Genomic DNA, 57,671 nt, shown 5'->3' on the forward strand with positions numbered 1-57,671 from the left:
ATTGTTTAGATGAGATATCTAAAAATTTCAATGATTTAGACCTTTCTGAACTCAGGGATTTAGATTTTAATGAACTAGAAGAAAACAGGAAGCAGTTACTTGATATTGTTGTAAACCAGCACCATGAGATTCTGGAAAATATAGCCCCTTTTGAAGCATTGAAAAAAGAAAATAAGGATTTTGATAGTGATGATAAAATAGAGTATTATGTCAAATATAGGGCTATACTGGACTATTATAAAAAGAAGAATAATTAACTTAATATTTAATAATCATCAAGCTAAACAATCTCAATAAATTTAAAATTTAAAGTCTTTATTTTAAAGGATAAATTTCTTTTATTATTTTTTTTTATTTTTTACAATTATCATTAATCGTAGACTATTCTTAGTTTCTTATTTTTAATATAACTTGTTTTTAATTGCTTATTTTAATTAATTTTTTTTATTTTAAATAAAGCTAAAGCAACATATGTTGCTTTTTATAGATATGTTTATATACATCCTAATCACATAAAGTTAATTGCAACATATGTTGCATTCAATATAATAATAAATTTACTTAAAAAAATAAAATGTGATATTATGATTAATATAGAAAAACTCCCAGAATATTCTCAAAATATAAAAGAAAAATTAAATTTAGAAACAAGTCCTGTAGCAGTTAAACTATTCCAAAAAGAAGAAAATGCTAAAAAAGTACTTGAAAAAACAGAAGAAAAAACTATGCATTGTAAATCAATAATAGAAGCAGGACATGGAAAATCATTTTATGGAACAAAAAATGAAATAGGCTGTAAGTTTGGAGCAATGGATTTAGGATTAACACCAATGAGCGAAGAATTAATAACTGGAAATAATTTTAATAACATGAATGTAACTGCATCAGTAAGCAGTGGAAAACATCTGATAGACCAGGTTCCACAGATGCCTACTAAAATAGAGGCAATAGGTTATGCACCTTTAGAAGATGCAAAGTATCTGCCTGATGTAATAATAATAGTTGGTCAACCAAGACAAATATTTGATTTAATAAGAGCAAATACCTATCTTTTAGGTGATATGATACATTCTGACTTCGGCGGAACACAATCATTTTGCGGAGATATCTCTGTGAAAACATATCTTACTAAAAAACCAAACATATCTTTTGGCTGTATGGGTTCCCACATGGCTGCTGGATTTAAACCTGATAATGTTGTTATAGGTTTTCCAATAGAAATAATAGATACTATTGTTGAATCACTAAATATAGTAACACAGCCACCCAAAAGATAATATCATAACTAAAACTAAATATCTAAATTAAAAAGATAGATTAGTATGAACACAAAAAAACAAATTGCAGATAGTCTGATAAATCTTATGAAAAATAATGATTTTGAAAATATAACAGTAAAAGAAATAACAGAAAAAGCAGGAGTAAACCGTTCTACATATTACCGAAATTTCAAATCAAAAGAAGATATTCTTAAATACAAATTAGAAATAATAATGGAAGAATATCTAGCTTCTTTTGAAAATCTAGAAGAAAAAACTAAGAAAAATTACATATACACTATATTAAGCACATATTCTAAACATAAAAACGTTTTTTTAACAATTCACCAAGCTAAACAAACATATCTAATTCAACAAGTATATATGGAATATTTTCAAAATAAAATAAAAAATCCTTCAACATATGAATTATATAAAATATATTACCATATGGGCGGCATTTACAGTTTTACAATATGTTGGATTGAACATGGTATGGACGACAATCTTGAAGAGCTAGCAACAATAGGTGCAAATATAACAGAAAATTTTGATCCTGTACTCGTAAATATATAAAAATTATAATTAATTCTCATATTAAAAAAAATAAGACCTAAATAATAAAAAAATTATTATTAATAAACATTATAAATTAATATATAAAAAAGTATCAATATAGAAAAAAAATATTATTATATTAAATAGTTACTTTAAGGAGTGATTTGAATGGGATGGGATGATGCACCAGCTCATGTATGTAGAGGGGGAGATGTTAGAGGATTAGCATTTTGTTGTCCACCAGTAAAACCATGTCCGGTACATGCAAAATTAGCTGAAGTAGGAATAAGCCCACAGGAATTCGTAAATATTAAAGAAGAATTCGGTAAAAAAACAGAGCTAGGTAAAGGAACAGGAACTTGTTTTGGATCATTAATTTGGTGTTGTAAAGCTTCCAAACCATGTCCTTTAAGAGATTCTGTATTACAATCAATAGGCATGTCACATGACACATACATGACATTAAAAAAAGAATTAGCTGAAGAAATAGTTAAACATTCCAATGTTAACACAATCAATTATTCAGATGAAGATATTGCAACATTAGCAAGCACATTTGATATCTCATTTGAAGAAGCTAAAAAAGCATTAAATGAATCTGGAAATGACTTAAAAACAGCTATTAAAAACTTAAGAATTAAAAGTTTATAATTTATTTTAAACTTTTTTTATACTCTTTTTACTTATTTTTATAAACAATACATTAGAGGATTAATATTATGGGATTGACATCATTATTTTTAGATATGAAAGATAAGAATGTTTTAATTGTAGGCACTGGATCAGTTGGTATTAGAAGAGGTAGGAGATTTCTAGATACTGGTGCTAATGTATCTGTTGTTACTAAAGATATTAATAATGATATAAAAGAGGAATTTATAGAAAAAGGTGCTGTCTTCTATGATAACAGTCATCTTGATGAATTAATCGATAAATGTGACCTTGTTGTTGCTGCCACTAGTAATCATGAATTAAATAAAGAAATTTCTATCAAAGCAAAAGACAAGCTAGTTAATTGTGCTAGTGACATATCCCTAAGTAACGTTATTGTTCCGTCAACATTTAATATTGGTTCTGTTACTGTATCATTATATACTGGATCTAAAAGTCCTTTAATGGCTAAACAGCTACGGAAGAAAATTCAGAGTGTTATTACTGAAGAAGATATTATGAATATTGAATTACAGGAACATATTCGAACACTTCTTAAAAAGAAAATAGAACAGCCAGAGGATAGAAAAGAATATCTTACACAATTATATCATGATGAACATGTCCAGGAATTAATTAAGGAGAATAATATTGTAGAAGCTAAAGAATATGTTAATACTATTATCAAAAAATTATAATAAGTTATTACATAATTTTAATAATAAATATAAGTATTATTAAAGTAATAGATTAATAAAGAGAGTATATACGTTATAAATAATAGATAATTCTTTTTAAAAACATTATTATTAAGAGATTAAAGAATAATTGAAAAAATTGGGAGATAATCAATGTTAGTTAATATTCGTATAGATTTTAAAATAGCAGATGTAGCTACAATGGAAAAATCATATGACAAACTAGATCGCTTGATTGAAAAAGTTCATAAAAATGTGGATGTTAAAGAAGAAGTAGTTTTAAAAACTTGTAACCGATATGAAGTTTATATGATTTTAGAAAGAGATATTAATATTCCTACAACAACATTTATTGTAGAAAAAAGTGATGTTGCTGTAAATCACCTTCTTAGATTAGCATCAGGATTAGAATCAATGATTATGGGTGAAGATCAAATTCTAGGACAAATTAAAACAGCAAGAAAAAATGCAATAAAAAATAATACTATAGGACCAAAACTAGAAAAGGTTTTCACAAAAGCAATCCATGTAGGTCAATCTATCCGTAAGAATACACATATTAATGAGGGCGGTGTATCTGTAGGTAGTGGAGCTGTAGAGTTAATAGAAGAAAAATATGGTTCATTAAAAGGTAAAAACGTTCTTATTGTTGGTGCAGGTGAAATGGGAACTGTTGTATCTAAAGCATTACTTGAAAAAGATACTAATGCTATTGTTGTAGCAAATAGAACATATGATAAAGCTCAGCAATTAGCACAGGAATTAGATGGTCATGCAATAAAATTTAATGAAATGAACGATACATTAAGTAAGATAGATATTGTTATAAGTGCAACTGGCGCTCCTCACACATTAATTAATAAGGAAAGATTATCATTTTTACCACAAGAACATTTATCTAACATGATTATGCTTGACTTAGCTAACCCCCGTGATATAGATGATGATGTTATTGAATTATCAGTACAATTATATAATTTAGATGATTTAAGATATATTACAGATAAGAATAAAGAACGTCGTGTTAAAGAAGCTGAAAAGGCAGAAAAGATTATTGAAAAAGAAACTGTTCTTTTAAAAGATGCATTGAAAGAGATGGAAATTACTCCAATATTATCATCATTAAATATTGAAGCAGAGAAAATCAGAAAACAGGAACTTGAGAAAACTCTTCACATGCTTGATATAAGTAAAAAAGATTCTAAAAAACTTGATCATTTAACACGTAGTATTACAGATAAATTAATGTATAATATTATTAATAATCTTAAGAAAGCAGCTATTGCTGATGACATACAGACTATTAATGATGCTAAAAAAATTCTCATTGAATATCCGGAACAATAGAGGACTTATTATTCCTCTTAACTTTTTCTTTTTAAAATAATTGATTATATGAAATAATATTTTATATTCTACTTTTAATATTTTGTTTATTAAAAAAAACAAAAAACATATTAAACGAATTACATAATATTATTTATATCATTTTAAAAATGAGATTAAACGATATAGAAGGCAAGACAAATGTACAAAAAAATATTATTACCTACTGATGGTTCCAAAAATTCAGAAAAATCCATCGTTCATGCATTACATATTGCAGATAAAGACGATTCAGAAATAATCATACTTAATGTAGTGGACAGTGTATATTTAACAGGATTACCTGAAGAGGATTTAATAACTAAATCTGAACTTCTCTTAGAAGAAGAGAGTAAAAAAGTTACTAAACGTTTCGAAGATATTATTAAACAAATTGAAGAGGAAGAAGGTATTGATGCAACAAATATTAAAATCACACCTAAAACATTAGAAGGTAATGCTGCAGACATTATTCTAAAAGTCTCTGATAAAGAAAATGTTGATATAATTGTTATTGCAAGTAGTGGTAAACATATGCTTGACAGATTCCTTTTAGGCAGTGTAACAGAAAAAACAGTTAGACATTCAACCGTTCCCGTTTTAGTTATTCCAAATAAATAGATAACTGTCTTTCTTTTATTTAATTCTTTTTTTTTAAATTTTTTTAGTAATTATGTTTCAAATTGTTGTTTTTATTCTATATTATTAGTTATACTTAATAAGTTATAAGTTATAACTAATAAGATATAAGTTAATAGTAATAAGATATTACTTAGATTTTTAAAAGAAATAACTAAAAAATAAAAACAAAGAAAACTAAATAATTAAATAATGCTTATTAATTAAGAAACTAACTAAAAAATATAAGTTCTTATTAATTTAAGGAAATCATTCTAAATAGAATAAACTCTAATTTTTCAGGAGGAAAAAATTTGGCATATGAAGGATATCTTAAAGATTTTCTGGAACTATCAAACATTACTGTAGGAGATACAGTAAAAATAACAAAACCTAATGTTGAACATGAGGGAATGTTACTTGAAAAACCAGATTATTCAAACGAGAATACAATAATAATAAAACTAGACAGTGGATACAACATTGGTGTAGACATACAAGACGCAAAAATAGAGAAGATAAGAGAAGGATCTAAACCAAAAATAGAACTTGACCCTGTTGATAAAGAACTATCCGACGAAAAGGATAATGTATCCATACTATCCACTGGAGGAACAGTTGCAAGTGTAATTGATTATAAAACAGGAGCAGTACACCCAGCATTTACAGCAGATGATTTACTAAGAGCAACACCAGAACTTGTAGATTATGCAAATATTAATGCAAAAGCAATATTCAATATTCTAAGTGAAGACATGACAAAAGAATACTGGATAAAAACAGCTGAAGAAGTATATAATGAAATAAATAACGGAGCGGATGGAGTAATAATAGCACATGGTACAGATACTATGCATTACACTGCATCAGCACTAAGTTTCATGATAGATACACCAGTACCAATTGTTCTAACAGGAGCACAAAGAAGTTCAGACAGACCATCATCTGATGCATTCACTAATTTAATGTCCTCAGTAACTGCAGCAAAATCAGATATTGCAGAAGTGACAATATGTATGCATGGAACAGAAGATGACACATACTGTGATTTACATAGAGGTACAAGAGCAAGAAAAATGCACACATCCCGACGTGACACATTCACAAGTATCAACATGAATCCACTAGCTAAAATACAGAATAACAAACTAACAATCAACGACTCAGAAGTAAGTTACACAAAAAGAAACGAAAACAAATTAGATATAAATACCGACCTAGCAGACAATGTAGCACTAATAAAATCATATCCTGGAATGAACCCTGAAATAATAGACATATATGTAGATAAAGGATATGATGGACTTGTAATAGAAGGAACTGGTCTAGGACATTGCTCTGATGATGTAATAACTAGTATTGGACGTGCAACTGATGAAAAAATACCTGTTGTAATTACTTCACAATGTATCTTTGGACGCACAAACCTAAATGTGTACAGTAGTGGTCGTAGATTACTACATCATAAAGTTATTCCAGTAAGTGATATGTTATCAGAAACTGCTTACACCAAACTATTATGGGCAGCTGGACAGACAGATGACATGGAAGAAATAAGAAAAATAATGCAAACAAATCTTAAAGGAGAAATGGATACAACATTATCCCAGAACTACTTTATAAAAAACTAGATAGGAGTGCGAAAAATTGTCTGAAGATAAATTTGATTATGAAGAATTAGGATTAATGATGGGATTAGAAATACATCAACAATTAGATAGTCAGACAAAACTATTCTGTAGATGTCCAAACAGTCTAACTGATAAAGATCCTGAAAGAAAAATATATCGTAGATTAAGACCAACACAAAGTGAACTTGGTGAAATAGACCGAGCAGCATATGAAGAATCACAGAGAAACCTTCAATTTGTATATGAAGCATATAATCATCATACCTGTCTAGTAGAAGCTGATGAAGAACCTCCTGCAGAATTAAATCAAGAAGCTGTAGATATTTCCATTATACTTGCATCATTAATGCATATGAAAGTAGTTGATGAATTTCATACTATGAGAAAACAGGTAATTGATGGAAGTAATACTAGTGGATTCCAAAGAACAGGTATACTTGCAACAGATGGTTATGTCACTACAGAATACGGTAATGTTACAATAGAAACATTAGGTTTAGAAGAAGATGCTGCAAGGCGTATAGGCGAAGAAGAAGGCAAAATAGTATTTAGACTTGATAGACTCGGAATACCATTAGCAGAAATTACAACATCACCAGATATGCATCATCCATTACAGGTAAAAGAAGTAGCATACCAATTAGGACAAATCCTCAGAAGTACTAGAGTAAAAAGAGGACTCGGTACAATAAGACAAGATTTAAACATATCCATCAAAGATGGTGCAAGAATAGAAGTTAAAGGTGTACAGGACCTTGATTTAATGCCAACAATGGTAGAGAATGAAGTTCAAAGACAAGTAACACTTATAGAAATAAGTAAAGAACTACAAAAACGTGGAGCAGAAGTAGAAACAGAAATCTATGATGTAACCGAAGACTTCGCAAACACTGAATCTAAAATTGTTAAAGGTATCCTTGAAAAACCAGACAGTTGTGTACTAGCAATAAGACTACGCCACTTTGACGGACTAATAGGTAAAGAAATCCAACCAGGAAAAAGATTAGGAACAGAATTCTCAGAACACGGTAAAAAAATGGGAGTAACAGGTTTATTCCACACAGACGAATTACCAGCATACGGTATTACCCAAGAAGAGGTAGACCATCTGAAAGATAAATTAGAATTAGGTGATGATGACTCATTCATACTTGTTGCTGGAAAAACAGAAAAAGCAAACAATGCATTACATGAAATAATAAAAAGAGCAAAACAATCTATAGAAGGAGTACCTGAGGAAACAAGACGTGCACAGGATGATGGAAATACAGAATATCTAAGACCATTACCTACTGCTAGCAGAATGTATGTGGAAACAGATATTCCTACTGAAATAATTGAACCAGAACGTGTTAAAAAAATTGCATCAGATCTTCCGGAATTACCATATGTCAAACAAGAACGTATACAAAAAGAATATAATCTTAGTGAGGATTTAGCCGGACAATTAGTACAACATAATAATGCAGATTTATTCGAAGAAATTAAGAAAGAACTACCAGGAATGGACTCAGTTAAAATAGCATCAGATATAGCATATACTATTAAAGATTTAAAACGTGACCACTACGACATTGAAAAATTAACAAAAGATGTTCTTGTAGAAATATTTAAACTTGTGGATGAGGATATAATATCTGCTGCTGAAACAGAAGTTATCCTTAAAGATGCATGTAACGATATTAAGCCAATTGATTCCGTGAAAAACAACAATCTTGAAAAATTATCCGATGATGTTATTGAATCAGCTATTAAAGAAATCATCGAAGAAAATAAAGATATGATTGAACAAAGAAAAATGGGTGCTATGGGACCTTTAATGGGTAAAGCCATGGCTAAATTCAAAGGTAAAGCAGATGGTCAAACTGTAAGTAATATTGTGAAAAATGAAATATTAAATATTGTCAACAATTAATATTTTAAATTTCTCAAAACTATACCCTCCCATTATTTCTTTATTACTTCTTTTTTCAATGATTTCTAGAATAATATAAATTATAACTACTTTAATAAAAAATAAGAAAAATAGTATTAATTGAAAATATAAAAAATAGATTTATAGACTTATTCTAATTTAAATTAGGTGGAGTAAAATCATGTATGATATAGTTATTATCGGCGCAGGTCCTGCAGGACTTACTGCAGGTATTTATGCAGGTCGAGCTGGATTAAATACAATTATATTAGATGCTAGTAGAAGTGGTGGAACTGTCAACACAGCTCCTCTAATTGAGAATTATCCTGGAATTGATAAAATTCCTGGAGAAAAATTAATGAAATCAATGACAGAGCAAACATCACAGTATACTGAGATTAAAGAACGTACAAAAGTTAAGAGTATTGAAAAATTAGATGATGGATCTTTTAACCTTAATACAAGAAATGAAACATATAACTCTCATTATGTTATTATTGGTACAGGAACTAATCCTGTAACATTACCTGCTGAGGGTGTTGAAGAATTCACAGGCAGAGGTGTTTCTTACTGTGCCGTTTGTGATGGTACATTCTTTGTTGGTCAGGATGTTCTTGTTATTGGTGGTGGAAATTCAGCTGCTACTGAGGCATTGTATCTAAACCGTATTGGTGTAAAGTGCAGTATGGTTCATAGACGTGATAAGTTACGATGCGATGCTAAATTACAGGAAGACATTAATAATGCTGGTATTAACATTTACTGGAATTCTGAATTAAAAGCTGTGAAAGGAAAGGGAAGGGTTGAAGAAGCTATCATTTATAACAAAGTTGACGATGCGGAAATTAGTGTTAAAGTAAATGGTATCTTTATTGCTATAGGCTACCATCCAAATAATGAACTTGCCCTTGGATTAGATATATTATGTGATGATTCAGGATACATAATAACTGATGAAAACATGAAAACTAGTGTTGATGGTGTTTATGCAGCAGGAGATTTAACTGGTGGAGTAAAACAAATAGTTGTATCTGCAGCCCAGGGAGCAAAAGCAGCAACCAGAATACAAGAATTACTATTATAAATGTGAAATTATGACATTAACCTCAGAATTATATAAACAAGTGAAGGATGATTTAAAAAAAGACTTCCCAGATATAAAAGATATTAAAAAAGAAGATGATACTGTTATCATCACAGGCAATGATGATATATTATGGGACATATTTGAAATATTATTCAACGGCGTTGAAAATATAGAATTCAATGCAGAGAAAGACAAAGAGCACTATCTTACAATAAAATTTTAAGAATATACAACGTAGGAGGTAAATTATTTTGGAAAACAGGATGAATAATTATTCAACAGAACAAGTAAGACGAGAGATTAATAAATACAGAACTGAAGCAAAGATAATTGTCTTAAAAGCCGTTGGTTATCCAATAGAAAGTAATTACATAGAATCTCCAGAAATAGAAGTTACCAATAAAGAACTTTTCGAGATATATGCAAAAGATCAGTGGGATGGATATAAAGTATCTAAGGATAAATATCTTTTTGACCAGAAGCTACTGCCTGATTATGCATTTCAAGTTGTTGAAGTTAGACCAGATAACTCTTATATCACAAATAACACTTCCATACTAGTATTACCCTCAGAAAATAAAATTAAAACAATTAATTCAAAACAACAATATAAAATTGAGGATGTTATAGGTCAAGAAAAAGCAAAGAATAAAACAAAGATAATAACAAAATACCTGGAAGACCCTGATAAATTTAAAAATTGGGCTCCTAAGAATATTTTATTCTATGGAATGCCTGGTACAGGTAAAACCATGCTTGCACAGGCATTAGCTAATGAATTAAATGTACCTATTAAAATGATTAAGGCAACTAGTCTTATTGGTGAGCATGTTGGTGATGGTGCTAAACAGATTCACGAGTTATATCATTATGCCAGACATAATAAACCGTTTGTAATATTCATTGATGAGATTGATGCTATAGCTCTTGAAAGAAAGTATCAATCACTCCGTGGAGATGTAACAGAAATTGTTAATGCATTACTAACCGAATTAGATGGTATTGAGGATAATGATAGTATCATAACAATATGTGCCACTAATAATCCTGAGATATTAGATTATGCTATTAGAAGTAGATTTGAGGAAGAGATTGAATTCACATTACCTGATGAAGATGAACGCAGATTAATCATTGAAAATAATATTAAAACTATGCCACTTAAATGCGTCTTTGATATGGATATTGCAGTTTCTAAGACCAAAAATTTATCAGGCAGGGATATCAAGGAAAAAGTTCTTAAAACAGCATTACATAAAGCAATATCTGATTCACATGATATTATAACAGATGATGACTTGAATTATGCTATTCACGAAACTAAAAAAGAAGTAACTGTTCCAGACACTATGTTTGTCTGATACTTCTTTTATTCTCTATTTTTATCTTTTTTTTAATGTTTTACTCCTTATTACATCATTTTATTATAGTATAATAAGTTATAAGTTTATAAGTTATTATGTTTAAGTTATAAGTTATACTATATAAATGAGATAAATAGGTAGTAATAAAAAAAGTAATTAAACATATCCCACGATATATTATAATAGAAAGAATTTTTAGGAAATATAATAAAATGAGTAAAACCGGATCAGTAGAAGAAAGAGATCTTGTGAATAAATTATGGAATTCTGGATTTGCAGCAATGCGTGCACCAGCTAGTGGTGGTGCTACCAAAAGACCACTTCCAGATGTACTAGCAGGTAACGGTAAACTATACCTAGCAATAGAAGTTAAGTCCACACGTCAAGATCATATTTACATAGATAATGAAAAGATTACTAATCTAAAAAAGTTCTCTGAAATTTTTGGTGCTACCCCTTATATTGGAGCTAAATTTATTAGGAAACCTTGGAGATTTATTAAACTAGAGGACTTACATGTTACACGTAGTAATAATTATCGTGTTAACACCGACCTTGCATTTAGTAAAGGTTTGGACTTCGAAGAAATTATTGGTGAAAGTACTCAAACCAAGTTAATCTAATTATCTTTTTACTAACCTCTTTTTTAAAAATTCATTTATTTTAATAAATATTAAAATAAACTTATAAGTTATAAGTTATTTAGTAATAAGATATAATTACATAAGTTAGATATTATAAGTATAATTTAGAAAAAAAAAGAAAAAAGAAGATTAGTACTTAACAATGCTTCCAGAGGCATCACGACGATATTTACCAAATTCTGTTAACTGACTTAACAGATTCTTATCAAAGACTGGGCCCTCAACACAAACTCGGACACCCCCATCATCCATACAACATTGACCACAAATTCCAAGACCACATTTCATGTAACGATCTAATGATAATTGACAATCAACATCATACTTCTTACTTAATTCATATAATTTATAGGACATGATCTCAGGACCACAACCTACTATGATATCATAATCACCATCTTTTAATAAGTTTTCAGCAAGTTCTGTACTAAAACCTTTAAATCCTTTGGTTCCATCATCAGTACACTCATAAACTTTAACATCAATATCTTTAAATCTGTCAACAAATACAAGTTCATCCTTAGTACTTGCCGCAGATACTAATTCCACATTATCATAGAAGGATAATAATGGTGCTAGGGAAGCTATACCTGAACCTCCACCTACTGCTAAGATCTTATTATAATGATGTAAATCAAATCCATGACCATAAGGACCACGAATACCAATCATGTCACCAACATCAATATTATCATACATATTATTGGTAAATGGTCCTGCTTTACGTACTGTTATTCCCATCAAATTATTTTCACGGTCAATGATTGATATAGTCATAGGTTTTTCTGTATCTAAATCCCATACCATTACAAATTGTCCTGGATGAATATCATCTGTTATATCCCATGGGAAAACAAATGTTTTTACAGTTGGTGTTTCAATAATTGTTTCTTTTATCTTCACAACTTTTGGAACTTCGTCATCATAAACATTACTTATCATATTAATTCCAACTCTCCTTATTATAATCTGTGAGATAAACCTACAATCTCACTTACATTTTTATAACCATTTTCTTCTAGGAATTTTGCAAGGTCATCACTTATTGTTTTGAATATAGATGGCCCTTCATACATTATGGATGTTCCTATCTGAAGTAAACTTGCACCAGCATATAAAAATTCAAGAGCATCTTTGTAATTTCTTATTCCACCTACACCAAATAATGGGATATCCACAGTTTTATATGTTTGATATACGCATTTTAATGCTATTGGTTTAATCATTGGCCCAGCTATTCCACCAAGTATATGATTTAATATTGGTTTTCCTGTTTTGTAATCTATTCTTAATCCTGGTCCTACACTGTTGATTAATGTTAGTGCATCTGCACCTGCATCCTCTGCTGATTTTGCAATTTTTGTTATATCAGTTACGTTCGGCGTTAATTTGACAACAATAGGCACATCTTTTATCTCATTTTTCACTGCACTTACAATGTCATAGGTTAAGTCTGGGTCTTCACCAATATTTGAACCAAATCCACACTTTGCATGTGGACAGGAAACATTTAATTCAAATGCATCCACATATTCTTTTGTTCTATTAGCTACATCACAAAAGACTTCCTCAGTATCTCCGTATATTGATGCTATTACTGGTGTTTTATCACGGATTTCATTTAAATCTTTTAATTCTTCTTTTTTAGCTTCCACCCCTGGACTGGCTAGTCCAACAGAGTTTATTACTCCACCTTCAATTTTAACAATTGTAGGATTATCATAACCATTATTAGGTTCTATACTGAATGATTTTGTTACTATTCCTCCTGCACCAGCTCTTGCCACCATTTTCATTGAACTTGAAGTGGTTCCTAGTATTCCTGCTGCTAAAAATAGAGGATTAGATAGTTTCATTCCAAGAATTTCTGTTTCTAACATTTTATTTATCCTTTTTATTTTATAATCAGTACCATAGAAAATTTATCTATTTTTTGTTCCTTAACTTTATTTTTGTATTTACATGTTTATAAATAAAATAAGGTATATTCTCATCCTTATAGTATAAAAGCCATGAAAATTAATAAACATAGAAATTTAAATGTAATATACATGAAATGCTATATTACTACAACAAGTTTTGGATTTATAGCTACTAACCCGGATAACAAGATTATTGATTATCAACTATTTGGTAATAAACAGGTTGAAAAACTACAGGAAATAGAGAAAAAACAGTTATTAACAGAAGAAGTAGCTTTGATACAAAATATTTCGGAATCATATGATGAAATTATTATAGAAACAAATAATAGTTTACAAGCATACTCTAAATTAGAAGAGTTTGATAAGATAAATGTCGAGAAAACTACTATTAATGGTAGATTTATTCGGGAGAATCTAGACAAGATATTACAGGATATTTCTGAATTATCAGAAGTAGATATTAGGAGTAAATTAAATAATACCTACAATGAAATTGCTAAAGTTAAAATCAGAGAGTCTATTAAAACTAATGATGTGATGATTGTAGAGACTATAAATTCACTTGAAGAAATTGAAGATACAACAGGAAAATTAATTGAACGATTAAGAGAATGGTGTACACCTTATGTACCTGAATTAGATAAGCTTCATAATCATGAATTGTATTCTAATCTTATAGCTAATGAAACTACTCGTGAAAATATTAAAAAAAGTCCTCTTTTAGAAAATACTCATATTACATTATCCGATAATTATGATATTGATATAACAGAGGAAGACCTTGCAATTATTCAGAATTTTGCTAAGTCTATTTATGAATTATATCAGACAAGAAAGAATCTTGAAGAGTATATTCAAAATAAAATAGAGGAAGTTGCTCCTAATCTTCTTGATGTTGCTGGAGCTAATCTTAGCGCAAAATTAATTGCACACATGGGAGGATTAGAGGAGCTTGCTAAACTTCCATCTAGTACAATACAGATTATTGGTGCGGAGAAAGCAACATTCAGACATTTAAAGACGGGTGAAAATCCACCAAAACATGGACTTATATATCAACATCCACTTATCCGTGGATCTAATTGGTGGATTCGCGGAAAACTTGCTAGAGCTGTTGCAGGTAAAATTACAATTGCTGCAAGAAAGGATGCATTTGGTGGCGACTATGACCCTGATCTTAAAGTTCAACTAGACGAAAAAGTCGAAAAAATTAAAAAAGATAATCCGTTCCCTCAGCGTAAAAATAAGAAAAAGGATAAGAAAAATAAAAAGAATAAAAAGGATAAAAAGAAAGGCAAAAAACATAGAAAACAAGGAAAACGTAATAAGAGAAAACTTCGTAAAGGAGAATATGATTACTAGGGAGTTGTTATTATGCAGATAATTAAAATAGGTGAAAATGTATACCAATTAGATAACCAGATTGCTACTGTTAACTTAACTCCAGGTAGACAAGTATACCAAGAGAAACTAATACCCTATGAAGATAAAGAGTTTAGATTATGGAATCCACGTAGATCAAAATTAGCTGCAGCAATCATTAATGGTCTTACAATATTCCCATTTAAAAAGAACTCAAATGTATTATATCTTGGTGCCTCAGCAGGTACAACTCCTTCACATATATCAGATATATGTACTGATGGAAAAATATATTCTGTTGAATTTGCTCCTACTATGATGAGAGAATTTTTAGATGTTTCACAGCGTAGAGAAAATTTAATACCATTACTCGAGGATGCAACTCATCCTCTACATTATCAGCATCTTGTTGAATCAGTTGATATTATATATAGTGATGTTGCACAGGCTCAGCAAACAAAATTATTTATCGATAATTTCAAACTATTTGCAAAAGAGAATACAATTGGTATTATTATGATTAAAGCTCGAAGTATTGATGTAACAATGAATCCAAATGATGTATTCAAACAAGAAAAACGACATTTAGAAGAAAGCGGTCTTAAAATATTAGAAGAAATAAAACTTGACCCATATGAAAAAGATCATATAGCATTTATTTGTGAAAAATCATTTTAAAAAAAAGTAGAACAGTGAAATTGATAAATGTTTATAATGAATAATAAACTTTATCAATAATTTTTTTAGCAAGATTCTTCTTAGAATCTAACCCTATTTTTTCATAACCCTCATGATCAATAAGATATATCTCATTATCATTAGATCCAGGTCCACCACCTTCAACTAGAATATCATTAGCTACCATTATATCAGTATGATATTTCTCCATTCTATCAGTGGCTTTCTTAATTAATTCTTCTTCAGATACACCAGCCTCAGCTTTAAAACCAACAACAAATGTGGATGGACTTATTTCCTTTATTTGTTTTAAGATTTTTGGTAATTTAGTAAATTTAACTGTTATATCTTCATCTGAAGGATATTTCCCCTCATAAACCTTATCAATTTCAAAGTCAGAGATAGCTGCTGCAGACACATAGATATCTGATTCTGTTATTTCATCTTCTATAACTCTCATCATCTCGTTAGTTGATTCTATGTTAATTCTTCTGAATACTTTTGGTATATGTACATGAGTTGAACCACATACAAGTGTCACATCAGCTCCTTGTCTATATGCTTCTTTAGCTATTTCAACACCCATCTTTCCAGAACTTCTATTAGTTATACCTCTCATGGCATCCATAGCTTCAAATGTTCCTCCAGTACCTACAAGCACTTTCATACCATTTAATTTATGGTCAGATAACATTCGTTCCACTGCTATTACTATATCATGTCTACTAGGAAATTTAGCTTTTCTTTCCTCACTATTAGGTTCCATGAAACGAACTTCTGGATGTTCCTGTTTTATCTTATTAATATTATCCTCAATTGCATCATACATTGAAATATGCATTGATGGAACAAATAATATAGGAGTTTTATATCCGCTAGCTGTTAATAATAAAGTTGTAACAGAAGTATCTGCTATTTTATATGCAAATTTACTGATAGTGTTAGCTGTTGCCGGTGCTACTAATATTAAATCAGCCTGTGCATTCTTAACATGCTCTACTTTACCAGTGATTTTCGTAACTACAGGATGACCTGTTGCAAATTCCATTGATAAGGGTGTAATTATATTTGCTGCATCCTCAGTCATGAAACATTCCACATCAAAACCATGCCTTTGTAGTTCATGAACTAACTTTAAATCTTCTACTGCAGCAATACTTCCCGTAACACAGAGAATTATTTTCATTATTATACTCCTCCTCTCAATTAAAAAAAAAGACTTATCCCTATAGATTTATAGGAAATAAGCTTGTATTATTACTATTATTAGTTAAATTAAATGTTCCTGCTATTAAATCATAGCTTGACCTTTCTTGCTCATATGAATTTACTGGTGTTGAGAATAAAATAACATATATCTTATTATCTCTCATCTTAATCCATGTAGCAACATGCTCTTTCTGTGAACCATCTGGCTCATTTACAAGATATCTGTGCATTACAACAGATTGATTATGTATACTACTGTTAATTTCCTGAATGTTTACATAATTACTTGATTGTGACAGGAATTGGTCATTAACAGCACATGCATTTTGTATATCAGAACCATACTCAGGTGGTACTTGCTGTATTACAACAGATATATTAGAATTATTAGAGTCAACCACGGCACCTATAGCTCCATCTGACACGCAATTTGCCTCAGTCCAACTGTCAGGATACTGGAAAGTTATTCCATTACTCTCATAGGTTTGTCCTGTAGCTGTAAAAGTATCCAATAATCCAGAGGAATACGCTACAAATGCTAATATTACTAATAGAACAATTACTATTATTGTTTTAAATATACCTTTCATATTACTATCCTCCGATTATGAATTAAGTACCATTTGAACTAGAACTATCCCTGGTACTACCCTTAGAACTACTTTTTGAATTATATTGTCTACTTGAACTACTTTTTGAGCTACTGCCTGAACTATATGATGATGAACTATATTTTTTTGTTGTTGCTTTTACAGTGGTAGTGTTATTTGTTGTATTTGCTGACATGTTAGATGCATTCACAACTGATTGATTAGTAGTAAATGCTGAATCTGTTATTGTCACATTAGTTGTGTTATTAGCTGGAACTGTGTTTAATGCTACAACTCCTGCTACAATACCAACAATAAATGCCAGTAGTACAAATAATATTATTACAGTTCGCTTTACCTTCTTATTATTACCCGAATTATTTGAGGATGGCTCAGGGTTCACATCTAACCGTGAATACCTATCCACAAAATCATCGTATAAAACTTCTTTTCTTTCTTGTTTTTTCTGAATATTTGATGGTTTAAAACCTTTTGATTCTTGAAGTTTTGAAACAGCTTCCTTATTACCTAATTTTCTTTCATACCTTATTCTTAAAGTATCATATTCTTCAAGGGTTATGTATCCATTATCTTTCTGTTCTTCTAATTCTTGTAACTTCTTTTCGATACTGTGCCGAGAGCTTTCTCTTACTATTTTAATCCCCTCCCCCAAAGTCATAGCTATAAGAACCTAATATTTTAAACATGTTAACTTTTCCTTCTACAATAGCTAATGTATTCTTTATTTTAGGATCTAATCTATGTCCTACAATATCTATAAAAAACAAGTATTTTCCCATTCCTTGTTTAGAAGGTCTTGACTCTATCTTTGTTAAATTAATATTTTCTTTTGCAAATTCATACAAAATTTCATATAAACTTCCAGGATTATCATTTTTGAGAGATATAATAATTGATGTTTTATCATTACCTGTTGGTTTGTTTATATCCTCTTTATCTAGTATCACAAATCTAGTGACATTATTTGAGTAATCTTGAATATCATGTGCTATTATTTCTAAATTATATTTTTCAGATAAAATCTCATTTCCAATTACTGCTGCTGTTGATAATTCTGTCACATATCTTGCAGCATTAGCTGTGCTTGGCATTGCATGTACTGGTTTATTTAACCTGTTAATATAATGCCTGCACTGTGCTATTGCCTGTTGGTGTGAACAGATAACATTAATATCATCGAGTGTTTTACCCTTTTGTACTAGAAGATTCTGTCTTATGGGTAATTCTAATTCACCTTTTATTTTCAAGTTATGACGAGTTAATGCATCTAATGTAATAACTACTGATCCCTCAGTGGAGTTTTCAATAGGAACTACTGCCTCATCTATCTGGTTATCTTCCAGTGCTTCAAATATGCTTAGAATATTTGGGTAAGGTTTATTTATCGTGTTATTATCTGTTATATTTAGTACAGCTTCCTGTGAAAATGTACCTTCTGGACCAAGATATCCTACTTGTTTTTTTTCATTCATTAATTATTAATATATGTGTTTAATTTAATTAATTCTTTTATATAAAATTAGAAAAAAGTTCCATTAGATTCACTGGTAATTATTTATTTTAATTAATACAATCAGAGAATAAGTATAAATATAGGTTAAAATGCTTAAAAAATAGTTTACTGTGTGATTAAAAAAGATTAAATAGAAAGGAGATAATTATTTAGTAATTACCTCTTTTTCTATTAAAGTCATATATGTACCTTAGAATATCTGTTTTTGAAACAATACCATGAACTTTATTGGTTTCATCAGATATTGGCATTCCACTAAATTCTTTGGATACCATTACATCTGCTACTTCTGCAATTGTTGTATCTTTGGTTGTTGTTTCAATAGTTTGTGACATGACTTCTTGTACAAATAAGTTTCTTATTTGTGAATGCTGATATTTTTCTGGTACATGTTTTTTGAAGTCTATGATTTTTTTTGCCATGTCTTTAGCTGTTATGATACCTACAATTAATCCTGATTCCACAACAACTAATCTTGCAATATCATTATCAATCATTATCCTTCTTGCATGGACTAATCTATCATCAGGACTTACAGTCATGACTCTGTTAGTCATGATTTCTTTTACAGGAGTTTCGTTGTATGGTTCTTTATCTAAATTTCTTAAGAAGTCTGTTTTGGTTATCATACCAACTATGTCATCCCCATCTAAGATAGGTATTCCACCAATATGATTATCTACCATTTTTTTAAGTACTTTTACTTCAGCATCATCCGGTTTTGCTGTTATTACATCTTGTGTCATGATAGTAGATATTCTCATGTGTGAAAGTGGTACTTCTTCATATTTAGATGAAGCTATTTTTGTAGCCATGTCTTTTTCAGTTACTATTCCTACTAATTCACCAGTTTTAGGAGATATTGCAGGTAATCGTGAAATTTTATGTTTGCTCATTAGTTTTAAAGCATCTGAGACTGTTTGATCTTTACGTACTGTAACAATGTCTTTAGCCATTATTTTATCTATGGTCATTACGATCACTCCATGTTTTTTTTAAATATAATAATATTATTCATTTTCCTCTATAAAAATATTTCACTCTTTTAAGGATTAATTTGAGGAAAATTAATCTCTTTTAAGATTTCTATTGAACAATAGCCTTTAGTAAATCTCGAATTGTGATAATTCCTATTAGTTTTCCTGTATCTTCGTCTACAACAGGTAAACCTCTTATATTTGAATCAAACATTAAATCTGCGATATCACCTAATTTCTCATATTTAGTTGCTGTGAGTACATTAGTTACCATTAATTCATCTACAGTAATGTTTACTACATCTTCACCTTCATTAGAGAATAATTTTGCAAATAGTTTGTGTTCACCAATATATTTTAGAATATCTGATGCTGTAACAAATCCTAATAATTTTTCTTCTTTAGAGTTTGAGTTTGGATCTTCTCCTACTATAGGTACTCTTCTTAATGAGTTTCTTACCATGATTTTAGTAATTCCTTCTATTCTAGTACCTGGTGTTGTTGTAATTAGATCAGTAGCCATTACATCCTGTACTTCTAAGTCTGCAATTATTTTATCTAATTTACTTACAACATCGCCTTCTGTTACCATTCCTACTATTTTTTCTTCATTGTCAATTATTGGAAATCCACCAATACCTTCTTCTAACATTAATGCTGCGGCATCGATGATTGTGTCCTTGTTTGTCATGGTTTTTACACCAGTTGTCATGATTTCTTTGATTGGTGCATTAATTGCTGATAAGAAGTTTCCTTCGTGTTTTTCTGTAATTAAATTGTATTTCTTTCCTCCGCCGAAGAAGTCAAGAATATCCATTGTTGTTACAATACCTAATAGTTTTCCAGAACCTGGATCTGTGATTGGTATTCTTCTTATATCTTTTTCACTCATTAGGTTAGCAATTTCTATTATGGTAGCACTTTGTGATGCTGTTACAACATCTTTAGCTGCTATGTCCATTATGTCTCCATCTGATTCTGCTTTTTTTGTTTGTAGATTGAATGATTGGTCTGTTGAATTAATCTTTTTGATTATATTGTTTTTCATTATTATCCTGCTCCTGTATTTTTTTAAAATGTTACCTTTTTTAATTAGTAGTTTTTTTCTTATTTTTTTAATTATTCTTCGGATAGTTTATCGTCAATACATTCTTGACATAAATATTGTCCATTATTATTCTCTAATTGACCATAAACACCACATTTCTCACAAACTCCCTCTTCTAATCTTTCATCTGACTCTGAAGAATATTCATTGTCTACGAAATTATCAATATTTGTTTCTTCTACAAATAATTCAATTAATTCTGGAGATACTCGTACAATGTCTGTTAAGGTTAATATTCCTTTTAATTGTTGATTATCATCTATTACTAGTAAAACTTTACAATTATTCTTAATCATTAAAGATGATGCTTCAATTAAAGAAGTTTCAGGGTTTACTGAGATAAATTTATCCATAACCATGTCCGCGGTTATATCTTGTGGTGAAATATTTTTAGATACAACTTTTGAAATAATATTATTACTTGTAACTATTCCTTCTACTTTTTGATCTTCTATAACCACGGAACTAATATTATGCTCTGTCATGATAGCTGCTATATCTGATATATTTGTATCAGTATTTGCAGTTATGACATTATATGTCATAGCATCTTTTATACCAAGGTTGTCTTTCATATTTAATTCCATGTTCATCACTCCGGGTTATTAAAAAAATAATAACATAATTAATAATTTAATTTTACTTATATAAGATTCTTTATTTATTTTTCGAGAATTTTATAAAACCAGACGTATAATTTTATTCGTTTATCAACATTAATGTTTTATTTTGTTTCGGGAATAAGTTAGTCTAGAAATATATACTATGAATTATATATATAAAATCAATGACTAATTTTAAAACAGATTATACTGTTTTATTGACTTTGTAGAAAACATATCTTTTTACAGCATTCATGAATATTAATAAAAATAAAGTACTCTTTAAACTGTTTTAAATTGTAAAAATAAAGATAGGACATAGGTTAAAAATAATAATACAAGGAATATTGTTTATTTCGAGATTAGGATGTATACATATATACTTAATTAAAATTTTAACTGAGAATCATAACTTTATTATAATAATAAATATCGATTAATACGCTTATTTGTAATGAAAACCCTATATAACAGTTTACAGATTTATCTGAATGTACTGGAAATAATATTTTTACAAAATCGTTTAATTTATATATTATTAAGTAACTAATTACTTAGACATAATAGAACAAGAAAATTATATTGATTATTGTAGAGGAGGTTTGATAAAGTTACTGGAGAAACTAATAATAAAAATAATAAAACTACCAAGGGAGTAGAAACTATTCTTGGAGATCCTAAACAGGGTTTAAGAAAAATGTCCGTGCCTTTAATTATATCCATGCTACTTATTAGTATATATAACCTTGCAGATGCTGCATGGGTGGCAGGATTAGGTGCAGATGCACTTGCAGGTGTAGGATATGTTACACCTATATTTCTTGTACTTGTAGGAGTAGGTAATGGTCTTGGTGCTGGAGCTACCTCTGCATTATCAAAGTACATAGGAGAAAAACATAAATCTAAAGCAGACAATGGTGCAGTACATTCTATTCTAATTACCATAATTATATCTATTATAGTTTCAGTAGTACTTCTCATACTTTTAGATCCTATTCTAATTGCAATGGGATCTGGTAATACTATTCAATATGCAAGAGATTATGGTATTATTATGTTCACTGGTGCTATTCTATTCATATTACCTAACGTTATGTATGGAATACTACGAGCTGAAGGTGATGTTAAGAGAACAATGTATGCTATGACTATCTCAGGAGTACTGAACATCATTCTTGACCCAATATTCATATATGGATTAAATTTAGGTGTTGCAGGAGCAGCTTATGCTACATTACTTTCAGTAAGCATCGTGATACTTGTATTAGCATACTGGTTCTACGTTAAAAAAGATACTTATCTAAAACCTGTTTGGAGTAATTTCAAGTATAATAGCGAAATATCCAAAGATATTTTAAAAGTAGGTCTTCCTGCAAGTTTAGAGATGTTACTAAGTGCAATATTTGCTGGTTTATTCTCAGCATTACTTACAATAGTTGCAAATACGGATGCAGTAGCAGTTTATTCTACTGGTTGGAGAATAGTATCAATAGGTATTATGCCTGTTATTGGTATATCCACAGCATCAGTATCTATAATAGGTGCTAATCTTGGTGCTAATCGTTACGAAAACATACGTGTTACTCACAGATATAGTGTAAAACTATCAATTATTGCTGCTATAATTACAGGAATTTTTGTTTACGTATTTTCACCACAAATCGTAATGTTATTCTCATATTCAAGCAACAGCGCATATCTTGCACCTAAAATGATTCAATTTCTAAGATTAATGGTATTTTTCTATATATTTATGGCTATAGGTGCACCATCAACATTCTTATTCCAAGGTGTTGGTAAGGGTGTAACTTCAATGTTCCAGACACTTCTTAGAGAATTGGTCTTCACAATAATAATTGCATACATATTTGCTATTCCATTTGGATGGGGTGAATATGGTGCATGGTGGGGTATTATTATTGGTGAACTTGTTGCATGTATCGTAACATTTACATGGGCAAATGACTATGTTAAACGTCTGATACGTTCCAAAGAATAAAACAATTCCCACACCCTTTTTTTTACCTTTTTTTTATAAAATTAGAAATTATTTATCCAATATTAAATAGTTCAGAAATAGTTTTTTGATAAAAAAAAAATAATTTAAAGAAAAAAATAGGGGAGATTAATCCTTTTTTATTCAACATCAAGATATTTATGTATTTGAGGTATTACTGATACTGGAAAACTTTTTCCAATAATTTCAGATATATTAAACAGTACTTCTTTTTTATCCCATAATTCCATAGGACTAACTGGTTGAATAATTATTTCAACATTACTACTTGCCACTTTTTCTAAATCAGATCTTATTTTCTTTATAATCTTTAGAGGTGTGGTTGGTGATACAACTATTTTAATATAATAGTTCTGATGAACTTTTTCCATTAATTGTATTGACTTTAGTTCATTATCATATACCTGATTCCACTCATCATTTGTATTAAAATGTTCTGGTAGTTTTATATCCATGGATACAATATCAATAACATCCAATACTTTTTCTAATTCATCAGGTAATGTAGCATTTGTTTCTAACATTGCCTTGTATGGATATTTTTCTAAGAAATCATGTATGTAATCTGCACTGAGTAATGGTTCACCACCAGTAATTTCAAGGGAATCAAAATCAGGTGTCATCAAATCCATTATTATGTCATTTAATTGTTCATAAGAATATTCTTTACCTATTTCTCCATCTTTACTATTTTGCGTATCACAGTATTTGCAGTTAATGTTACATCTTGAAAATCTTATGAATATCTGACGTTTTCCTATGAGTACTCCCTCACCCTGGATACTTGAGAATATTTCTATTATTTTAGGAGTGATTTGTACATCCTCCTATTCATTTAATTGTTTATGATAAGATGCACCTTGTCCAATACCCTCATTTACTTGTACTTCAATATATTCTAAAGTACTAGTGTCCTCAAGTTCATTGACAATTACATCAGTTATGTATATTGATAGTGATTCTGCAGTTGTTGATATTATTGGTAATAATACAACATCAGATTTAGGTATTTTATATTCAAGTTCACCAAGTATTGTGAATTCAACTGTTTTATCATCTTGATAGGTTATCTCCAAATCAGGACTATCTACAGGTATTAATAATCTATGATCTAATGATTTACAGATTTTTCTTGTGATATTTTTCAATACCTTGAAATCAATTACAAAACCAAATTTTCCAGATCTTTTTCCTTCTACTTCAACATCCACAATATAACTATGACCATGTATTTTACCACATGATTCATGACCTATAACCATGTGTGCTGCTGAAAATCTTAAATTTGAATGAATTCCATCTAAATTTACTTTCATCATTATTAACTCCTAGAATACCCTTGTTTTTGTTATATCTTTATCTATTGTTTCTATATATTCCATATATGTATTTGCAATAGAATCCTGTAATTCATGTATTTGTTCCATACTCATATTATTATCTTCTAATGCTGATGTTTCAACATCAACCGGTGTTCCTTCAGTTGTAATATTTAATGCAAAATGCATTTTCATTGTACTAATTGAAGCTGTTGCTATTGATACTGATAATTTCTTATTATCTATGAATATGTCATCACCATCTTGAGTTGTTCGTATTCCGTAATCTAATAGTTTATCTCGTGTTATCATCACTAACATTCTCTGTCTATGATATGCTAGCTTTAAATTTCCTGGTTGTTCATCAAAGTGTTCTACTATAAAGTTTAACATGAGATTTCCTTTTATATCTACTCCAACATCTTCATAATCTATTAAATTATCGCCTAATATGTTCATAGGACCTACCCATGACACTATAGTAGAATCTTTTACTCCAAATTCCTGAAATGCCCATGATGGATTAATTTGACTTCCATCATATTCATTTCCATCTTTCCATTTTAAGTACTGCATTTTATCATCCTTTAATATTATTTATTGTTTTTAAAATTTATAGATTTGTTTTCGAAAATTAAATAGGAATTCGATTATAGAATTATTAATATTAATTATTTAAGGAGTATTATTATGAATATTAGACCACGTTATTTTATTGAAACCAAAGATAACTTATTTTTTGCTGTTAATACTTATTATCATCCTAAAGATAAAATAATTGCTTTTTTACGTTACGTTCCATGTGAAGAGGGAGACCGTGAGCGTAATGGTATACATTATAAAAAAGTTAATAGTAAAGAAGCATACGAATACCTGGAGAAATATCATCCAGACTACTTATTCTACTGGAATGTTGAGAATAAAAAGATGATGGGTGTGCCTGTAGATGATATTCTAGAGGTTCATAGTCCCATTGCAAGATTAAATGAAATTCTCAATGATAATAGTGATAACAAGTATTATGAAAAAGTTAAATTATTAGCTAATACTTTCCATGATGAAGCCGGAATTAGTTATGATAATATGGGTATTACTGGTTCTACGCTTGCAGGTCTTGAAAGAGAAGATTCTGATATTGATTTCATAGTATTTGGATTAGATAATCATAAAAAAGCTCGAAAATTATATGGTAAGTTAAAGAATGATGATTCTAGTGTTCTTGATAAAATTAGTGGTGAATACTGGAACAGGGTATATCATAAAAGAATAAAGGATGATTCCATGAGTTTTGATGAATTTGTATGGTATGAATCTAGAAAAAATAATCGTGGTCTTATAAAAGGTACGTTATTTGATATTCTTTCTACTAGAAATCCGTCTGATATTGATTTTAATGAATCTGTGCATTATAAACAGATTGGTTCTATGAAAATTAAATGTCAAATAGTTGATGATGAGCAATCTTATGATACTCCAGCTATCTATTCTATTGGAAATATTGAAATTTTAGATGGTCCCTACGTAAATATTGAAAATATCATATCATTTACACATACTTATACAGGTATTGTTAAAAATAATGAAAATGTTATTGCATCTGGTGTATGTGAAGAAGTAAGTTATCAAGACAGTGAAGAAAAATCATACAACATAATTATAGGTACAACACGCGAATCTATAAATGAATATGTAAAATTAGAAAAAAGTCCCTGTGAAAAATAGAAAAAAGAGAAACATGTTTTATAAGGTCCTATTAACACGGTCTATGTCAAATTTAGCTGTATTAGCCACAGCCATTACTGCCATGACCCCAGCTTGTACTGGGTCAGTTACTACTAAATCAGCATGATCTACTACAGAACCAACCATATTTAAGCTTATTACTTTAATACCATATTTTTCTTTAATTTCATCAATTGCATTTACAATAGATCCTCCCATTAAAGAACCGGCTAAAACAAGGACGCCCACACGGGATAATGAACCTACAGCTCTTACTGCTTCTTCTAATTTCTGTTCACCTGCTAATGGTACTGTATCCACACTTATACGTTCGCCTCTTATATTATGACGGTCTGCTTCAGTTATTGCACCCAGTGCTACTTGAGAAACCTGTGCTCCACCACCCATAATAATTATTCGTTTTCCCCATACATTATTCATAGTTGGAGACTCTTTCACATCTTCAACCTCAGGAATCTTATTTAATTCAGACATTAATTCAGTTATATCCTGTACATCTTCCAATTCTAAGTATGTTGACGCATACTTCTCAGATTCAGAATGAATATAAGTATAAATTATATTTATTTCCTTCTCTGAAATAAACTGAGTTAATTTTCTTAAAACTCCTGGTTTATCTATTACACGCATAATTATTGCATTTATCATTAATATCTCCCTTTGATAAAAATATATTTTGATTAATCTAATACTTGTTACTATAATTATAATTAGTACTTGATATTAATTAAGCTTGATTCCTTAATTAATTGAATTTAATTATGATTATATATTAATAAGACTGGTTCATATTAAGATAGACTATTTTTATGATAATTGAATTACTGTGAAAACTAGAAATTAATTAAATATTATTTATAAAAAATAAAGTAATCTTTATATAAGTAGTTAATTAATATAATAATTAGTGGAAAATTAATACTCACCCAACTAATATTCCACTTAATAAAAAAAAAATATGTATAGTAAAAGGAAAAAAAGGGTATTGTAATTATTATGAATTCATATTAGAAAGGATTTAAATTTAACCCCTAATAAATTTAAGATTAACAATATAATATATTCCATTTCACCACTATTCATATAATTATACTCTTGAATACAATGCCCTATAAAATTCTAAAGTATATAATTTAACTAAGTACTTTTCTTTTTATTTTTATTTTTAAGAAAAAAATAAGTAGTTTTATTTAAATTGATTAAATAAAACATGTTTTATATTTGAAGTTTAAATTTTATTTTAATATTCAATAAAATTTATTTTTAAGCGTCTTTATTATCTGATTTTTCCAAATTAAATTATATTACTTTCTATCATATAATTAACAGTATCTATAACTGTTTCTTCTGCAGAACGTGGATTCCATCCTAAAACTTTTTTTGCTTTTGTATTATCCCTATGATATTTCAAACTTATCATAGTATTTAATACCTTCATTGGAGCCTGGAATCTAGCCATGACTCTTATGATAAAATCGGGAATAACTCTTGTACTTACTTTATAATCAGGAAATTGTTGTTTTAAAAGTTTAGCCATCTGTGGCATAGTTATTTCTTCAGATTCAGCAATAAATCGCTGTCCATTTGCAGCATCATTTTCCATTGCAAGAATATGAAGCTCTGCAAGGTCTCTTACATCTCCCACAGGATATATTACATTTGGACTTGGTGTTCCCTTCATAAGCATTTCAAAAACTTGATCAGTACTGCTACGCTTCTTATCCATATATGGACCAAAAATTGCTCCAGGTAATATAGTTACTAAGTTAGATTGAGATTGTTTTCCAATTATATCCCATGCAGTTTTCTCAGCAATAAGTTTAGAGCGCTGATAATTAGTAATATCTTTATTATTAAAGTCCATCCAATAACTTTCATTAATTTTAGAATCAGCATTTGATTTATCAGGATAACATGCTGCCTCACTAGATGTCATGACAATTTTTTCTACACCTTCATCAATGGCAGAGGATAATACATTTTCCACACCTTTCTTTGCAATTGGAATTAATTCCGGGTTTTCATGATTATTTCCACCTAATGGGGAAGCAGTATGTATCACATAGTCCATGTTTTCCATAGCATTACTCCAACCCTCTGATTTAGTCAAATCTGCTTCCTCAAAGGATAAATTTGTGGTATCTACTCCTTCATTATTTAACATTGTAATTACATTTTCACTTTTTTTCATGGATCTTACAGTAGTTCGTACTACATAATCTTTTTCAAGAATTTTACGGATTGTCCAGCCAGCTAGAAATCCAGTTCCCCCCTGTAACTAATACATTTGTCATGATTATCTCCTTAACTTTGTTTTATCTATATTTCATTATTTATTTGAAGAAATTTATATTTTAAAAAAAAAATCATCTAAAAATTATATAGTAATAATCTATACTATAGTTTATTTAAATTATTTAATTTAAATTATAGTTTAAACTATTTTAATAAAAAAATAAGACAATTATACAAAAATTAATTATTTTAATAAAAAAAGAATCTTGAAGTTTATTCTAGTTATAAATATTAATAAAAAAAAGAATAATAAAATTTAATTTCCCATACGTAATGCACTCATGACTTTTCCAAAGAAGCCCATATCTTCTTCTTTTTTAACTTTCTTTGGCATTCCTGTCCGTGGTAATCTTACTTCATATCCACAATTTGGACAAAGTACATTTTCTCCTCCACATCCACAGTTACATTCTATTTCTTCTGCTTCTGAAGATTCAAATTTATTTCCACAAAGTTTACATTCTACAATCATTGTAATTCCACCTTAATTGTTTTATTTAACTTAATGTTCTATTATTAAATTTTTTTTCAAGATAATATTCAATGTTCTATTTTTATAGATTTTTTTATCTTTTCAAGGAATGATGTTTTATCTTCTGCACTCATATTATTTGAAAGATTTTTTCTAAGTTCCCAAGGAATAGGCATGTCATGTCCACAATTAGGGCATCTTACATTTTTTCCGTTGCATCCTCCAAATGCACAGTTACATCCACAAGGTTCTACTTTTGTCTCATCAAATTTACATCCACAAATCATACATTGCATCATGTACATACCTCCTTCTCACTATTTATTTAATAATAATTATATAATATAAACATTGTTATATTTTATTTAGATTTTTTTCTAGAGTTGGATTTATCAGTTCTTACTCCTATAATCACTAAAACACCTCCAATTTATCACTATTAATAGAAAAAATAGTAGAGGAAAAAATACTATATTTTTCTAAGTAAATCCTAGTAACACTCCACCTTGATAAACGATGAACGCACAAACATACGCCGTTACAAGACATATCGCTACACAAGCTCCAAGCCATTTCCATGAATTGGATTCCTCTTTGATTGCACCAAGACAAGCGAAACATGGAACATATAATAATACGAATACCATGAATGATAGTGATGATAGTGGAGTAAATAATGTAGGTAATACTGCACTTATACCATCGTCACCTACACCGAATAATGTACCGAATGTAGATACTACAATTTCTTTTGCCATGATACCGAATACTAGTGCTACTGCAGCTTGCCAGAATCCAAATCCTAATGGAGCAAATACAGGTGCTATTGCGTTACCAATTATACCAATTATACTGTTAATTGATCCTTCTTCTACACCTGGTGGTAAGTTTCCTAATAACCATACAAGTATTGATGTACCAAGAATTATTGTACCTGCTTTTTTAATGAAAAGAGATCCTCTTTCCCACATGTGTAAAGTTGCACTTTTTAATGTTGGTAATCTGTATGGTGGTAATTCCATGATAAATGGAGCTGATTCCTCAGCAAATACTGTACCTTTAAGTGTTTTTGCTACTATTATTGCTATAATCATACCTAATATGTATAATGCAAATGTAACTTCTGTTTGATTTTGTGTGAAGAATACAGCTGTGAATAATGCATATATTGGAATTCTTGCACTACAGGAAATAAAAGGTAATGCTAACATTGTAGATATTCTATCACTTTCATTGGATAGTGTTCTTGTTGCCATTACTCCTGTTACGTCACAACCAAATCCTAGAATCATTGGAATGAATGCTTTTCCAGATAATCCCATTATTTTATACATTGCTCTATCAATTACAAATGCTGCTCTTGCTAAGTATCCAACGTCTTCTATCAAACTTAGCAGGAAAAACAGTATGAATATGATAGGAATGAATGTGAGTATTGAACCTACTCCACCAATTACACCATTTAATACAAATGAGGATACTAATCCATCACCTAAGATTGGTGTTAGATAGTCAATTAATGCTGAAAATCCTGCATCAATTAAATCCTGATAAGGACCTCCTATTGTGTAGGTTAAGTAGAATACTAGATAGATTACTGCTAAGAATATTGGAATTCCTAGGTATTTGTTTGTAACAATTCTATCAATTTTATCTGTTAAAGTTGATTTTTCAGATTTAGGTTTAGTGATACATTTATTCATTATACCATTGATTTCTCCATATCTGGCATCGATAAATGCATCATCTATATTATCGTTTAATATGCCTTCTAAGTGTCTACGAATTTCTGTTACTTTACGTAAATTTTCTTTATCAGGTGATTCTTCAGCTAAATCTAATACTTCATCATCACCTTCTAAAAGTTTAACAGCAATCCATGATTTTGGTGCTGATCCTACTTTTAGATTAGGGAATAACTCTTTTACTTCATTTATATGGTCATCTAATTCGAATCCATATGTTAATCCTTTGGAGTTATCTGTAGGATGTCTAGCTGCTTTTATAGAAGTTCTTATTAATTCATTAAGACCTGTTCCCTCTCTTGCATCTATTACTACTGCGGGAACTCCTAAAGTTTCTTCTAATTTTTTAATGTTAATCTTTATACCTGCATCTTCAGCATAATCTAATAAGTTTATTCCAAGAACAACATTTGCTCCTGTTTCCATAATTTGTAAAGTTAAATACAAGTTTCTCTGAATGTTTTCTGCATCAATAATATTGATTACAGCATCATTTTCTTCATGAATTATTGCATCTCTTGAAACTTGTTCTTCTACTGAATACGGGGTTAAACTATAGTTACCTGGAAGATCAATCATTTCGATTTCGTAGTTATCGAATTCAAAACTACCTGCTTTTTGTTCTACTGTTTTACCTGGCCAGTTACCTACGTGTTGTTTCATTCCTGTAAGATTATTAAATACAGAACTTTTTCCTACGTTAGGGTTACCAGCTAGTAAGAATTTTAGTTTTTCCATATTCTACCTCTTAAATAAAAATAATATCAATTTAGGTATACCTAAACTAATTGTGATTAGATTAGATAAATAATACTAAAAAATAATCTAAATTACCTAAAAAATATTATATGATTGAGTTAAAAAAAATTACTCTAGTTCAATGGATTCAGCTTCTTCTTTTCTTAAAGCTAAAGAAAATCCTTGAATTCTGATTTCCAGAGGATAACCTAATGGTGCTTTTCTTTCGAGTTTTATTGGTGTACCATTAACAAGACCCATTTCTCTTAAGTGCTTTCCTAAAGCCCCTTTTACTCTGTGTTTTTTAACAATGCCTGTCTCACCAGGTTTTAAATTGTCAACAGTTTTAACCATGTTATTTTTTCCTCCTGAAAATAATTAGTCTTATATATAATGTTAATAATTGAAACGATTCAATCAAATTAGGTTATTCATGTAACTAATACATTTTTAGTTATACCTAATTATATATATCTAAGTAACTTCTATTATATAAATGTTAAGTAAATAAAAATTATAAAAAAATAAAATATATTCAAGAAAATATTCATAATTATAAAATATATTTAAAAAAATAATTATTTTATTAAACAAAACATATAAATTTAGATTTACCTAAATTTATTTATTAATTATTATCATTAAAAAAAGTAAAGTTATACAAAAAAGTTAAATTAAAAATTATTCTACTTCAATAGATTCTGCTTCCTCTTTTCTTAAAGCTAAAGAAAATCCTTGAATCCTTACTTCAAGAGGATAGCCTAATGGTGCTTTTCTTTCAAGTTTTATTGGTGTACCGTTAACGAGACCCATTTCTCTTAGGTGTTTTCCTAAAGCTCCTTTTACTCTGTGTTTTTTAACAACAGCTGTTTCTCCAGGTTTTAAATTATCGACAGTTTTAACCATAGTTTATTCCTCCTTCTAATAATATCTTATACACTTATAGCTTCTTAGGTATACCTAAGTTTTTCATAGTATATAAAGGTTAACCCAATAAAAATAATAAATCACTGAAGTTCAAAATTAATATAAAAAAAGTTAAATCATGTTAAAAAAATAATCTAAAAAAAATAATTAAGATAGAAAGTAAATTTAATTACTTTCTAAAGCTTTTCTTTCTGCATCTAATTTATGTTTAGCTATTTGATACATTACTAAGAAATTATCATCATCATTAACTGGGATAACTTCTAAACCTAAAGCTCTGTGTTCTTCAATCCATTGATCATTAAGAACAGGAACTTCTAATTTAATTGGTTCATCTTCATGATTTACAACAATTAAATTCCTAAATGATGTCCTTAGTTCTACAATATAACCAGCTAAACTTATTATATGATGTGGTCTTAATACTATTTTCATTATATCACCTATAAATCTTATTATTACCTTATCATTATAAGAAAGCAACTATAACAACTACTACTGAAATCATACTAGTAGAGATAACTGTAGGATAGAACTCACGGTTAGTGAATAATGGTGAGAATGCTGCTACTACAGCTGCTGCCATTGTTAATATTATAGATACTATGATAGGTACTATCATTGATATACCAAATACGGGTGGCATTCCTAAGAATAATGTGGAGTATATACATGCTCCAACAAAGATTAGGAGTGCGTGTGACATTACATATATAGCTCTTGATTTAGACATGTATTCAAGAATTGGACCTTGAATTACGTCTGAATGACCTTCCAGATATGCGAAAGGATTTGAGTTAAGTATAATTAAGAATCCTATGAAGAATACTATTGTACCAATTATACCTGGTAATGTGAATAGTATAGGACCAGCTACTTGTTGATATACAACAATATCTAGTAAGTTTATACTACGAGCCATTATAGCAGGTATGAATAAAGCTATATAAAATGGTAAACTACCATATGATATAAGTTTTAATGATCTGTTTGCGCTTATTTGTTCTAAGAATGATTGTTTAGCATCTATGTGTTTTCCACCTTTTGCATGGTCTGGGAAAGGCATTGTTTTAGATAAAAGTGATTGTGAAAATGAACTCATGAATAAGTACATTACTTCTTCCACTTTAAGTAATCCAACAACTGCTACTAGACTTGCAAATGGTCCCCATGCTACCATTACTTGTGGTATTAATAGTAGGAATATTACAGCTACTACAATCAATGTTATTACAGGTAATGCATTATATACTCTAGGCATTACTGCGGATGGTTTTAATGCTTGTTTATAAAAGAACTTTAATGTTGCATAGATACCAGGACTTGAAAGTTGAGGTCCGAGTCTCTGTTCTACTCTTGCTTCTGTCTTCTTTTCAATACCTGGTAACCATAGACATACAATCATAGCAATTATAAAAGCACCTATAACATATCCTATTGATGTTACTAAATCCATTATATAGTCTCCTATAATTTAATTACTTGTATTGCTCTGTCTGTACAAGTGAAACATGGATCACATGATACGATAGCAAGCTGAGCGTCCTGCATTGGGTGTCCAATACAAGCTTCCTGCATTGCAGCAATATTTGACATTGAAGGTGTTCTTATAATACTATGTCTTACTTTACCATCTTCAAGACCGTATGAGTGATAACATACTCCACGAGGTACTTCGATGTAACTTTTATATACTGGAGAATCTGTCATTTCCCAGTCTCTGTTTACTACAGGGCCTTTAGGTAAGTTTTTTACAGCTTGTCTGATAATTCTTGTTGATTGGAATATTTCTGTTGCTCTCATGAGAATGTTTGCTCTTACGTCTCCACCATCCTGAGTGATGATGTCATATTCTAATGAATCGTATTCGAACATTTTTTCTCTGTAGTCATATTCATATCCTGTTGCTCTTAAACTTGGTCCTGTTACGTGTAATGCTAATGCTTGTTTCTGTGATAATTCACCTGTACCAGTGATACGGCTCATTACAGCTGGGTCAGAAACAAATCTTTCTGCAAAAGCACTTACTTTATCATCGATATAGTCCATTGTTTCAAGAACTTTTTGTTGTTCTTTAAGGTTTAAATCTGCTCTTGGTCTTACACCACCAAGTACAGATACACCATATTGTACACGGTTTCCTCCCATCATATATAGAAGGCTCATAACGGATTCCCTTATGTAGAATATCCTCATAGCAAATGTTTCATGACATAAAGCTTCTGAACCGTGTCCTAAGTATAGCATGTGACTGTGTAATCTTTCTAGTTCCTCTGCTATAACACGTAGATACATTGCTCTTTCTGGAATTTCAATACCGATAGCTCCTTCTGCTACACGGCATGAATTGTATATGTGTCCGTTAGAACAGATTCCACATACTTTTTCTGTTAAAGCATTTGCTTTTTCTACAGGTAATCCTTCCATGATTCTTTCGATTCCTCTATGGTTTACACCTACAGTTATTTCAGCATCTTTAACAATTTCATCTTCTACGAATAATCTAACCCTATAAGGTTCTAAAGCTGCTGGATGTACTGTACCCATATCTATTTCAGTTTCAAAAACTTGTCTTTCAGTTTCATTACAAGTTGTTGCTCCATCTATTTTTGTAACCATATAACTACTCCTTTATAATTATTTATCCTCTTTTTCTAGTAGTATAGGTATTACTGATACTACTCCAGCTACAACATCTTCTGGCCTTACTGCGCATCCAGGGATTTTAGCATCCACTGGAATTACGTTATCCACTGGTCCTTCAATTTCCTCAGATGGAATTTCTCCATGAATATTCTTGTAGACTCCACCAGTTAAAGCACATGCTCCTACAGCAACCACTAATTTTGGTTTTGGTATAGCTTCATATATTTTTATTAAAGGTTCTTTTGTCCAGTGTGTTACAGGGCCTGATACAACTAGTACATCAGCTTCTCTTGGGTTCCAAGTTAGATATACATTATATTGTTCTATATCAAATTTAGGAGATAAAACTGTGTTAACTATTTCAATATCACAGCCGTTACATCCACCAGTATATACTAACATAAGATGTATCGCTTTTTTACGAGAATGTGATTTAAGTCCCATGTTTATCCCTCTAATTCTGCATTATTTTGAGCTGCTTTTTCTTCAGCTTCTTTTTGTGCTTTTTCTTTTAATTCCCTATTTTTCTGAATGATTGAATCATCAGTTAAGTATTGAGCTATGTATTGAATATTTTTCTCAGATACTTCACTTGGATCTAAAAGCATACTTGTTACATCTTTATCACATTTGTTTCCAATGTGGTTTGGATGTATTGTAGCTGCTACTCCAAATAATCCAAATACTGGACAGAAATCATGACAGTAGTAACAGTGTACACATTTGATTTCATCTATTTCTGGTACTGCTGTTTTTAGTATTCCTTCTGCTATTTCTTCTGGTTCTACTGGTACCATTACAATAGCTTTTGTAGGACATACGTTAGAACATCCTCCACATCCAATACATTCAGCTTCTGCAACTTTAGGTGCTGGTTTTACATTACCATTTAAAACATCTTGACGTAATTGTAAATCAGTTCTACATTCACTTCCAAAGATAATTCTTTTGAGGTTAGTGTAGATTCCATTGACAAATATTTTTACTATACTCATATTGTTGCCTCGAATTCTCTTTGTATTTTTATTGCTCTTGCAGGACATGCAGTTTTACAGGCACCACAGTAGATACATCTGTCTTGGTTTATTTGTAAGTTACCTTCCTCATCACGAGTTATTGCTTTAAATACACATGCATCAACACATAATTCACAGTTTATACATAAATTGTTGTCGAGCATTGAATATCCGTCTGCAATTCTCATTTTGAGTGGTGTTGTTTTTTGTATTGCTCCTACTGGACAATACATTGCACATTTTTCACAAAGTACACATTTATCAAAGTTAACCTTTACTTGGCCATCTTCAAGTGTTAATGCATCTTTTGGACAAACTTCTACACATATTCCACATTTAATACATCTTGAAGCGATTTCTCCATCCCATGTTGTGTTAGCGAATTTACGTGCACCGTATTTACATTCTTTTACACATAAACTACATTCTACACATAATCCTTCAAGTGTAATCTTGGAATCAGGTACAAATTCAAGTATTCCTTGTGGACATGCAGTTACACATGGTGCGTGTTCAAAGTCTTCTGCACAATGTTCTACACCATTTTCATTATTTCCTAGTGAACAGTAATCAACGTCGTATCTTAATCTTTTGTTAATTACTTGTAGTCCATCTGTTGGACATGCATCTGCACATAATTTACATTCAATACATGAAATCATTTTTGTGTCATTTTCAACATCATATTCTGGATGTTGTATTTTAAGTTCTAAATGTTTTGCTACAATTGCATCGTTAGGACACTCAATTAAACATTTATAACATACTGCACATTTACGCATGTCTATTTCATATTGTCCCCCTTCCTCTATTGGTCCAATTGCATTTCTTGGACAAACATCTATACATAAATCACATTTTGTACAGACGCCTGGTTCTATATATGAGAATTTAATTGAATTTGATGGACAGAAGTATGCACATCTTCCACACTCTATACAATCCTCATGGTTTGTTCCTATGTTAATCCTATTAACCATGTCTTTTTCCATTTTAACAGGTCTTTTAGGTGGTGCCATTTTTGCATTGTTTGGACATGCTGGTACACATTTTCCACACATAGAACATAAACCCATGATTTTTCCATCTTCTACTTTAATCATATCTACTGGGCATACATTGATACACATACCACAGAGATTACATTTAGTCCTGTCTACTACATAACCACCATATTGGTTTTTGAATATGGCTTTGTTTGGACATACTCTTTCACATTTACCACAGGTTATACAACTAACTGCTTTCCCATCGACTAATTTTATAGCATCAGTAGGGCAAGCATCTACACATTTTCCTGAGCCATTACAATTTGCTGTTGTTATATACATTCATATTACCCCACTATGCTTCATATTTTGTTCCTATTAATCCTCTACCTATAATTGCACCAATAATAGACATTACAAATCCCGGTCCTAATGGTAAACCTTGATAATATGGGAAGGTTCCTAACCAGTATGCTATTATTATACCACCGATTATTATTGCAATCCATGAGGAAGTGTTTAGGTGTATTCCTTTTGTTGGGTTTTTATGCATAATAGCTCCTGCTAGGAATCCTATAATAAATCCACATATTGTTGGACCAGTATATAAAACTCCAAATAAGTTAGGAGCTGCTGATGCTAAAAATGGTACTGTACTTTCTAAAACCATTATTAATCCTCCTATTCTATTTCCTCATCATCAACATAATCTTCATGGAATTTTGTTACACCATAGAAGAGAAGTACTAATGTTGTTAATCCTATAAATACTTTTAAACCTACAACAATGTTTAAATATGGTATTATTCCTGCGTGTAATGCATCAGGGAAATTAAATATGTTAGCTGTGCTTGCAGGTACAAGATCATATATGTTTGTTCCTAAGTTGTAAAGGAATGAACCACTGAAGAATAAACCACATAAACCTAAGAATACATAACCTAATGCTCCACAACTTTCAATTATGGACATTCTGGTGTGTGATAGGTTAAATGGATTATCTTTCAATCCGTATGTAAGGATACATAAGATAGCTCCTGAAGCCATGATAGCTCCACCCTGGAAACCCCCTCCAGGTGTTATATGTCCACCCAAGATTGTCATAGCTCCATAACCAATTAATATAAAAGATAATGGATATGCTATTAGTTTAAGAAGATCACTCATCGTCTTTGCCTCCAAGGTTTACTTTTCCTCTACCAAATACAAGCATTGTTGTTACAACAGCACTTACTAATATTAAAGATTCACCTAATGTATCGAATCCCCTGAAATCGAATACAATGTTTGTTACTAAGTTAGGTGCTATTGATACTCCTACTCCTTGATAGATGTAGTTTATACCAGGGAAAATCATGTAACTGAATTGATACATTGAATTTAAGAATATTGCTGAGAAAGCAAGTAATGCTACAGCAAGTGCTACACTTCTAATTGATGCTTTCATCTATAATACCCCCCAGTAAAATACTACTGCTATTATTGCTAATGCTAAAACAGCATAAAACATCATGTTGTTTAAGTCATCGTTATGTTCTTTGTACAGTTTAGGCATTAATGGTGTTGCATATAAGAATATTAATATTAATGCAACTTCTACAACAACCATCAAAGCAGGACTTACTAATCTAATAGTTAATGCAGCAATTAATAATGATGCCATTAATACTAATTCAGCAGACATTACTGATGATGTTGTTGATCCAGGTACTAATGTTTTCTCAGGATCTGCCCCAAATGTACTTTTTAATGTTTCTATTAATTTATCGTACATATTCATGATATCACCTTATAATGTTAAAGCGGATAAAGCTAGGACACCTAGTCTGCTTGTTACTATGTCAGGACATAAACCTATGACGAGACAAATGATTAGGAATAAGAACATTACAGCCATTGTTGTTTTTGGAACATTAGCTGAGGATATTTCTAAATCGTCTGGTTTTGGTCTGAGGAATATTGCATATGTAATTTTTAAGAATGCTAAGAATGTTACAATACTTAATATAATCATTATGATTGCTAATTCTGGTATTCCTGCAGTCATTGCAGCTTGACATAACATGTATTTACTTTGGAATACATTGAATGGAGGTACTCCTGCCATTGTGAATCCTGCTAATACTATTAATAATGCTGCTACAGGCATATGTTCTAATAATCCACCAAGTTTACTAATTTTACTAGTTTTGGTTTTGTATAATACTAATCCAAATCCTATGAATAGGAATGAAGTTACTACTAATTCGTTTACTGCTTGGAATAATCCAGCTGTTATACTGTATGGGGTTCCTAATCCTAAACCTACACCAATATAACCTAATTCTCCTACTGCTAAGTATGCGATGATACGTTTGTAATCATCTTGTACCATAGCCATACTGATACCTAATATCATTGCTAATACAGATACTGCGAGAATTACCATTTGTACTGTTGGTAAGTAACCGAATATTCTTATTATTGTTAAACCTATTGTGATACATCCTATTACAGAGAATGACTGTAATATCATGGCACCACTAGGTAAACCTTTACTGTAAACTTCTGATTTAATTGCGTTGAATGGTGGTAATCCTGTTGCATATAACCAACCATAGATTAACATACCTGCTGCGAATAATAATACTGGGTTAGTTGGGTCAACTGCTCCACTGTGTATCATCATTACCATATCTGATATGTTTACGTTACCTGTTAAACCGAGTAATAGACCGATACCTAATAAAAGGAAGGATCCACCTATTTCTCCTAATAACATGTATTTTAAACCAGTTTCATAATTTCCTTTTACTCTTGATACGAGTATTAAACCTACTTGTACTAGAGCTGCGATTTCAAAGAATACGTATAAGTTGAATATATCATCTGTTAATACGAATGCCATTAATGCTGCTGAAAGCATGAATAATAAGTATAAGTATACTCCAGATGTTTTTCTTGTTTCAGCGATTGATATGAATACTGCACACATTGCAACTATACCTAATATGAATAAGATCATTTGTTGACCTGGTCCAAATGCATAGGTAATTGCTGGGTGGAAATATTCTAATACAGAACCAGATATTATTGCATTAGCATATGCTGGTAATTGTGCTGTTAAACCGCCGTTTATTAATGGTTGATATCCACCAAAGTAATGATTTCCATATGTTGCTATAATAGGTACTAAAGGTAAACAAATTGCACCAAGTACTGATATAATTTTTGTTAATTTATCTGTACCATGTATAAGGTTTACTAATATAGCACATATTATTGGTATGATAACCATTAGAGGTATGAAGATTGTTCCATCCATTATAAACTACCCCCGATTATTGTAATTGTAGTACTATTCATCATTATCCTCTCCAAAACGTTTATCATTTAAGAGGACGGATGCGCTGAGTGTACCGTGTCTTTTGTATAAAACTATTGTTAAAGCTAACATTACTGCAAGTGTACTTGCACCAATTACAATACTAGTTAATACTAATGCGAAAGGTAGTGGATATGATGATTGACCAAGGAAACTGTTAACTTCCATATTCTGTAAGAATATGTATGTTATTCCGTTAGCTTTATAACCTAATGAAATTAATAAAAGGTTTACTCCATCACCTATAAATGATGCTCCTATGATTTTCTTAATTATATCATCTAAGTAGACTAAACCTACTGTACCAATAATCATTAATAATGCTGCTGTAATTAATGCTCCCATTTGTACTGAACTGAATACCATTAGGAATCACCATCCTCTTTAGATACAGGTTCTTCTCTTGTCTTTAATATTGCTAGAGCTACTAAAGTTGGAACAATTGCTGCTCCTACTACTGCCTGTGTTAAAGCTACATCAGGTGCTAATAACACTTGATAAATTGCTGCAATTGCGAATCCTGTAATACTGGTTAAAACTGCCATTCTTAAGGAATCTTTTTGCATTAAACAAATTATAGCTCCTAATATTGTGAAGATATATAAAACCCAAGGTATTGCACTTTGTACTATGAAACTTATATCTGTCATATTATTGCTCCCCCTGTTCTCCACGGAAGTGACCACTTGCTATTGCATGTGTAGCAAATGGTGCTAATACAAAGTATACTAGTCCTAATGCTGGTTGTCCGATGAGTATTAAAACTAATACACTAACCATGTCTACAATACCTAATATTTCTAATCTACCGAATACAATGTATTTTACATCATCATCAGTATTACATAATAATCCTTTAGCTGTAATTAATACAAGTATACCACAGATTATAAATATTATACCTAGGATAACGCCTATTGGATCACCTATTGTTACAGATAGTGCTAAATTAAATCCTGCGTCTGCCATTATAAATCGCCTCCACCTAATACGTAGGCTGCAGCTATTGTTCCTACAGGACTTAAAATAAGTATTGCGAATGCTATATCTCTACAGAAGTCAATACCAGTAAGTGTACTTACCATAGCTAATACAACGCCTAATGCAATTGTAAAACCAGCTACACCGGCAAGTGTTGAACCAGTAGTTCTTCTTGCTGCAATCTTAACGTTTGCAAGCATGTATATAATTAGACATAACATGAGGAACAATTCTGAAATTGTTAAAAAATCCATCTCATCACCCTATGTTTATTCTAACATTTTTTTAATGTATGGCTCAAGAGGGATAATGTCCTCTGTTGAACGAGGTGTTAGAGCGGATACTGTTAAAACGCGATCTTCTTGATTCATATCAATTGTAATAGTACCAGGTGTTAATGTGATAGTATTACTTAGAATAGCAAGAGATACAGGTCTTTTAAGATCAGGTCTAATCTCTAGAACTACAGGATCTACCTCACCCTTGAGACAGCTAGCACTTGTGTCAAGTACTGCTTTTATTATTTCGACTACTAAAACTACGAAAAATTCTATTCCGTAGAATATTCTAGTTAAAAACATAAATTAAACTCCGTTTTTATTATAAAATTTAAATCAATTAGCTATAAAAACTTAATACTTAAAAAAAGAAAAACTTCAAAATTTCAAGTATATAGTATACTTGTTATTTATAAAAACCGACATATTTAATTGTTATGAATTAATTTTTAGGCATACGTAAAAATAGGATGGAATAACGTTATAAAAGTACCATAATGCCACATTGCAAAAATGAAGCAATAATCCATATAACAATGAATATAACAGCCAAAGATCTGTGATAAGTAGTATCAACAAATGGTTTAAACACTTTTATACCCTTAGGCGTCCATAAATCAAGTATTATATGACTAAAACCACCTATAAATAACATTAAAAAGCAAACCTTCCATTGAATTAGAGAGTAATCAACAGGAAATACTAGCAAATAAAGAGCTAATACAACCAAATAAGGTAATAAATACCTTCTACTCACAACAAAATAACCCATTAATGCTAAAATAATAAATAACATCAAACTACTTGGAATACTATATCCCAAATACAAAGATAATCTACTTAATACAGGTATAAATCCCATAAACATTAACATGAAAAGAAATGATAATATAATAACTCCCAATAATGAATGAGTAAAGCCTCTATGTTTAGAAAAATAAAAAAGAACAGCTAATACCAAAATAATCAGAGCAGATAATGACACACCATCAACAAAAAATAATAATAATACAGACAAAACTAATCCTACAATAAACATAGAATATACTTTAATATTATTAGTATTATGATCCATATCAGGAATAGATGCTCCAATCAAAGCAATGAAAAGATAAAAAAAACTTGGAATAAACGGTAGAGCAAATATTATTCCTGCAATAGCATGATTTCTATAAGAAGACACGATAAACACCTATATAACTTTAAAATAATTTAAAAATGAAATCAACTGATTATATGATTCAGCAACACCACTCGGATCAATTTTACATACAGGGGATACACTTTCACATGTAACTGATGGAATACCTCTGAGATTAGATTCATCCTCAACAGAACCCATAATAGTAGATCCTGCCATATAAACTGGTAATAACCGGGAATTTGTATTTTTACAAATATATCTTGCAATCATAGAACTTTCAACTAAGGGTCTTATAGAACAAAACACGCTATTATATCCTGGTTTCTTATTAGGGTCTGTAGAATGACAATCACACAATCCTACAACATTATGAGATAAAGCATAGTCAATAATATACTTAGTTATACCACTATTAGTAGCCTGTCTATTCATATCCTTATAATCAAGAAAACGTGTATTCTGCATAGTAGCCTTAGGAATAAGAAATGGAACAATATATAATTTACATCTTAAATTCCATTCACCATTGAGTATTTCCTCCATGAATTTGATTACAGCTATCTGCGGTGCTAATTCATCCCCATGAACACCGGCAATAATCATTAAACTCTTATTACCTGTTCCCACATCATACACGATAGATCCCTTACGAGTTTCAGAAACATATCTCATTAAAGCATTATTCTCAGTAAACCCTTCATTATTAAAATAATTCTTGATAACAGGATTATTGAAAATATCCCCCTTCGTCTCTGAATCTATAAGATTATACTCAAATTTATCAGACATAATATCTTCCTTAATTAATAATATTGTTAAAAACAGTATATTATCTTTTACAAAAAAGAAGGCTAATACCCTCATAAAAATAATATCTATAGAATAATCATTTAATATAAAAACTATTATTACAAATTAAGGTAATATATTAATATATAATACATTAATTTTTCTAAAAAAAATTAATAATTTAAGATTATAATAGGATTCTCATGAAAACAGTAATGAAATCTATTAACTAAGACAAAATAATTAAAGGTGAAAAAATGGACAAAGTTGTATTAGCATTCAGTGGTGGATTAGATACATCAGTATGTGTAAAACTATTAGAAGAAAAATATGACATGGAAGTAATAACCGCATGCGTAGATGTAGGACAGCCAGAAGACGAAATAAAAAGACCCGAGGAAGCTGCAAAAAAAATAGGATCAGCAAAACATTTCACAATAGATGCAAAAGATGAGTTTGCAAAAGATTATGCATTCAGATGCATAAAAACAAATGCATTATATGAAGGATATCCATTAAGCACAGCATTTGCAAGACCATTAATAGCAAAAAAAATTGTTGAAATAGCAAAACAAGAAGGTGCAACAACAATAGCACACGGATGTACTGGTAAAGGAAACGACCAATTCAGATTCGAAGCAACAATCAGATCAGAGTCAGACCTTGACATTGTAGCTCCAGTAAGAGATTACAACCTCACCAGAACAGAAGAACAAAATTATGCAAGAGAACATGGAATACCTCTCCCATCTGAGAAAATATACAGTATAGATGAAAACCTCTGGGGAAGATCAATAGAAGGTGGATTACTAGAAAACCCTGCAACAGCAGCACCTGAAGACATATATGCATGGACCAAATCAACAACAGAAGCACCAGACACCCCACAAATTGTTAAAATAGAATTTGTAAATGGTGAACCAGTAAAAATTGATGATGAAGAATTAGCACCAGTAGCTCTCATAAGAAAAGCAAATGAAATAGCAGGAAATAATGGTATTGGTAGAATAGACATGATTGAAGACAGAATTATTGGTCTTAAATCAAGAGAAAACTATGAAACCCCTGGTGCATTATTACTCATAACAGCACATCAAGCACTAGAAAAATTAATATTCAGTAGAGAAGAAATTAAATTCTCAGAAAAAATCAGCCAAAAATATGCTGAACTAGTATACAACGGACATTGGAACGAACCATTACGTGAAGATTTAGATGTAATCAACGACCACATGCAAAGAAGAGTAACTGGTACTGTTGAAGTAAGATTACACAAAGGATCTATGAAAGTTATCACAAAAGAATCTCCATTTGCATTATACAATGAAGAAAATGTATCATTTGATGATAAAGGTATAGATCAAAGAGAAATGATTGGTATGGTAAAATACCACGATATTCAAGGTGCAGAATACTCTAAAGTAAATAAAGAATAATTTTGTTCTATATTTATCTTCCTAAACTCCCCTTTTTTTAAAAAAAAATATCATTTTTGTTTTTGTAAATTAAACTTATTTTATATCCTGTTGAACAGGATATTAAGACAATCTTACTTGTTAATTCTATTTTTTCAATTTTTAGATAATTCCAGTAAAACTAATTAATTTCTATTCAAGAATTTCGAAAGTAAAAATAGTTAGATTGTATAACTCAGAAAAAATAATCAAAAGTAGTAATCTCCTTTATTATTTCATGATTACTTAGTATTATATTCATTAAAAAAAAACACTTATTATCCCTTGTATTTCATGAAGATTATTTATCATTATAGCTACAAGCAATTAATTTAAGAATAAAAATTAGATTTGAATATAAAAAAATAGGAGAATAGATTATGTTTGAAATTAAAATCTATTCTATTAAACCTTGATTTCTAAGGTATTGTGTAAAACTTTCCTCATCTTCAGAAACTGTTTCTTCTGCTTTTTCTTCAGAGGTTTCCTCTACTTCTTCTTCAGGTGTAGCTTCTACATCCTCTGCTTCTGAAACTTCTTCTGTTACTTTTGGTGATAGTTTTTCTAATTGTTCAAGACAGTCTTCTGCAGCTTGAGCAATAGGGTCAACAACCATAGATACTGGTGGAGCATATGAGAATTCCATTGATACTACTTCATCACATTTGAGTTTTTGTAGTATTATAACAGACATTGTATCTACTTTTTCTGCTACAGCTTCTTGTCCAAACATTTGACAGCCTATAATGGTTCCATCTAATTTTGAAACTAGTTTAATGTGTAATGGTTTACTTCCTGGGTAGTATCTTGCTCTGGATAATGTGTCTATTTCACTTACAACAACGTCTATTCCTGCTTTTTCAGCTGCTTGTTGTGTTAATCCTACTGCACCCATTTCCATTTGTCCTATTTGGGATACTGTTGAATTTAGTACAGGTTTAAATGATATGTCATGACCTGTTAAGTGTTTTGCTAGGATGATTCCTTGTCTTACTGCTGTTGTTCCAAGAGGTGATAATGTTATATCTCCAGTTATAGCATCTACAACTTGAACACAATCTCCTACTGCATATACATTTTCTACAGATGTTTCCATATGATCATTTACTTCTATTGCAAATTTACCCATTTTACAACCAATACTCTCTGCTAATTCGGTTTGTGGTCTTACACCAGTTGATAATATAACTAAGTCTGCTGGTCTTTCAACCCCATCTATTGTTACAGATTCTACTTTTGTTTCACCATTGATTGATTCAACTGCTGAACCTGTAAATACTGTTACACCTTTACTTTCTAAGTATTCCTGGAATTTATCAGACATTTCTTTATCAAATGATCTTGGGAATAGTTGAGGTACCATTTCTGCTATTGTAACATTTAATCCTCTGTGAGCTAATTCTGTACCTAATTCTAGTCCTATAGCTCCTCCACCAACTAATACTGCGTTTTCAACGTTGTCTAGGTAGTTGAGAATTTGTTGTCCATCTTCTACTGTTCTTACTTTGAATACTCCTTGAAGGTCTTTTCCTGGAATTGGTGGTGCAAATGGTTTTCCACCTGTTGCTATTACGAGTTTGTCATATTTTAGGTTTTGTTTATTACCATCTTTATCCTCGTATACTAGTTCAGTTATATCATTATTTATTTGGACTACTTTAGTCTCTGTCATTATTCTTATATTTTTACGCATGTATTCTCCGGGTTTGTGCATTATAATATCATCAAAACTGTCTATGTGTCCCCCAATTACGTATGGTATTGCACATGGAGAATAAGCTACATTTTTCTGAGTTGTAAATACTATTATCTGAGATTCTTTATCATATTTTCTTATATTAGATGCAGTGGTTAAACCTGCAGCACCTGCACCTATTATTACTATATTCAATCATGTCACCTGTACTAAAATTATATTAATTATATATCTAAAAGTTATATCTATTATTATTTTGGTTTTCTACTTTGAAGCTTGTTTTCTTTATTCAAGTAATCCTCTTAAAGTTGATGCAAATTCTGATTCTACTATTGTTTTTGAACCTAGTGTTTTTGAATGAGCATCTAATTCTGTTATTACATTATCAAATCCTAATTCTCTTAAGGGTTTAGCTAATCTTGGACCATCCGTTACAGCTATTGTTTTTCCGGGTATTTCTTTTGGATCTACAGCATGTGGAACTCCTAGTATTATTGTTATATTAGAATTTAATTCTTTAAGGATTTTTTCTGCTTCTATTCCTGTTACGGGGTATTCATCCAGTCCACCTGTTGTATAATCTATTTGTTTATCTATAGTTCGGTTTACTTCTTCCGCATGATGTCTTATGTAAGGTAATCCTACTTTTTCATCGGTATTTGATATGAATGTTGGTGTGTTTTCGGGATATATTTTTGTCCATGGTATTGTCATTATATCAGCAAAGAGATAACTTGTCTCTTTCTTTGCATTTAATACTATTGTTACTTTTTTATTATCATCTAATGCCTGAATTATTTTTTGAGCTACTTGAACTTTGTTATCTCCATAGTCAGGTTTTATGTACTCTCCTTTAGCCATTCCTCTTGTTTTTTCTAGTTCTGTAGCTTTTCTTAACATTGCAGATTGTCTTTCAACTTCTTCTTTACTTATTATTCCGGATTTCTCTGCTGCTTTTAATGTTAGTATTGCTCCAGCTGTATTATCTCCTGCATCAAATCCGCCGTGAGTTTCTACTACAATAATATTACAATCCACATCTGCTTCTTTTGCAGCTTTTCTCATGTTTTCCCCAATAATCATACTTGCACATGTTCCAACTATACCCATATTCTCAGGGTGGAATGCTTCATATGCTTCTTTGATAGTGTTAGTTAATTTTTCTTTTGCACCGAAAATGAAGTCATTTTCACTCATTGCTGTTGTGAGTACTCTTATTCCTTCATCTTCCAGGAGTCTTCCTGTTCTAAAGCAACACCCTGCCGGTCCATGCATTATTATAACATCGACTTCAAGGTCTCGTAATGTATATAATGCTGCTGCTATTGGGCTTGGTCTTGGATGTATCATAACATTTCACCCTTCTTTAATCTGTATTGACCTACGCTACTATATTCTTTATCTTTGAATTTTTCAGAGTCCAGTAGTGGTAGTGCTGTTATTATTACTTTCTCTACTTTTTCAGGGTCTATATTTTTATATTCAGGATTATCTGTCATTATAATAATACAATCCGCATCATATGCTTCATCTAATGTTATTTTCTTTGCACCGTGTTGTTCAATTAATTCTTCAGATATTTTATCATCATGTACCCAGACTTCAACATCCCTGCTTACAAAATCATCTATTAATATTAATGATGCATTATCTTTCTCGGTTTTTAATGTATCATCATTTGTTACTCCCAATACTGCTACTGTGGTCTCAAACATTGCAAGATGTTCTTTTAAGTATAATTCCTTCTCAGCCATGTAAGCCATATGATATGCTACATAATTATTAGTACTTCTTGTTGTCTCAGATAACTGTGATGCTTCACCATACTCATCTGCTAATTTAACTATTTCTTCAGAATTTCTAATTGTTTTATTATCTAACACTGGCTGAGGATATAATAAATTAACATTTTCATCCAAATTTGCCATATCTATTGCTTCTATTAAATCAACTGTAAGTGCCTCTGATAATATTGCTGTCTGATTTGACAGTGCTATTAAGGTATCCCTGTATGCTGATTGTAGTATTGGTATTATTTCTGCTGACTGAATATGTTTTACTGTCTTTATTTCATCACCCCTATTCTCATATAGATTAATTGTTCTTTCTAGACTAGTTTCATTCTTTCCAGCAGCTACCCTGACATTTTCTGTTATTTTTGTTGTGTAGGCTAGGTTTATATCAGGAATTAATTCATATTCATCGATTATTTTTGACATTTTATATACTGTCCTTGGTGGTACTACTGTGTCAAAAATCATTACTGCATCTTCACGTATACTATCTCTTATCTCAGTACATGCTTCTTTTAGTGGTGTTATATCATATTCTCCATTTATTATACAGTTTTGTGTGAATATAATATTATCTGCATTGGAAAATATTTCTAGTGAGCTTTCTTTTGGAAGATCTGTTTCTATGTCTCCAGTTTTATCATAGATTATTATTTCATCTGAATTAATCTTTTCATATCCTGTTAAATCAGTTTCATTATTTGGATATATTATTGTCTTCATGAATTATACTTCCTTGAACTATTTTACTTATTTGAGATAATACTTATAATATCATTCTGTTTTAGTTCTTGATCACTTGCTATCCTCATATTCTTTCTTGCATCAATAGCATGTGTAAATCCCTCACCAATATCTGTGTGGATACAGTATGCTAAATCTCTAGGATTTGATCCCTGTGGTATTAGCAGTGCATCTGGTAATATATTACCCTTCTGGTCTGAGTATTTATGTTCATCTTCTACTGGGTAAACAACTATCTGTTTTAATACATCGTATACTGCTGTGTTTATTGTTTTCTGTATTCCTGTAGAACCATATTTTTTTAGTACATTCTCATCAATGTATTCTAAAGCCATTTTCTGTTTTTCAGATAATTTATCTTCTGCTAGTATTTCAAAATGGTCTTCTCCACTTTTGTATTTAATTAATCCTGCTTTAGCAGCATTTACTAGTGCTAATTCTGATTCTGCACTTGTTGGAATTACTTTTTCATATTGTTCCTGTAATCTTCTTATATTCTCTTCTGCTTGTGGTGTGTCTATTTTGTTTGCAACAATTATGATAGGTTTTGCATATTCAAGTAATTTATCGAGGAATTTTAGGATATCTTCTTTTTCCCATTTATCATATTGGTCATCCATTATTCTTTCTGCTTCAATTACATCATCTAATAAAACACCAGCACCACTTAATTGGTCAGCTATAACTTTAGCAAAGTTTAAATGTTCTGACATTACTTTTCTTATGAGTCTTGGCCAATTTCTTTCTAGTATTGAATATACCCACATTGTAACTTCATGTTTAAGGAAATTAACGTCATCTAATGGGTCATGACTTCCTGGTTCACAAGGATTTCCTTCTTCATCAGTACCCCCTGAAGCATCAATGATATGTATTAATGCTCTTGCCTGACTAAGGTCATCAAGGAATTTGTTACCTAAACCTTTTCCTTCATAAGCTCCTGGAACTAATCCTGCAACATCAATTAATTCTACAGGAATATATCTTGTACCATCTTCACATTTTCCTGTTCTTGGATTACATGTAAGGTTTAATTCTTTACATGGACATTCATCTGTTACATATGCTATTGCTGCATTTGCATCGATTGTTGTGAAGGGATAGTTAGCAACTTCTGCCTCTGATAATGTTGCTGAATTAAAAAATGATGATTTACCTACATTTGGTTTTCCCGTTACTGCTATTTGTAGCATATCTGATCTCCTTTCTAATTTTAATCAAAAATTTTATTCATAGTATAATCTAATTATACTTAATAAATTAATAAAAATAATAATTAATTCATCATGAAAAAATTCATGTGAAAAATTTTCCAGTAAATTGAAAAAAAAACTGAATTATATAATAAATAAATATATCTTTTTAATAGTTTAATAATATACTCATTTAATTGAATGTAAAAAAAAGGTTATTAAAAAAAAAATAAGGTGAGTTATCAGTGTATTATTATTTTAGATTACCACTACACACATATAACCGAAGTCCATTTGTTTTGCCTCTTCTAATGTTATATGTACTATTTGTTCATCAGGATAACTTAATTTCTCACATATTGTAATTCCATGTTCTGGACTAAATCCATGGTCTATCAAGTATTCTGCTAATTCACTAATATGTCTATTAGGTAGTATTATATTTGGTCTAGAGTTATCTAACTTGTCTAGTAAATCTTCTGTTGGTGCTTTTCCACCATGTATTGTTAAGAGATTTGCTGTATCCCATGGTATTTCTAGTTTTGCTGCTGCTAGTTGTATTGAGCTTATTCCAGGTAATACGTTGACCTTTGTATTAGGTGATAATTTTTTAATTGTTTTTAACATTCCTGAAAATCCTGGATCTCCTGTGGATAACACTGTTACTGTGAATCCTTCTTCTAGATATGATACTGCTTTTTTTATAGTTTTTGGTATGTCTCTTGGTTCTAGTACTACCATTTCTGCATTTGTATTATTAAATAAATCTAATGATCTTTTACTACCTACAAGTACATCTGAGTTTTCAATTACGTCTAATGCTTTTAATGTTAAATATTCTCTTGCTCCAGGACCTATCCCTACAATATTCATTTTATTACTCATATAAGCACCTTCATCAATCATATTATATTGTTCATTTTTTAATTTGTTAGTTCCTTGTCTTATAATTATAGTTTAGAGTATTGGATAATAAATTATGAAAAAATAGTATCAATTTTATTTAAAGAAAAAAAGGTGGTGAATATTAGTTAATGTTATAATAGGTCTAGTAATCCTGGTACTAATCCATATATTAATAACATTACTATTATTACCATAATTATGCTGGATATTGTTCTTATCATTACTCCAGACTTTTTTTCGCTTATTTCATGATGAGATATGAAATTTAGTACTGTGTTAAATCTTCTGCTTATCCAGCATCTCATATTCATAGGTAATTTTCTAGTGTAATGATTTAATGTATCATTGAATTGTTTTCGTCTGTCTGGTCTTATTTTAATATTTATTAACTCTTCTAGTATGAGTCCACCATCTAATGGTTTCATTGGAAGTAAATTAAATGTTCCTACAGCAAGATTTAAGAAGAATATCATTGAGAATAATTCTTCTAGTTGTGATAGAATTGCTGGTAATATTGTACCATACTTTTCTCTTGCTTCTGGAGATACTATTTTATGTTCCTGTGTTCTTATTCCAATGTATGGTCTAGTGCTATTGTTAGGGTTTGAACCGGTTACAACATTATATGTTCCCGAATTTGTTGCTATTGTTAGATTGTCTCCAATATGCGTGTTATTCACTGCTTTTGTATAACTAGTTGTGTTTAATGTTGTTTGATTATTTACTTGTGTTATTACCATTCCATCATATAATATTCCTTCTGCCGGACTTGCTGGTACTACACTTGATATCTCCATACCATCTGTTGTGTATACATTTTCTGTTGCTAGAAATCCTCCAATTCCAGCAACTACTAGTAGAGCTATTATTGCTAGACCTACATTAAACATTGGCCCGGCAAAATATATTCTTAGCTTGCTTATACCATTAGCTTTGTCTATTTCATCCTGATTTGGTTCAACGAATGCGCCTGGGATTATAGCAAATAAAAGTAATCCAACAGAATCTACACTAATACCTTCAACACGTGATAAAATTCCATGGCCACCTTCATGAATTATCAGTACTGTTGCCAAAGCTATTAAACCTGATGCAAATGGTATGTATATCGGTGACCCTGGAATATCTACTCCTGGAAGTATCAATGAAACTGTAGGTGTTTCAAACATTAACTGTATCGACCAAACTAATGACACGACCATTAATATTATCAGAAATATACCTACAGGAATTGATATATTCATATACCACTTCCAAAATCTTGGACAAGCATTAGCAATCCTATCAATAACGTCTTTAAGCTTATCTGTTTTAAGCATTAACACTATTCCATCCATGGTTATGTTATATTTATCCTTAAGTAAGTATGCTAAGACCCATACCACTATAAATCCTATTACATAATACCATAATGCATTCATAGAATTACCCTCAAAATAAATAAGTTTTATATTACAATTTAAGTTTTATGCCATATGTGTTTCAATTGTTGTCGTGTTTGCTTTTACTAATTCATCAACATTAATATTAATTATCTCATCATTATCCTTTACAACAAAACCATCATCAGATACTGTACCAATAACAGCAAATGACACATTACCTTCTAATAATAATTTCATATCCTCTAATTTATCCTCTTTAACTGTAACAATAAATCTACCATTAGTTTCAGAGAATAATTTATCAGTTAAAGATAACTCCTCACCACAAGGTATGTCTTTTAAATCAATATTTACTCCCATACCGGACTTAATACTCATTAATGATAGTGCTACTAATAATCCACCCTTAGAAATATCATGAACAGCTGTGATGTCATCATTATATTCTTTGATGAGATCTTTTATCATCATAGATGTTTCATAATTTTCATCAATTCTAATTTTAGGAGGATATCCCTGCACAATATCTTGTACTGTCTTATAGTATTGTGAACCATCAAGTTCAGAGTAAGTATTTCCTATTATTAATACTAAATCACCCTTATTTTTGAAGGTCATAGTCTTAATATAGTTGTTATTTAATTTTCCAACTGTACCAACTATTGGTGATGGATTTACTGTTACACCTTCTGTTTCATTATAGAAACTTACATTTCCACTGATGAATGGTACTTCAAATTTATTAGCAACATCACTCATACCTCTTACTGCTTCCTTGAATTGCCAGAATACCTCCGGTTTTTCTGGATTACCAAAGTTTAAACAGTCTACTAAGGCTAATGGTCTTCCACCCATACTTATAGAATTATTTATTGATTCAAGAACAGCTGCTGCAGCTCCATCATATGGATTTAATAATACATGAGTACTGTTACAATCTGTTCCTATAGTAAATGATGTATCGCCGTCTACTTTAATTACTGCTGCATCATCTCCAGGTTTTACAATTGTTCTTAATTGTACTTCATGGTCATATTGACTGTATACCCATTCTTTACTAGTGATGTTTTCTGATGCAAGTAAGCTTAAAAGTGCTTCCTGTGGATTTACATCTTTTAAAGTTACATCTTCTATTACTTTTTCAGGTTCTTTAGCCTCTCTTTCTATGATTGGTGCCTCTGTAAATAGGATATTTGGAGCATGACATATTTCTTCATCCCCATCTTTGATTATGAATTCTCTTTTATCAATGATTGTTCCTATTACTGCATGAGAAAGGTCGTGTTTTTCACATATTTCAAATGCTTTTTCTACATCATCTGGGGAAATAGCAAATACCATTCTTTCCTGTGATTCAGAGAGCATTATCTCATATGGTGTCATGTTTTCTTCTCTTAGAGGTATCTTATTTAAATCAATAAGTGAACCATTACCACCTTTGTCTGCCATTTCTGATAGACAACATGTGAGTCCTCCTCCTCCAAGGTCTTTTACTCCGTGAATATTTAATGTATCAAGCAATTCATATGTTGCTTCCATTACTCTTTTCTTAGTAAATGGATCTGCTACTTGTACTGCCGGCCTATCTTCTATCTCAGATTTACTAGTTAATTCCTCAGATGCAAAAGTTACTCCGTGTATTCCATCTCTTCCAGTTGTTCCACCCATTAACAGGAAAACATCTCCTACTACTGGTGCTGAACCGTAAACTATTTCATCCTTTTTTACTAGTCCTGCACATACTACGTTGACCATTGGATTGTATTGGAAATTATCATCAAATTCTATTTCTCCACCTACTGTTGGAACACCTATACGATTTCCGTAATCTGAGATTCCTTTAACAACGTAATCAAATATGTATTTAGACCTCTGATCACTCATATGACCAAATCGTAGTGCGTCTAAGAGCACTACTGGTCTTGCACCCATACTTATAATATCTCTTACTATTCCACCAATTCCAGTTCCAGCTCCACCATATGGTTCTACAGCGGATGGATGGTTGTGACTTTCCATACCTATAGCTAATGCATAATCATCAGTTAGACTTACTATTCCTGCATCATCTCCAGGACCTAATATCACATCTGGCCCTTCTGTTGGAAAGTTTCTTAGAATGGGTTTACTACTTTTATAGGAACAATGTTCTGAAAACATTACATCCATCATTCCTAGTTCTAATTCATTAGGTTTTCTTCCTAATACTTCATCTATATATTTTAATTCATCATCAGTTAAAACCATAAACTCATACAACCTATAAATTAAGTTATAAACTAGTACTTAGTTATTTATTCTTATTCTTTAATTACTATTTTAAGTTGTTCGTCTTCAATCTTCCATTCTTTCATATAACCATTATCAGTAACGGGTTCAAATACTAATTTATCTGTACGGACCTCATTAGAAATGTAATCTTGATGTGGTATTACAGCATCTTTGAATTCATCACTGCATTCTACTGTTACATGTATATTAGCTTCTACATTTAAATCTAAATCTTTTCTCATATCTTGTATACGTCTTATTAGTTCACGTGCCATTGCTTCTGAGTATATTTCTGGTGTTAATTCTGTGTTTACGTATACACTACCACCTTCAAAGTCACAGCTTACTAGATTATCTGGTAATTCTTTCTCGAAGAGTATTTCTTCTTCATTTAAGGTTATATCTTTATCATCGAATGATATTGTGTATGTTCCTTCTTTGTTTAATGTATCCTGTACTTCTGCTCCATCAACTTCGTCTTGTTCGAAGTATTTTTTAACTCTTCCAAGGTCTCCTCTTAGTTTTGGTCCTAGTATTGACATGTTTGGTTTAGCTATTATTATTGCATTTTCTAGTTCTGAGTCTATTGTTATATGTTTAGTGTTTGCTTGTTCTAGTAATACGTTTTCAAGAGAGTTGATTGCATTTTTAATTGATTCGTTCTCGGTTACTATTGTTATATCTTGTACTGGCCATCTTAATTTGAATCTAGCTACATCTCTTGCATGTGCACTTGCTTCAAGAATATCTCTTATGTAATTCATGTTTTCTTCTAATTGTAGGTCTATTTCATTTTCATTGTATACCCAATCTAGCATGTGTACACTTTCAGGTGCATCTTTTTTTACGCCTCTTACAAGGTTTTGATAGATTTCCTCTGTTACATATGGTGCTATTGGTGCTAGTACTCTTATAAGATCTTTTAATGTGTAGTATAATGTGTAGTATGCTCCTAATTTATCAGGATCATCGCTTTCTACCCATGTTCTTCCTCTGATTAATCTTACATACCATCTGCTTAAATCTTCTAGTATGAAATCTGAGATTTTTTCGGTTGCTCTGTTAAATACTAGTGCATTAATGTCGTCTTCTACTGATTTTATTAGACTGTTTACTCGTGATCTTATCCAGAGGTCTTCTTCTCTGAATACTAAATCATCTTTGTTGTGTTTTGTTGGGTCAAAGTTATCTAGTGCCATGTATGTTGTTGAGAAATAATATACATTCCATAGTATGTTGAATAGTTTTGCAGAGTTCTGTACTTCTTCCCAATGGAATTTGAGGTCATCCCATGGTTTGTTAGCATCTAATAAGTAGAATCTTAGAATATCTGCCCCATACTTTTCTATTACTTCTTCAGGACTTACAACATTTCCTAATGATTTACTCATCTTTTTACCCTCTTCATCGAGAGTAAATCCGTGCATTAATACTTTCTTGTATGGTGCTTTTCCAAATGCGGCTACACCTAATCCTAACTGTGAGTAAAACCATCCTCTTGTCTGGTCATGTCCTTCTGCTATGAAATCGTATGGGAACCAGTCGTCAAAGTTTTTAGATGGATTTTGTGGGTAATGTAATGCTGCCCATCCTGCTACACCAGAATCTATCCATACATCTAGTACGTCAGGTACTCTTTTCATTTCATGTCCACATTCACATGGGATTGTTATGTTGTCTACATGAGGTCTGTGTACAAAGTCACCTGTTAATGTATCATCGCCAGATAATTCTTTTAATTCTTTCTTGGATCCTACTACTATTTTCTTTCCACATTCTGGACATATCCATATTGGTAATGGTATTCCCCAATATCTTTGTCTTGATATGGTCCAATCTCTAGCATTTTCAACCCAGTTTCTGAATCTGCTTTCTCCAGCCCATGATGGTACCCATTCTACTGCATCTAATTGTTCTAGCATTTTGTCTTTTATTTCTGTTACCTTTATGAACCATTGTGTTGTTGCGATATATATGATTGGTGTTTTACA

The 57,671-nt window shown here is 30.7% G+C and carries 62 protein-coding genes and 1 pseudogene (2 of these 63 cut by a window edge); 18 read left to right on the top strand and 45 right to left on the bottom strand.

Annotated elements, in window-relative coordinates:
• The 13 genes from OTK55_RS02005 to hjc all read left to right on the top strand — a co-directional run.
• Positions 1–257, top strand: partial view of a TMEM175 family protein gene (locus OTK55_RS02005; protein WP_274870288.1) — the end only. Its footprint begins 757 nt before the window's first position; only the last 257 of its 1,014 coding nucleotides appear in the window; its start codon lies beyond the left edge, outside the window; the stop codon is at positions 255–257.
• 327 nt (positions 258–584) lie between these two features.
• Positions 585–1,277 (top strand): DUF169 domain-containing protein, encoded by a 693-nt coding sequence (locus OTK55_RS02010; protein WP_274870289.1) that lies wholly within the window; start codon positions 585–587, stop codon positions 1,275–1,277.
• A gap of 45 nt (positions 1,278–1,322) precedes the next feature.
• A complete protein-coding gene (locus OTK55_RS02015) occupies positions 1,323–1,835 on the top strand; it encodes a TetR/AcrR family transcriptional regulator (protein ID WP_274870290.1) in 513 nt (170 codons plus the stop codon).
• Positions 1,836–1,985: 150 nt separating this feature from the next.
• Positions 1,986–2,468 (top strand): methanogenesis marker 9 domain-containing protein, encoded by a 483-nt coding sequence (locus OTK55_RS02020; protein WP_274870291.1) that lies wholly within the window; start codon positions 1,986–1,988, stop codon positions 2,466–2,468.
• Between the two features lie 68 nt (positions 2,469–2,536).
• Positions 2,537–3,166 carry a precorrin-2 dehydrogenase/sirohydrochlorin ferrochelatase family protein gene (locus tag OTK55_RS02025; RefSeq protein ID WP_274870292.1) on the top strand — a complete coding sequence of 210 codons (630 nt, stop codon included), beginning with the start codon at positions 2,537–2,539 and terminating at the stop codon, positions 3,164–3,166.
• Between the two features lie 153 nt (positions 3,167–3,319).
• A complete protein-coding gene (gene hemA, locus OTK55_RS02030) occupies positions 3,320–4,513 on the top strand; it encodes a glutamyl-tRNA reductase (protein WP_274870293.1) in 1,194 nt (397 codons plus the stop codon).
• A gap of 180 nt (positions 4,514–4,693) precedes the next feature.
• A complete protein-coding gene (locus tag OTK55_RS02035) occupies positions 4,694–5,152 on the top strand; it encodes a universal stress protein (protein ID WP_274870294.1) in 459 nt (152 codons plus the stop codon).
• 311 nt (positions 5,153–5,463) lie between these two features.
• Positions 5,464–6,780 (top strand): Glu-tRNA(Gln) amidotransferase subunit GatD, encoded by a 1,317-nt coding sequence (gene gatD / locus OTK55_RS02040; protein WP_274870295.1) that lies wholly within the window; start codon positions 5,464–5,466, stop codon positions 6,778–6,780.
• 16 nt (positions 6,781–6,796) lie between these two features.
• On the top strand, positions 6,797–8,695 hold the full coding sequence (gene gatE, locus OTK55_RS02045) for a Glu-tRNA(Gln) amidotransferase subunit GatE (RefSeq protein WP_274870296.1): 1,899 nt from the start codon (positions 6,797–6,799) through the stop codon (positions 8,693–8,695).
• 181 nt (positions 8,696–8,876) lie between these two features.
• Positions 8,877–9,779, top strand: a complete 903-nt coding sequence (locus OTK55_RS02050) for an NAD(P)/FAD-dependent oxidoreductase (protein ID WP_274870297.1) — start codon at positions 8,877–8,879, stop codon at positions 9,777–9,779.
• A 10-nt stretch (positions 9,780–9,789) separates the two neighbouring features.
• On the top strand, positions 9,790–10,005 hold the full coding sequence (locus OTK55_RS02055) for a hypothetical protein (RefSeq protein ID WP_274870299.1): 216 nt from the start codon (positions 9,790–9,792) through the stop codon (positions 10,003–10,005).
• 40 nt (positions 10,006–10,045) lie between these two features.
• A complete protein-coding gene (locus tag OTK55_RS02060; RefSeq protein WP_274871740.1) occupies positions 10,046–11,143 on the top strand; it encodes an AAA family ATPase in 1,098 nt (365 codons plus the stop codon).
• A 215-nt stretch (positions 11,144–11,358) separates the two neighbouring features.
• Positions 11,359–11,769, top strand: coding sequence for a Holliday junction resolvase Hjc (gene hjc, locus OTK55_RS02065; RefSeq protein WP_274870300.1), 411 nt, complete (start codon positions 11,359–11,361; stop codon positions 11,767–11,769).
• Positions 11,770–11,919: 150 nt separating this feature from the next.
• Here the strand turns inward: hjc and OTK55_RS02070 are convergent, their stop codons facing one another.
• Both OTK55_RS02070 and OTK55_RS02075 read right to left on the bottom strand, forming a co-directional pair.
• The gene (locus OTK55_RS02070) at positions 11,920–12,732 is read right to left on the bottom strand and encodes a dihydroorotate dehydrogenase electron transfer subunit (protein ID WP_274870302.1); all 813 of its coding nucleotides are present in this window, start codon (positions 12,730–12,732) and stop codon (positions 11,920–11,922) included.
• A 20-nt stretch (positions 12,733–12,752) separates the two neighbouring features.
• Entirely contained in the window at positions 12,753–13,670 is a 918-nt protein-coding gene (locus OTK55_RS02075) for a dihydroorotate dehydrogenase (RefSeq protein WP_274870303.1), read from the bottom strand.
• A 171-nt stretch (positions 13,671–13,841) separates the two neighbouring features.
• On the opposite strand from OTK55_RS02075, the gene OTK55_RS02080 reads away from it, so the two are divergent.
• Both OTK55_RS02080 and OTK55_RS02085 read left to right on the top strand, forming a co-directional pair.
• A complete protein-coding gene (locus OTK55_RS02080) occupies positions 13,842–15,077 on the top strand; it encodes an NOP5/NOP56 family protein (protein WP_274870304.1) in 1,236 nt (411 codons plus the stop codon).
• Between the two features lie 12 nt (positions 15,078–15,089).
• On the top strand, positions 15,090–15,755 hold the full coding sequence (locus OTK55_RS02085; protein WP_274870305.1) for a fibrillarin-like rRNA/tRNA 2'-O-methyltransferase: 666 nt from the start codon (positions 15,090–15,092) through the stop codon (positions 15,753–15,755).
• Between the two features lie 31 nt (positions 15,756–15,786).
• On the opposite strand, the gene coaBC is transcribed toward OTK55_RS02085, so the two are convergent.
• From coaBC to OTK55_RS02120, 7 genes are all read right to left on the bottom strand, one after another.
• Entirely contained in the window at positions 15,787–16,941 is a 1,155-nt protein-coding gene (gene coaBC / locus OTK55_RS02090; RefSeq protein WP_274870306.1) for a bifunctional phosphopantothenoylcysteine decarboxylase/phosphopantothenate--cysteine ligase CoaBC, read from the bottom strand.
• A 40-nt stretch (positions 16,942–16,981) separates the two neighbouring features.
• Positions 16,982–17,554, bottom strand: a complete 573-nt coding sequence (locus tag OTK55_RS02095) for a PsbP-related protein (protein WP_274870307.1) — start codon at positions 17,552–17,554, stop codon at positions 16,982–16,984.
• 22 nt (positions 17,555–17,576) lie between these two features.
• Positions 17,577–18,233, bottom strand: coding sequence for a hypothetical protein (locus tag OTK55_RS02100; protein WP_274870309.1), 657 nt, complete (start codon positions 18,231–18,233; stop codon positions 17,577–17,579).
• Positions 18,211–19,047 (bottom strand): prephenate dehydratase, encoded by an 837-nt coding sequence (gene pheA, locus OTK55_RS02105; protein WP_274870310.1) that lies wholly within the window; start codon positions 19,045–19,047, stop codon positions 18,211–18,213. Before pheA ends, OTK55_RS02100 begins: the two co-directional genes overlap by 23 nt.
• Positions 19,048–19,237: 190 nt before the next feature.
• On the bottom strand, positions 19,238–20,062 hold the full coding sequence (locus OTK55_RS02110; protein ID WP_274870312.1) for a CBS domain-containing protein: 825 nt from the start codon (positions 20,060–20,062) through the stop codon (positions 19,238–19,240).
• Between the two features lie 112 nt (positions 20,063–20,174).
• Positions 20,175–21,113: a CBS domain-containing protein gene (locus OTK55_RS02115; RefSeq protein WP_274870313.1), complete on the bottom strand. Its 939-nt coding sequence runs from the start codon at positions 21,111–21,113 to the stop codon at positions 20,175–20,177.
• Positions 21,114–21,184: 71 nt separating this feature from the next.
• Positions 21,185–21,760, bottom strand: a complete 576-nt coding sequence (locus OTK55_RS02120) for a CBS domain-containing protein (protein WP_274870314.1) — start codon at positions 21,758–21,760, stop codon at positions 21,185–21,187.
• A gap of 712 nt (positions 21,761–22,472) precedes the next feature.
• Here OTK55_RS02120 and OTK55_RS02125 point away from each other — a divergent pair.
• On the top strand, positions 22,473–23,774 hold the full coding sequence (locus OTK55_RS02125; RefSeq protein WP_274870315.1) for an MATE family efflux transporter: 1,302 nt from the start codon (positions 22,473–22,475) through the stop codon (positions 23,772–23,774).
• Between the two features lie 137 nt (positions 23,775–23,911).
• Here the strand turns inward: OTK55_RS02125 and OTK55_RS02130 are convergent, their stop codons facing one another.
• Genes OTK55_RS02130 through OTK55_RS02140 form a run of 3 tightly spaced genes read right to left on the bottom strand, consistent with a single transcriptional unit; the run spans position 23,912 to position 25,687 of the window.
• Entirely contained in the window at positions 23,912–24,607 is a 696-nt protein-coding gene (locus OTK55_RS02130) for a 7-carboxy-7-deazaguanine synthase QueE (protein WP_326520463.1), read from the bottom strand.
• Positions 24,608–24,619: 12 nt separating this feature from the next.
• Complete coding sequence (locus OTK55_RS02135) at positions 24,620–25,108, bottom strand: 6-carboxytetrahydropterin synthase (protein WP_274871742.1); 489 nt, start codon at positions 25,106–25,108, stop codon at positions 24,620–24,622.
• Positions 25,109–25,120: 12 nt separating this feature from the next.
• Positions 25,121–25,687 (bottom strand): DUF366 family protein, encoded by a 567-nt coding sequence (locus OTK55_RS02140; protein WP_274870316.1) that lies wholly within the window; start codon positions 25,685–25,687, stop codon positions 25,121–25,123.
• Positions 25,688–25,801: 114 nt separating this feature from the next.
• Here OTK55_RS02140 and OTK55_RS02145 point away from each other — a divergent pair, with 114 nt between their 5' ends.
• Positions 25,802–26,833: a nucleotidyltransferase domain-containing protein gene (locus OTK55_RS02145; protein WP_274870317.1), complete on the top strand. Its 1,032-nt coding sequence runs from the start codon at positions 25,802–25,804 to the stop codon at positions 26,831–26,833.
• A gap of 18 nt (positions 26,834–26,851) precedes the next feature.
• Here the strand turns inward: OTK55_RS02145 and OTK55_RS02150 are convergent, their stop codons facing one another.
• The 25 genes and pseudogenes from OTK55_RS02150 to OTK55_RS02270 form a co-directional block, all read right to left on the bottom strand.
• Positions 26,852–27,502, bottom strand: a complete 651-nt coding sequence (locus OTK55_RS02150; protein WP_274870319.1) for a DUF5612 domain-containing protein — start codon at positions 27,500–27,502, stop codon at positions 26,852–26,854.
• A 646-nt stretch (positions 27,503–28,148) separates the two neighbouring features.
• Positions 28,149–29,114, bottom strand: a pseudogene (locus OTK55_RS02155) (NAD-dependent epimerase/dehydratase family protein); the annotation flags it as partial.
• A gap of 291 nt (positions 29,115–29,405) precedes the next feature.
• Positions 29,406–29,621 (bottom strand): hypothetical protein, encoded by a 216-nt coding sequence (locus OTK55_RS02160; protein WP_274870321.1) that lies wholly within the window; start codon positions 29,619–29,621, stop codon positions 29,406–29,408.
• A 68-nt stretch (positions 29,622–29,689) separates the two neighbouring features.
• On the bottom strand, positions 29,690–29,920 hold the full coding sequence (locus tag OTK55_RS02165) for a hypothetical protein (RefSeq protein ID WP_274870322.1): 231 nt from the start codon (positions 29,918–29,920) through the stop codon (positions 29,690–29,692).
• Positions 29,921–30,100: 180 nt separating this feature from the next.
• Positions 30,101–32,104 carry a ferrous iron transport protein B gene (gene feoB / locus OTK55_RS02170; RefSeq protein WP_274870323.1) on the bottom strand — a complete coding sequence of 668 codons (2,004 nt, stop codon included), beginning with the start codon at positions 32,102–32,104 and terminating at the stop codon, positions 30,101–30,103.
• A 129-nt stretch (positions 32,105–32,233) separates the two neighbouring features.
• Positions 32,234–32,458, bottom strand: coding sequence for a FeoA family protein (locus OTK55_RS02175; RefSeq protein WP_274870324.1), 225 nt, complete (start codon positions 32,456–32,458; stop codon positions 32,234–32,236).
• Between the two features lie 327 nt (positions 32,459–32,785).
• Complete coding sequence (locus OTK55_RS02180; protein WP_274870325.1) at positions 32,786–33,010, bottom strand: FeoA family protein; 225 nt, start codon at positions 33,008–33,010, stop codon at positions 32,786–32,788.
• A 186-nt stretch (positions 33,011–33,196) separates the two neighbouring features.
• Positions 33,197–33,466, bottom strand: a complete 270-nt coding sequence (locus OTK55_RS02185) for an energy-converting hydrogenase B subunit P (protein ID WP_274870326.1) — start codon at positions 33,464–33,466, stop codon at positions 33,197–33,199.
• A gap of 34 nt (positions 33,467–33,500) precedes the next feature.
• A complete protein-coding gene (locus OTK55_RS02190) occupies positions 33,501–34,487 on the bottom strand; it encodes a respiratory chain complex I subunit 1 family protein (RefSeq protein WP_274870327.1) in 987 nt (328 codons plus the stop codon).
• 11 nt (positions 34,488–34,498) lie between these two features.
• Positions 34,499–35,650 carry a hydrogenase large subunit gene (locus OTK55_RS02195; RefSeq protein WP_274870329.1) on the bottom strand — a complete coding sequence of 384 codons (1,152 nt, stop codon included), beginning with the start codon at positions 35,648–35,650 and terminating at the stop codon, positions 34,499–34,501.
• Between the two features lie 18 nt (positions 35,651–35,668).
• Entirely contained in the window at positions 35,669–36,121 is a 453-nt protein-coding gene (locus OTK55_RS02200; protein ID WP_274870330.1) for an NADH-quinone oxidoreductase subunit B family protein, read from the bottom strand.
• Positions 36,122–36,123: 2 nt separating this feature from the next.
• Positions 36,124–36,672 carry a 4Fe-4S dicluster domain-containing protein gene (locus OTK55_RS02205; RefSeq protein ID WP_274870332.1) on the bottom strand — a complete coding sequence of 183 codons (549 nt, stop codon included), beginning with the start codon at positions 36,670–36,672 and terminating at the stop codon, positions 36,124–36,126.
• Positions 36,669–38,024: a 4Fe-4S binding protein gene (locus OTK55_RS02210; RefSeq protein ID WP_274870333.1), complete on the bottom strand. Its 1,356-nt coding sequence runs from the start codon at positions 38,022–38,024 to the stop codon at positions 36,669–36,671. The genes OTK55_RS02205 and OTK55_RS02210 overlap by 4 nt, the downstream gene beginning before the upstream one ends.
• A 13-nt stretch (positions 38,025–38,037) precedes the next feature.
• Positions 38,038–38,352 (bottom strand): hypothetical protein, encoded by a 315-nt coding sequence (locus OTK55_RS02215; protein ID WP_274870334.1) that lies wholly within the window; start codon positions 38,350–38,352, stop codon positions 38,038–38,040.
• Positions 38,353–38,363: 11 nt separating this feature from the next.
• Positions 38,364–38,849, bottom strand: a complete 486-nt coding sequence (locus OTK55_RS02220) for an MnhB domain-containing protein (protein WP_274871743.1) — start codon at positions 38,847–38,849, stop codon at positions 38,364–38,366.
• Complete coding sequence (locus OTK55_RS02225) at positions 38,842–39,129, bottom strand: EhbH (RefSeq protein ID WP_274870335.1); 288 nt, start codon at positions 39,127–39,129, stop codon at positions 38,842–38,844. Before OTK55_RS02225 ends, OTK55_RS02220 begins: the two co-directional genes overlap by 8 nt.
• Positions 39,130–39,456, bottom strand: coding sequence for an energy-converting hydrogenase B subunit G, EhbG (locus OTK55_RS02230; RefSeq protein WP_274870336.1), 327 nt, complete (start codon positions 39,454–39,456; stop codon positions 39,130–39,132).
• 15 nt (positions 39,457–39,471) lie between these two features.
• Positions 39,472–40,986, bottom strand: coding sequence for an energy conserving hydrogenase EhbF (ehbF, locus tag OTK55_RS02235; RefSeq protein ID WP_274870337.1), 1,515 nt, complete (start codon positions 40,984–40,986; stop codon positions 39,472–39,474).
• Between the two features lie 33 nt (positions 40,987–41,019).
• Positions 41,020–41,412, bottom strand: a complete 393-nt coding sequence (locus OTK55_RS02240; protein WP_274870338.1) for a cation:proton antiporter subunit C — start codon at positions 41,410–41,412, stop codon at positions 41,020–41,022.
• Positions 41,412–41,696 carry a DUF4040 domain-containing protein gene (locus OTK55_RS02245; protein ID WP_274870340.1) on the bottom strand — a complete coding sequence of 95 codons (285 nt, stop codon included), beginning with the start codon at positions 41,694–41,696 and terminating at the stop codon, positions 41,412–41,414. Before OTK55_RS02245 ends, OTK55_RS02240 begins: the two co-directional genes overlap by 1 nt.
• 1 nt (position 41,697) lies before the next feature.
• A complete protein-coding gene (locus tag OTK55_RS02250; protein ID WP_274870342.1) occupies positions 41,698–42,015 on the bottom strand; it encodes a cation:proton antiporter in 318 nt (105 codons plus the stop codon).
• On the bottom strand, positions 42,015–42,281 hold the full coding sequence (locus tag OTK55_RS02255; RefSeq protein ID WP_274870344.1) for a hypothetical protein: 267 nt from the start codon (positions 42,279–42,281) through the stop codon (positions 42,015–42,017). The genes OTK55_RS02250 and OTK55_RS02255 overlap by 1 nt, the downstream gene beginning before the upstream one ends.
• 15 nt (positions 42,282–42,296) lie before the next feature.
• Positions 42,297–42,608 carry a Na+/H+ antiporter subunit E gene (locus OTK55_RS02260; RefSeq protein WP_274870345.1) on the bottom strand — a complete coding sequence of 104 codons (312 nt, stop codon included), beginning with the start codon at positions 42,606–42,608 and terminating at the stop codon, positions 42,297–42,299.
• Positions 42,609–42,786: 178 nt separating this feature from the next.
• Positions 42,787–43,488: a metal-dependent hydrolase gene (locus OTK55_RS02265; RefSeq protein ID WP_274870346.1), complete on the bottom strand. Its 702-nt coding sequence runs from the start codon at positions 43,486–43,488 to the stop codon at positions 42,787–42,789.
• Between the two features lie 9 nt (positions 43,489–43,497).
• Positions 43,498–44,238 carry a succinylglutamate desuccinylase/aspartoacylase domain-containing protein gene (locus tag OTK55_RS02270; RefSeq protein ID WP_274870347.1) on the bottom strand — a complete coding sequence of 247 codons (741 nt, stop codon included), beginning with the start codon at positions 44,236–44,238 and terminating at the stop codon, positions 43,498–43,500.
• Between the two features lie 257 nt (positions 44,239–44,495).
• Here OTK55_RS02270 and OTK55_RS02275 point away from each other — a divergent pair, with 257 nt between their 5' ends.
• Entirely contained in the window at positions 44,496–45,674 is a 1,179-nt protein-coding gene (locus OTK55_RS02275; protein WP_274870348.1) for an argininosuccinate synthase, read from the top strand.
• A 415-nt stretch (positions 45,675–46,089) separates the two neighbouring features.
• Here the strand turns inward: OTK55_RS02275 and OTK55_RS02280 are convergent, their stop codons facing one another.
• The 8 genes from OTK55_RS02280 to ileS all read right to left on the bottom strand — a co-directional run.
• Positions 46,090–47,583 (bottom strand): NAD(P)/FAD-dependent oxidoreductase, encoded by a 1,494-nt coding sequence (locus OTK55_RS02280; RefSeq protein WP_274870349.1) that lies wholly within the window; start codon positions 47,581–47,583, stop codon positions 46,090–46,092.
• Positions 47,584–47,673: 90 nt separating this feature from the next.
• On the bottom strand, positions 47,674–48,735 hold the full coding sequence (gene cfbD, locus OTK55_RS02285) for a Ni-sirohydrochlorin a,c-diamide reductive cyclase catalytic subunit (RefSeq protein WP_274871744.1): 1,062 nt from the start codon (positions 48,733–48,735) through the stop codon (positions 47,674–47,676).
• Positions 48,735–49,904, bottom strand: a complete 1,170-nt coding sequence (locus OTK55_RS02290; protein WP_274870350.1) for a UDP binding domain-containing protein — start codon at positions 49,902–49,904, stop codon at positions 48,735–48,737. Before OTK55_RS02290 ends, cfbD begins: the two co-directional genes overlap by 1 nt.
• 23 nt (positions 49,905–49,927) lie before the next feature.
• Positions 49,928–51,118, bottom strand: coding sequence for a redox-regulated ATPase YchF (locus OTK55_RS02295; protein WP_274870351.1), 1,191 nt, complete (start codon positions 51,116–51,118; stop codon positions 49,928–49,930).
• A 258-nt stretch (positions 51,119–51,376) separates the two neighbouring features.
• Positions 51,377–52,003 (bottom strand): cobalt-precorrin-7 (C(5))-methyltransferase, encoded by a 627-nt coding sequence (locus OTK55_RS02300; protein ID WP_274870352.1) that lies wholly within the window; start codon positions 52,001–52,003, stop codon positions 51,377–51,379.
• Positions 52,004–52,155: 152 nt separating this feature from the next.
• Positions 52,156–53,445 carry a site-2 protease family protein gene (locus OTK55_RS02305; protein WP_274870353.1) on the bottom strand — a complete coding sequence of 430 codons (1,290 nt, stop codon included), beginning with the start codon at positions 53,443–53,445 and terminating at the stop codon, positions 52,156–52,158.
• Between the two features lie 45 nt (positions 53,446–53,490).
• Positions 53,491–55,656, bottom strand: a complete 2,166-nt coding sequence (gene purL, locus OTK55_RS02310; RefSeq protein WP_274870354.1) for a phosphoribosylformylglycinamidine synthase subunit PurL — start codon at positions 55,654–55,656, stop codon at positions 53,491–53,493.
• Positions 55,657–55,709: 53 nt separating this feature from the next.
• A protein-coding gene (gene ileS / locus OTK55_RS02315; RefSeq protein ID WP_274870355.1) for an isoleucine--tRNA ligase crosses the window boundary here: on the bottom strand, positions 55,710–57,671 show its 3' portion. It continues 1,209 nt past the right edge of the window; only the last 1,962 of its 3,171 coding nucleotides appear in the window; the start codon falls outside the window, past its right edge; it ends in the stop codon at positions 55,710–55,712.

This window comes from Candidatus Methanosphaera massiliense (assembly GCF_028890305.1).
Taxonomy (GTDB): Archaea; Methanobacteriota; Methanobacteria; order Methanobacteriales; family Methanobacteriaceae; genus Methanosphaera; species Methanosphaera massiliense.

What these genes read in the sequence shown, in the direction of transcription:
- OTK55_RS02140 (WP_274870316.1), bottom strand. Translation starts at nt 25,687, where the DNA reads ATGCAGTACTTAAAATGGAAAGATGGAAATGAATATGATGGAAGTCAA.
- OTK55_RS02145 (WP_274870317.1), top strand. Translation starts at nt 25,802, where the DNA reads ATGAATATTAGACCACGTTATTTTATTGAAACCAAAGATAACTTATTT.
- OTK55_RS02295 (WP_274870351.1), bottom strand. Translation starts at nt 51,118, where the DNA reads ATGCTACAAATAGCAGTAACGGGAAAACCAAATGTAGGTAAATCATCA.
- OTK55_RS02150 (WP_274870319.1), bottom strand. Translation starts at nt 27,502, where the DNA reads ATGATAAATGCAATAATTATGCGTGTAATAGATAAACCAGGAGTTTTA.
- OTK55_RS02085 (WP_274870305.1), top strand. Translation starts at nt 15,090, where the DNA reads ATGCAGATAATTAAAATAGGTGAAAATGTATACCAATTAGATAACCAG.
- OTK55_RS02135 (WP_274871742.1), bottom strand. Translation starts at nt 25,108, where the DNA reads ATGAAAGTAAATTTAGATGGAATTCATTCAAATTTAAGATTTTCAGCA.
- OTK55_RS02175 (WP_274870324.1), bottom strand. Translation starts at nt 32,458, where the DNA reads ATGGTTAAAACTGTTGACAATTTAAAACCTGGTGAGACAGGCATTGTT.
- OTK55_RS02225 (WP_274870335.1), bottom strand. Translation starts at nt 39,129, where the DNA reads ATGAAAGCATCAATTAGAAGTGTAGCACTTGCTGTAGCATTACTTGCT.
- OTK55_RS02115 (WP_274870313.1), bottom strand. Translation starts at nt 21,113, where the DNA reads ATGAAAAACAATATAATCAAAAAGATTAATTCAACAGACCAATCATTC.
- OTK55_RS02035 (WP_274870294.1), top strand. Translation starts at nt 4,694, where the DNA reads ATGTACAAAAAAATATTATTACCTACTGATGGTTCCAAAAATTCAGAA.
- OTK55_RS02095 (WP_274870307.1), bottom strand. Translation starts at nt 17,554, where the DNA reads ATGAAAGGTATATTTAAAACAATAATAGTAATTGTTCTATTAGTAATA.
- purL (WP_274870354.1), bottom strand. Translation starts at nt 55,656, where the DNA reads ATGGTTTTAACTGATGATGAATTAAAATATATAGATGAAGTATTAGGA.
- OTK55_RS02255 (WP_274870344.1), bottom strand. Translation starts at nt 42,281, where the DNA reads ATGGATTTTTTAACAATTTCAGAATTGTTCCTCATGTTATGTCTAATT.
- OTK55_RS02205 (WP_274870332.1), bottom strand. Translation starts at nt 36,672, where the DNA reads ATGAGTATAGTAAAAATATTTGTCAATGGAATCTACACTAACCTCAAA.
- OTK55_RS02050 (WP_274870297.1), top strand. Translation starts at nt 8,877, where the DNA reads ATGTATGATATAGTTATTATCGGCGCAGGTCCTGCAGGACTTACTGCA.
- OTK55_RS02025 (WP_274870292.1), top strand. Translation starts at nt 2,537, where the DNA reads ATGGGATTGACATCATTATTTTTAGATATGAAAGATAAGAATGTTTTA.
- OTK55_RS02120 (WP_274870314.1), bottom strand. Translation starts at nt 21,760, where the DNA reads ATGGAATTAAATATGAAAGACAACCTTGGTATAAAAGATGCTATGACA.
- OTK55_RS02200 (WP_274870330.1), bottom strand. Translation starts at nt 36,121, where the DNA reads ATGGGACTTAAATCACATTCTCGTAAAAAAGCGATACATCTTATGTTA.
- OTK55_RS02080 (WP_274870304.1), top strand. Translation starts at nt 13,842, where the DNA reads ATGAAATGCTATATTACTACAACAAGTTTTGGATTTATAGCTACTAAC.
- OTK55_RS02220 (WP_274871743.1), bottom strand. Translation starts at nt 38,849, where the DNA reads ATGAGTGATCTTCTTAAACTAATAGCATATCCATTATCTTTTATATTA.
- OTK55_RS02270 (WP_274870347.1), bottom strand. Translation starts at nt 44,238, where the DNA reads ATGTCTGATAAATTTGAGTATAATCTTATAGATTCAGAGACGAAGGGG.
- OTK55_RS02300 (WP_274870352.1), bottom strand. Translation starts at nt 52,003, where the DNA reads ATGAGTAATAAAATGAATATTGTAGGGATAGGTCCTGGAGCAAGAGAA.
- OTK55_RS02215 (WP_274870334.1), bottom strand. Translation starts at nt 38,352, where the DNA reads ATGGTTTTAGAAAGTACAGTACCATTTTTAGCATCAGCAGCTCCTAAC.
- OTK55_RS02290 (WP_274870350.1), bottom strand. Translation starts at nt 49,904, where the DNA reads ATGAAGACAATAATATATCCAAATAATGAAACTGATTTAACAGGATAT.
- coaBC (WP_274870306.1), bottom strand. Translation starts at nt 16,941, where the DNA reads ATGAAAATAATTCTCTGTGTTACGGGAAGTATTGCTGCAGTAGAAGAT.
- OTK55_RS02010 (WP_274870289.1), top strand. Translation starts at nt 585, where the DNA reads ATGATTAATATAGAAAAACTCCCAGAATATTCTCAAAATATAAAAGAA.
- OTK55_RS02125 (WP_274870315.1), top strand. Translation starts at nt 22,473, where the DNA reads ATGTCCGTGCCTTTAATTATATCCATGCTACTTATTAGTATATATAAC.
- OTK55_RS02015 (WP_274870290.1), top strand. Translation starts at nt 1,323, where the DNA reads ATGAACACAAAAAAACAAATTGCAGATAGTCTGATAAATCTTATGAAA.
- OTK55_RS02260 (WP_274870345.1), bottom strand. Translation starts at nt 42,608, where the DNA reads ATGTTTTTAACTAGAATATTCTACGGAATAGAATTTTTCGTAGTTTTA.
- OTK55_RS02100 (WP_274870309.1), bottom strand. Translation starts at nt 18,233, where the DNA reads ATGACTTTGGGGGAGGGGATTAAAATAGTAAGAGAAAGCTCTCGGCAC.
- OTK55_RS02210 (WP_274870333.1), bottom strand. Translation starts at nt 38,024, where the DNA reads ATGTATATAACAACAGCAAATTGTAATGGCTCAGGAAAATGTGTAGAT.
- OTK55_RS02240 (WP_274870338.1), bottom strand. Translation starts at nt 41,412, where the DNA reads ATGGTATTCAGTTCAGTACAAATGGGAGCATTAATTACAGCAGCATTA.
- OTK55_RS02055 (WP_274870299.1), top strand. Translation starts at nt 9,790, where the DNA reads ATGACATTAACCTCAGAATTATATAAACAAGTGAAGGATGATTTAAAA.
- ehbF (WP_274870337.1), bottom strand. Translation starts at nt 40,986, where the DNA reads ATGGATGGAACAATCTTCATACCTCTAATGGTTATCATACCAATAATA.
- pheA (WP_274870310.1), bottom strand. Translation starts at nt 19,047, where the DNA reads ATGAATGAAAAAAAACAAGTAGGATATCTTGGTCCAGAAGGTACATTT.
- OTK55_RS02250 (WP_274870342.1), bottom strand. Translation starts at nt 42,015, where the DNA reads ATGGCAGACGCAGGATTTAATTTAGCACTATCTGTAACAATAGGTGAT.
- OTK55_RS02190 (WP_274870327.1), bottom strand. Translation starts at nt 34,487, where the DNA reads ATGGATTTAGTAACATCAATAGGATATGTTATAGGTGCTTTTATAATT.
- OTK55_RS02075 (WP_274870303.1), bottom strand. Translation starts at nt 13,670, where the DNA reads ATGTTAGAAACAGAAATTCTTGGAATGAAACTATCTAATCCTCTATTT.
- OTK55_RS02180 (WP_274870325.1), bottom strand. Translation starts at nt 33,010, where the DNA reads ATGGTTAAAACTGTCGATAATTTAAAACCTGGAGAAACAGCTGTTGTT.
- OTK55_RS02195 (WP_274870329.1), bottom strand. Translation starts at nt 35,650, where the DNA reads ATGGTTACAAAAATAGATGGAGCAACAACTTGTAATGAAACTGAAAGA.
- OTK55_RS02020 (WP_274870291.1), top strand. Translation starts at nt 1,986, where the DNA reads ATGGGATGGGATGATGCACCAGCTCATGTATGTAGAGGGGGAGATGTT.
- OTK55_RS02060 (WP_274871740.1), top strand. Translation starts at nt 10,046, where the DNA reads ATGAATAATTATTCAACAGAACAAGTAAGACGAGAGATTAATAAATAC.
- OTK55_RS02165 (WP_274870322.1), bottom strand. Translation starts at nt 29,920, where the DNA reads ATGATGCAATGTATGATTTGTGGATGTAAATTTGATGAGACAAAAGTA.
- OTK55_RS02245 (WP_274870340.1), bottom strand. Translation starts at nt 41,696, where the DNA reads ATGACAGATATAAGTTTCATAGTACAAAGTGCAATACCTTGGGTTTTA.
- OTK55_RS02185 (WP_274870326.1), bottom strand. Translation starts at nt 33,466, where the DNA reads ATGAAAATAGTATTAAGACCACATCATATAATAAGTTTAGCTGGTTAT.
- hjc (WP_274870300.1), top strand. Translation starts at nt 11,359, where the DNA reads ATGAGTAAAACCGGATCAGTAGAAGAAAGAGATCTTGTGAATAAATTA.
- feoB (WP_274870323.1), bottom strand. Translation starts at nt 32,104, where the DNA reads ATGGAAAAACTAAAATTCTTACTAGCTGGTAACCCTAACGTAGGAAAA.
- OTK55_RS02305 (WP_274870353.1), bottom strand. Translation starts at nt 53,445, where the DNA reads ATGAATGCATTATGGTATTATGTAATAGGATTTATAGTGGTATGGGTC.
- OTK55_RS02230 (WP_274870336.1), bottom strand. Translation starts at nt 39,456, where the DNA reads ATGTACGATAAATTAATAGAAACATTAAAAAGTACATTTGGGGCAGAT.
- OTK55_RS02070 (WP_274870302.1), bottom strand. Translation starts at nt 12,732, where the DNA reads ATGATAAGTAATGTTTATGATGACGAAGTTCCAAAAGTTGTGAAGATA.
- OTK55_RS02160 (WP_274870321.1), bottom strand. Translation starts at nt 29,621, where the DNA reads ATGATTGTAGAATGTAAACTTTGTGGAAATAAATTTGAATCTTCAGAA.
- hemA (WP_274870293.1), top strand. Translation starts at nt 3,320, where the DNA reads ATGTTAGTTAATATTCGTATAGATTTTAAAATAGCAGATGTAGCTACA.
- OTK55_RS02110 (WP_274870312.1), bottom strand. Translation starts at nt 20,062, where the DNA reads ATGACCATAGATAAAATAATGGCTAAAGACATTGTTACAGTACGTAAA.
- OTK55_RS02275 (WP_274870348.1), top strand. Translation starts at nt 44,496, where the DNA reads ATGGACAAAGTTGTATTAGCATTCAGTGGTGGATTAGATACATCAGTA.